Source organism: Peptoniphilus gorbachii (assembly GCF_016908115.1).
GTDB lineage: Bacteria > Bacillota > Clostridia > Tissierellales > Peptoniphilaceae > Peptoniphilus_A > Peptoniphilus_A gorbachii.
Map to the genome: position 1 here is coordinate 346,029 of NZ_JAFBDH010000001.1, position 57,671 is coordinate 403,699.

General features: G+C 30.6%; 53 protein-coding genes (2 of these 53 cut by a window edge). 10 read left to right on the forward strand and 43 right to left on the reverse strand.

Annotation, left to right across the window (positions count from 1 at the left end; genetic code table 11):
* From JOD41_RS01630 to JOD41_RS01640, 3 genes are all read right to left on the reverse strand, one after another.
* Positions 1-92 carry the beginning of a YifB family Mg chelatase-like AAA ATPase gene (locus tag JOD41_RS01630; protein ID WP_239540857.1) on the reverse strand. The gene continues 913 nt to the left of window position 1, outside the view, so 92 of the gene's 1,005 nt are visible here — the first part of the coding sequence; its start codon is at positions 90-92; the stop codon falls past the left edge of the window.
* A gap of 124 nt (positions 93-216) precedes the next feature.
* Complete coding sequence (locus JOD41_RS01635) at positions 217-1,464, reverse strand: aminopeptidase (protein ID WP_205051308.1); 1,248 nt, start codon at positions 1,462-1,464, stop codon at positions 217-219.
* 104 nt (positions 1,465-1,568) lie between these two features.
* On the reverse strand, positions 1,569-2,912 hold the full coding sequence (locus JOD41_RS01640) for an oxaloacetate decarboxylase subunit alpha (protein ID WP_205051309.1): 1,344 nt from the start codon (positions 2,910-2,912) through the stop codon (positions 1,569-1,571).
* 227 nt (positions 2,913-3,139) lie between these two features.
* Here JOD41_RS01640 and rpsD point away from each other — a divergent pair, with 227 nt between their 5' ends.
* Complete coding sequence (gene rpsD, locus JOD41_RS01645; protein WP_205051310.1) at positions 3,140-3,736, forward strand: 30S ribosomal protein S4; 597 nt, start codon at positions 3,140-3,142, stop codon at positions 3,734-3,736.
* 118 nt (positions 3,737-3,854) lie between these two features.
* Here rpsD and JOD41_RS01650 read toward each other — a convergent pair whose 3' ends face one another.
* A complete protein-coding gene (locus JOD41_RS01650) occupies positions 3,855-5,159 on the reverse strand; it encodes a sodium-dependent transporter (RefSeq protein ID WP_205051311.1) in 1,305 nt (434 codons plus the stop codon).
* A gap of 159 nt (positions 5,160-5,318) precedes the next feature.
* On the opposite strand from JOD41_RS01650, the gene JOD41_RS01655 reads away from it, so the two are divergent.
* Positions 5,319-5,576, forward strand: a complete 258-nt coding sequence (locus JOD41_RS01655; protein ID WP_205051312.1) for a putative signal transducing protein — start codon at positions 5,319-5,321, stop codon at positions 5,574-5,576.
* Between the two features lie 65 nt (positions 5,577-5,641).
* Here the strand turns inward: JOD41_RS01655 and JOD41_RS01660 are convergent, their stop codons facing one another.
* From JOD41_RS01660 to hrcA, 14 genes are all read right to left on the reverse strand, one after another.
* The gene (locus tag JOD41_RS01660; protein WP_205051313.1) at positions 5,642-6,706 is read right to left on the reverse strand and encodes an alpha/beta fold hydrolase; all 1,065 of its coding nucleotides are present in this window, start codon (positions 6,704-6,706) and stop codon (positions 5,642-5,644) included.
* An 88-nt stretch (positions 6,707-6,794) separates the two neighbouring features.
* A complete protein-coding gene (locus JOD41_RS01665; RefSeq protein WP_205051314.1) occupies positions 6,795-10,829 on the reverse strand; it encodes a Rib/alpha-like domain-containing protein in 4,035 nt (1,344 codons plus the stop codon).
* A gap of 184 nt (positions 10,830-11,013) precedes the next feature.
* Complete coding sequence (locus tag JOD41_RS01670) at positions 11,014-11,457, reverse strand: GatB/YqeY domain-containing protein (protein ID WP_205051315.1); 444 nt, start codon at positions 11,455-11,457, stop codon at positions 11,014-11,016.
* Positions 11,458-11,470: 13 nt separating this feature from the next.
* Complete coding sequence (gene rpsU / locus JOD41_RS01675) at positions 11,471-11,650, reverse strand: 30S ribosomal protein S21 (protein ID WP_005957648.1); 180 nt, start codon at positions 11,648-11,650, stop codon at positions 11,471-11,473.
* A gap of 196 nt (positions 11,651-11,846) precedes the next feature.
* Positions 11,847-12,698, reverse strand: a complete 852-nt coding sequence (locus tag JOD41_RS01680; protein ID WP_205051316.1) for a patatin-like phospholipase family protein — start codon at positions 12,696-12,698, stop codon at positions 11,847-11,849.
* 220 nt (positions 12,699-12,918) lie between these two features.
* On the reverse strand, positions 12,919-13,257 hold the full coding sequence (locus tag JOD41_RS01685) for a histidine triad nucleotide-binding protein (protein WP_205051317.1): 339 nt from the start codon (positions 13,255-13,257) through the stop codon (positions 12,919-12,921).
* Positions 13,258-13,259: 2 nt separating this feature from the next.
* Positions 13,260-13,643, reverse strand: coding sequence for a DUF1284 domain-containing protein (locus JOD41_RS01690; RefSeq protein WP_205051318.1), 384 nt, complete (start codon positions 13,641-13,643; stop codon positions 13,260-13,262).
* The gene (gene mtaB, locus JOD41_RS01695; RefSeq protein WP_205051319.1) at positions 13,644-14,942 is read right to left on the reverse strand and encodes a tRNA (N(6)-L-threonylcarbamoyladenosine(37)-C(2))-methylthiotransferase MtaB; all 1,299 of its coding nucleotides are present in this window, start codon (positions 14,940-14,942) and stop codon (positions 13,644-13,646) included.
* The gene (locus JOD41_RS01700) at positions 14,942-15,631 is read right to left on the reverse strand and encodes an RsmE family RNA methyltransferase (RefSeq protein WP_205051320.1); all 690 of its coding nucleotides are present in this window, start codon (positions 15,629-15,631) and stop codon (positions 14,942-14,944) included. Before JOD41_RS01700 ends, mtaB begins: the two co-directional genes overlap by 1 nt.
* Positions 15,624-16,526 (reverse strand): 50S ribosomal protein L11 methyltransferase, encoded by a 903-nt coding sequence (gene prmA / locus JOD41_RS01705; RefSeq protein ID WP_205051321.1) that lies wholly within the window; start codon positions 16,524-16,526, stop codon positions 15,624-15,626. The genes JOD41_RS01700 and prmA overlap by 8 nt, the downstream gene beginning before the upstream one ends.
* 73 nt (positions 16,527-16,599) lie before the next feature.
* A complete protein-coding gene (dnaJ, locus tag JOD41_RS01710) occupies positions 16,600-17,730 on the reverse strand; it encodes a molecular chaperone DnaJ (RefSeq protein WP_205051322.1) in 1,131 nt (376 codons plus the stop codon).
* A 158-nt stretch (positions 17,731-17,888) separates the two neighbouring features.
* On the reverse strand, positions 17,889-19,724 hold the full coding sequence (dnaK, locus tag JOD41_RS01715; RefSeq protein ID WP_205051323.1) for a molecular chaperone DnaK: 1,836 nt from the start codon (positions 19,722-19,724) through the stop codon (positions 17,889-17,891).
* A gap of 25 nt (positions 19,725-19,749) precedes the next feature.
* A complete protein-coding gene (gene grpE / locus JOD41_RS01720; RefSeq protein WP_205051324.1) occupies positions 19,750-20,301 on the reverse strand; it encodes a nucleotide exchange factor GrpE in 552 nt (183 codons plus the stop codon).
* A gap of 8 nt (positions 20,302-20,309) precedes the next feature.
* Positions 20,310-21,332 carry a heat-inducible transcriptional repressor HrcA gene (gene hrcA, locus JOD41_RS01725; protein WP_205051325.1) on the reverse strand — a complete coding sequence of 341 codons (1,023 nt, stop codon included), beginning with the start codon at positions 21,330-21,332 and terminating at the stop codon, positions 20,310-20,312.
* Positions 21,333-21,766: 434 nt separating this feature from the next.
* Here hrcA and lepB point away from each other — a divergent pair, with 434 nt between their 5' ends.
* Genes lepB through hemW form a run of 3 tightly spaced genes read left to right on the forward strand, consistent with a single transcriptional unit; the run spans position 21,767 to position 25,255 of the window.
* Positions 21,767-22,291 (forward strand): signal peptidase I, encoded by a 525-nt coding sequence (gene lepB, locus JOD41_RS01730; RefSeq protein ID WP_205051326.1) that lies wholly within the window; start codon positions 21,767-21,769, stop codon positions 22,289-22,291.
* 26 nt (positions 22,292-22,317) lie between these two features.
* Positions 22,318-24,129: a translation elongation factor 4 gene (gene lepA, locus JOD41_RS01735; protein WP_205051327.1), complete on the forward strand. Its 1,812-nt coding sequence runs from the start codon at positions 22,318-22,320 to the stop codon at positions 24,127-24,129.
* Positions 24,116-25,255, forward strand: a complete 1,140-nt coding sequence (hemW, locus tag JOD41_RS01740; protein ID WP_205051328.1) for a radical SAM family heme chaperone HemW — start codon at positions 24,116-24,118, stop codon at positions 25,253-25,255. Before lepA ends, hemW begins: the two co-directional genes overlap by 14 nt.
* A 102-nt stretch (positions 25,256-25,357) precedes the next feature.
* On the opposite strand, the gene rpsT is transcribed toward hemW, so the two are convergent.
* The 3 genes from rpsT to JOD41_RS01755 all read right to left on the reverse strand — a co-directional run bounded on the left by rpsT (position 25,358) and on the right by JOD41_RS01755 (position 28,971).
* A complete protein-coding gene (rpsT, locus tag JOD41_RS01745) occupies positions 25,358-25,627 on the reverse strand; it encodes a 30S ribosomal protein S20 (RefSeq protein WP_156701985.1) in 270 nt (89 codons plus the stop codon).
* Between the two features lie 85 nt (positions 25,628-25,712).
* Positions 25,713-26,726 (reverse strand): DNA polymerase III subunit delta, encoded by a 1,014-nt coding sequence (gene holA / locus JOD41_RS01750; RefSeq protein ID WP_205051329.1) that lies wholly within the window; start codon positions 26,724-26,726, stop codon positions 25,713-25,715.
* Positions 26,698-28,971 carry a DNA internalization-related competence protein ComEC/Rec2 gene (locus JOD41_RS01755; RefSeq protein WP_205051330.1) on the reverse strand — a complete coding sequence of 758 codons (2,274 nt, stop codon included), beginning with the start codon at positions 28,969-28,971 and terminating at the stop codon, positions 26,698-26,700. Before JOD41_RS01755 ends, holA begins: the two co-directional genes overlap by 29 nt.
* 76 nt (positions 28,972-29,047) lie before the next feature.
* Here JOD41_RS01755 and JOD41_RS01760 point away from each other — a divergent pair, with 76 nt between their 5' ends.
* Positions 29,048-30,664: an alanyl-tRNS synthetase gene (locus JOD41_RS01760; RefSeq protein ID WP_205051331.1), complete on the forward strand. Its 1,617-nt coding sequence runs from the start codon at positions 29,048-29,050 to the stop codon at positions 30,662-30,664.
* Between the two features lie 60 nt (positions 30,665-30,724).
* Here JOD41_RS01760 and JOD41_RS01765 read toward each other — a convergent pair whose 3' ends face one another.
* The 8 genes from JOD41_RS01765 to JOD41_RS01800 all read right to left on the reverse strand — a co-directional run bounded on the left by JOD41_RS01765 (position 30,725) and on the right by JOD41_RS01800 (position 37,467).
* The gene (locus JOD41_RS01765) at positions 30,725-31,279 is read right to left on the reverse strand and encodes a DUF6648 family protein (RefSeq protein ID WP_156701994.1); all 555 of its coding nucleotides are present in this window, start codon (positions 31,277-31,279) and stop codon (positions 30,725-30,727) included.
* A gap of 111 nt (positions 31,280-31,390) precedes the next feature.
* A complete protein-coding gene (locus tag JOD41_RS01770) occupies positions 31,391-31,816 on the reverse strand; it encodes a hypothetical protein (RefSeq protein WP_156701996.1) in 426 nt (141 codons plus the stop codon).
* On the reverse strand, positions 31,813-32,721 hold the full coding sequence (gene mnmL / locus JOD41_RS01775; protein WP_205051332.1) for a tRNA modification radical SAM protein MnmL/YtqA: 909 nt from the start codon (positions 32,719-32,721) through the stop codon (positions 31,813-31,815). The genes JOD41_RS01770 and mnmL overlap by 4 nt, the downstream gene beginning before the upstream one ends.
* An 8-nt stretch (positions 32,722-32,729) precedes the next feature.
* The gene (locus JOD41_RS01780) at positions 32,730-33,065 is read right to left on the reverse strand and encodes a DUF1292 domain-containing protein (RefSeq protein ID WP_156702002.1); all 336 of its coding nucleotides are present in this window, start codon (positions 33,063-33,065) and stop codon (positions 32,730-32,732) included.
* 14 nt (positions 33,066-33,079) lie between these two features.
* Positions 33,080-34,534 carry an aminoacyl-histidine dipeptidase gene (locus JOD41_RS01785; protein ID WP_205051333.1) on the reverse strand — a complete coding sequence of 485 codons (1,455 nt, stop codon included), beginning with the start codon at positions 34,532-34,534 and terminating at the stop codon, positions 33,080-33,082.
* Positions 34,535-34,582: 48 nt separating this feature from the next.
* Positions 34,583-35,914 (reverse strand): GTP pyrophosphokinase, encoded by a 1,332-nt coding sequence (locus tag JOD41_RS01790; protein ID WP_205051334.1) that lies wholly within the window; start codon positions 35,912-35,914, stop codon positions 34,583-34,585.
* 7 nt (positions 35,915-35,921) lie between these two features.
* Complete coding sequence (locus tag JOD41_RS01795) at positions 35,922-36,671, reverse strand: peptidylprolyl isomerase (RefSeq protein ID WP_239540861.1); 750 nt, start codon at positions 36,669-36,671, stop codon at positions 35,922-35,924.
* Positions 36,672-36,741: 70 nt separating this feature from the next.
* Positions 36,742-37,467: an acyl-[acyl-carrier-protein] thioesterase gene (locus tag JOD41_RS01800; RefSeq protein WP_205051335.1), complete on the reverse strand. Its 726-nt coding sequence runs from the start codon at positions 37,465-37,467 to the stop codon at positions 36,742-36,744.
* A 291-nt stretch (positions 37,468-37,758) separates the two neighbouring features.
* On the opposite strand from JOD41_RS01800, the gene glmS reads away from it, so the two are divergent.
* Positions 37,759-39,585 carry a glutamine--fructose-6-phosphate transaminase (isomerizing) gene (gene glmS / locus JOD41_RS01805; RefSeq protein ID WP_205051336.1) on the forward strand — a complete coding sequence of 609 codons (1,827 nt, stop codon included), beginning with the start codon at positions 37,759-37,761 and terminating at the stop codon, positions 39,583-39,585.
* Between the two features lie 81 nt (positions 39,586-39,666).
* Positions 39,667-40,917, forward strand: a complete 1,251-nt coding sequence (locus JOD41_RS01810) for a hemolysin family protein (protein ID WP_205051337.1) — start codon at positions 39,667-39,669, stop codon at positions 40,915-40,917.
* Between the two features lie 111 nt (positions 40,918-41,028).
* Here JOD41_RS01810 and JOD41_RS01815 read toward each other — a convergent pair whose 3' ends face one another.
* The 11 genes from JOD41_RS01815 to JOD41_RS01865 form a co-directional block, all read right to left on the reverse strand.
* A complete protein-coding gene (locus tag JOD41_RS01815; protein ID WP_205051338.1) occupies positions 41,029-42,291 on the reverse strand; it encodes a sodium/glutamate symporter in 1,263 nt (420 codons plus the stop codon).
* Between the two features lie 821 nt (positions 42,292-43,112).
* Complete coding sequence (locus tag JOD41_RS01820) at positions 43,113-43,472, reverse strand: hypothetical protein (protein ID WP_205051339.1); 360 nt, start codon at positions 43,470-43,472, stop codon at positions 43,113-43,115.
* Positions 43,473-43,546: 74 nt separating this feature from the next.
* Complete coding sequence (locus tag JOD41_RS01825) at positions 43,547-44,413, reverse strand: S-layer homology domain-containing protein (RefSeq protein ID WP_205051340.1); 867 nt, start codon at positions 44,411-44,413, stop codon at positions 43,547-43,549.
* Positions 44,414-44,516: 103 nt separating this feature from the next.
* Positions 44,517-45,068 carry a hemerythrin domain-containing protein gene (locus JOD41_RS01830; RefSeq protein ID WP_205051341.1) on the reverse strand — a complete coding sequence of 184 codons (552 nt, stop codon included), beginning with the start codon at positions 45,066-45,068 and terminating at the stop codon, positions 44,517-44,519.
* Positions 45,069-45,072: 4 nt separating this feature from the next.
* Positions 45,073-45,654, reverse strand: coding sequence for a hypothetical protein (locus tag JOD41_RS01835; RefSeq protein ID WP_205051342.1), 582 nt, complete (start codon positions 45,652-45,654; stop codon positions 45,073-45,075).
* A 123-nt stretch (positions 45,655-45,777) separates the two neighbouring features.
* Positions 45,778-46,218 (reverse strand): ATP synthase subunit B family protein, encoded by a 441-nt coding sequence (locus tag JOD41_RS01840; RefSeq protein ID WP_205051343.1) that lies wholly within the window; start codon positions 46,216-46,218, stop codon positions 45,778-45,780.
* The gene (gene coaD, locus JOD41_RS01845; RefSeq protein WP_205051344.1) at positions 46,215-46,700 is read right to left on the reverse strand and encodes a pantetheine-phosphate adenylyltransferase; all 486 of its coding nucleotides are present in this window, start codon (positions 46,698-46,700) and stop codon (positions 46,215-46,217) included. Before coaD ends, JOD41_RS01840 begins: the two co-directional genes overlap by 4 nt.
* Complete coding sequence (rsmD, locus tag JOD41_RS01850; RefSeq protein WP_205051345.1) at positions 46,678-47,244, reverse strand: 16S rRNA (guanine(966)-N(2))-methyltransferase RsmD; 567 nt, start codon at positions 47,242-47,244, stop codon at positions 46,678-46,680. The genes coaD and rsmD overlap by 23 nt, the downstream gene beginning before the upstream one ends.
* Positions 47,245-47,297: 53 nt before the next feature.
* Positions 47,298-49,331 (reverse strand): ATP-dependent DNA helicase RecG, encoded by a 2,034-nt coding sequence (recG, locus tag JOD41_RS01855; protein ID WP_205051346.1) that lies wholly within the window; start codon positions 49,329-49,331, stop codon positions 47,298-47,300.
* Positions 49,332-49,386: 55 nt separating this feature from the next.
* Positions 49,387-51,051 (reverse strand): DAK2 domain-containing protein, encoded by a 1,665-nt coding sequence (locus JOD41_RS01860; protein WP_205051347.1) that lies wholly within the window; start codon positions 51,049-51,051, stop codon positions 49,387-49,389.
* Between the two features lie 13 nt (positions 51,052-51,064).
* Positions 51,065-51,418 carry an Asp23/Gls24 family envelope stress response protein gene (locus JOD41_RS01865; protein WP_205051348.1) on the reverse strand — a complete coding sequence of 118 codons (354 nt, stop codon included), beginning with the start codon at positions 51,416-51,418 and terminating at the stop codon, positions 51,065-51,067.
* A 181-nt stretch (positions 51,419-51,599) separates the two neighbouring features.
* Between JOD41_RS01865 and rpmB the strand changes: the two genes are divergently transcribed.
* Positions 51,600-51,791, forward strand: coding sequence for a 50S ribosomal protein L28 (rpmB, locus tag JOD41_RS01870; RefSeq protein ID WP_156702044.1), 192 nt, complete (start codon positions 51,600-51,602; stop codon positions 51,789-51,791).
* A gap of 131 nt (positions 51,792-51,922) precedes the next feature.
* Here the strand turns inward: rpmB and JOD41_RS01875 are convergent, their stop codons facing one another.
* Complete coding sequence (locus JOD41_RS01875; protein ID WP_205051349.1) at positions 51,923-53,203, reverse strand: bifunctional folylpolyglutamate synthase/dihydrofolate synthase; 1,281 nt, start codon at positions 53,201-53,203, stop codon at positions 51,923-51,925.
* A 116-nt stretch (positions 53,204-53,319) separates the two neighbouring features.
* Between JOD41_RS01875 and brnQ the strand changes: the two genes are divergently transcribed.
* Entirely contained in the window at positions 53,320-54,627 is a 1,308-nt protein-coding gene (gene brnQ / locus JOD41_RS01880; RefSeq protein ID WP_205051350.1) for a branched-chain amino acid transport system II carrier protein, read from the forward strand.
* Between the two features lie 74 nt (positions 54,628-54,701).
* Here brnQ and radA read toward each other — a convergent pair whose 3' ends face one another.
* Both radA and JOD41_RS01890 read right to left on the reverse strand, forming a co-directional pair.
* The gene (gene radA, locus JOD41_RS01885; RefSeq protein ID WP_205051351.1) at positions 54,702-56,078 is read right to left on the reverse strand and encodes a DNA repair protein RadA; all 1,377 of its coding nucleotides are present in this window, start codon (positions 56,076-56,078) and stop codon (positions 54,702-54,704) included.
* Positions 56,047-57,671: the 3' portion of an ATP-dependent Clp protease ATP-binding subunit gene (locus JOD41_RS01890; protein ID WP_205051352.1), read on the reverse strand. 847 nt of this gene lie beyond the right edge of the window; only the last 1,625 of its 2,472 coding nucleotides appear in the window; its start codon lies off the right edge, out of view; its stop codon occupies positions 56,047-56,049. The genes radA and JOD41_RS01890 overlap by 32 nt, the downstream gene beginning before the upstream one ends.

A 57,671-nucleotide genomic window follows, 5' to 3' on the forward strand; every position in this document is an offset into this window, starting at 1 on the left:
ATTTTTGGCATTCCGTTTGAAAGGTCAACTTCAACATCTACTGGATAACCATTAAGTCCAGTTAGTGTACAAGTTTTTGTGCAAGAGTACATAATTCCTCCTCAACTATAATAAAATTCTTATAGTATTATTCTTAATTACATTTTAACAGAAAACCTTTACAAATTCTAAAAAAATTAAAAAGCCAGACAAATTTATCTGGCTTAAAATAAATTATTAAATTACAAAATTTCCATTTTTAAAGATTTGGACTTCTTCTCCATTTTCCTTAACGCCAATTATTTCTGTTGTGGCATCTCCAACCATAAAGTCCACATGAGTTATAGAATCGTTCATGCCAAGTTTTTTTAATTCACAAGTAGAAAGTTTTTCTCCATTTTCTATGCATGAAGGGTAGGATTTTCCAAGAGCAAAGTGACAAGATGCATTTTCGTCGTAAAGTGTGTTGTAAAATAAAACTTTTCTCATAGAAATTGGTGTGTCATGAGATACAAGGGCAACTTCTCCAAGTCTCTTTGAACCTTCATCAGTTTCAATAATATTTTTTAAATATTCTTTTCCACTTTTTGCATCATAATCAATTACTTCGCCATCTTTAAAAACTAAATAGAAGTCTTCAATTAGATTTCCATTGTAATTTAGGGGCATTGTTGAATAAACTTTTCCATTTACTCCATCAAGTCTTGGTGCAGAAAAAACTTCTTCACTAGGCATATTGGCAATAAATTCTTCTCCGTCACTATTTACATCGCCAGCTCCTGCAAAGATATATCCCTTTGGAAGGTAAACTTCTAAATCAGTCCCCTTTTCTGACTTGTAGTGAAGTTTTTCAAATTTACTTTCATTTAAGAATTTGCTATATCTATTTAAGTTGTTTACATGGTCCTCAAGAGCCCTTTCTGGATCTTCTTTAAAAAGTCTCACTGAAGAAAAAATTTCATACCACAATTTTCTAACTGCTTCTTTTTCTTCTAATTCTGGAAAAACTTTTTTTGCCCATGAAGGTATACTTGCTCCAACTACAATCCAAGACACATAATTTGCCATCATCTTTTCGGAAAAATCCTTTAATGCCTTTGATGTAGCAATATTTGCCTTAAATAATTTTTCTGAATCAATTCCTTTAAAAGCATCTGGATCAGAACCTGTAACTGAAAGATACTTTGCCTTTTTTTCCATGTAATAATTTTCTTTATCTATTTTGTGTTTTGGTACATCAGTTAAAACTTCTATACTTTCATTTTTGTATTTTAACTTTGAAATTTCTTGATCTCTATAATCCATTACAACTTCAATTGCACCAAGCTCATAGGCTTTTTTTGTACAAATAATGGCAAAGTCCCTTGCTTCTATGGGGCATCTTACAACAAGTCTATCGCCCTCTTTAATTTTTAACCCAATCTTTAAAATTAATTCAGCGTACTTTTCTATATAATCATCAACTACAAAATTTTTGTAATCCATTTTATCATCCTTTCCATTTATCTTTTATTAAAAAATAATATACAACAAAAAAATTTTATTTGCAAAAAAATACTATTGGAGAGATGTCCAATAGTATTTTAAAATTATTTATTGTATTTTTTTGCCAAGAAGTCTTTTGCAACTTGTGGGAATAGTGCATAAGTTAATACATCTTCTTCAGTCCTTGCAAGATCTCCTACTTCAGCTTTATATTTATCAAGAGCTGGTTCTAGGTGATTTGCAGGTCTATCAGTAATAACTTCAGCATCGCCTATAATTGATTTTCTAAAAGCTTCATCAATTTCTACAGGGCTCTTTCCGTAAAGTCCCTTTAGATAATCCTTAATTTCATTAGGAACCATCTTGTATCTCTTGCCAGTCATAACATTAAAGGATGCTTGCGTTCCAACCATTTGACTCATTGGAGTAACAAGTGGTGGATAGCCCATGTCTCTTCTAACATTTGGTACTTCTGCAAGAACTTTATCAAATAAATGCTCTTGTTTTGCAGCAGAAAGTTGTGAATTTAGATTTGAAAGCATGCCACCTGGCACTTGATAAATAAGTCCCTTTGGATCAACTGTTAGCATTTTTACTCTCATAGTTCCATTATTTAAATATTTATTTTTTACTTCTTGGAAGTAAGGTGCAAGTTCACTTAAGATATCTAGATTTAAATCAACTTTATAGCCAGCTTCCTTTAAAATTATTGCAAGAGTTTCAGTAGGAGGTTGACTTGTTCCACCAGAAAATGGAGAAAGTGCTGTGTCTAAAATATCTGCGCCTTCTTCAACACCCTTTAAATATGTCATTGAACCGCAGCCAGTAGTTTCATGAGTGTGAAGTTCTATTGGAATGTCAATTGCCTTTCTAAGTGACCTCACTAAGTCTCTTGATACAGGTGGAGTTAAAATCCCTGCCATATCCTTTATAGCAACTGAATCTGCTCCCATCTTTTCTACTTCTTTTGCAAGATTTGTAAAATATTCTATTGTGTGAACTTCTGAAGTAGTATAGCAAATTGCAACTTGTGCTTCAGCTCCTGCTTTTTTTGTAGCTTTAAGTGATGTTTCGATGTTTCTTAAATCATTTAAGGCATCAAAAATTCTTATTATGTCTACTCCATTTTTAACAGAAAGTTCAACAAATTTTTCTACAACATCATCAGGATAATTTTTGTAGCCCAAAAGGTTTTGACCTCTCAAAAGCATTTGAGTCTTAGTATTTTTTAAGTGAGACTTAATATTTCTAATTCTTTCCCATGGATCTTCATTTAAATATCTAATACATGAGTCAAAGGTTGCACCGCCCCAACATTCAAGAGCCTTGTATCCAACTTTATCAAGTTTATCTAGTGCAGGCTCCATATCTTTATAAGTCATTCTTGTGGCCATAAGTGATTGATGTGCGTCACGAAGAATAGTATCTACAAATTCTATTTTTTTCATAAATCCTCCTAAAATTAACCGAAAGATATCTCTTTATTCCTAATTAAAGTATAACATAATTATTCAAAAATTTTTCATCAAAACAAGGCTTTCTTGACAAAAAATTCTTGTCGCTACATAAAAGTTTTCTCATTTTAATTTTTTTCTTTACAAAGAGCTTTATTTCTAGTATAATGCTATCGGCTTATAAATTATCGCGGCGAAAATTTATAGGAGTTTGATAAAAAATGGCAAAAATGATGGATCCAAAGTTCAAGCAATCAAGAAGACTTGGACTAAATGTATGCGGTCACCCAAAGGCAATGAAAAGAGCTACAAGAGGTACTGCAAGAAGCGATAAAAAACTTACTGAATATGGTAAGCAACTTTTAGAAAAACAAAGATTAAGAGCATACTACGGTGTACTTGAAAGACAATTTGTTAATCTATTTAAAGAAGCTCAAAGAGCAGCAGGACAAACAGGTCCTAACCTTGTAACATTCCTTGAAAGAAGACTTGACAGTTTATGTTACAGAATGGGCTTTGCATCTTCAATTAGACAAGCAAGACAAATGGTTACTCATGGCCACTTAACTGTAAATGGAAAGAAAGTTAATATTCCTTCTTACAGATGTGAAGCTGGTGATGTAATTGCATTATCTGCTAAAGGAAAGAAAGTTGATTTATTTAAAGAAAACTACAACACTAACATTGTTGTAAACTTCCCTTACATCTCTAAGGCTGAAGACTTTAAAGCAACTTTAATATCTCTACCAAATAGAGAAGATGTTCCAATAGAAATTGAAGACCAATTAATCGTAGAATTCTATTCTAAGAACATGTAATGACAAAAAAGACCCAGAGAGGGTCTTTTTTTCTTGTGTACTTTTTTTAAGAAAAATTCAAAAAAAAAAAAAAAAAAAAACGCCTGATTAAATCAGGCATTTTTTATACTCTTATAAATTATTTTATAAATTGACTAAAGAATATTATAACTATAACAATAGGTGAAATATACTTTATACTTACATTCATCCAAGTTCTTACAAATGGACTTTTTATATTTGCTGCTTCTAATAAATTTTCCATCTTCCAAGCTCTTGCTGAGAAAAGTGCAATTAATAGACAGCCTATTACTAGGATGTAATTACTTTCAACATTGTCAATAAAGGCAAAGGCTGGGTCATAGAAAATAGATAATGCTGCAATTGCAATTATTATTAGACTGGCAAGCATAAGAGCTTTAATTCTTTCTAATCTAAATCTTTCCATAAATTGACCAACAATTGCTTCTAATACTCCAACTGATGAAGTAAAAGCTGCAATGTAGAATCCAAAGTAAAATAAAACTGAAAGGATTCTTCCAAAAGGAACAACATTAAAGGCAAGTGGAAGAGTTAAAAATGTAAGTCCAACACCTTCTCCTGGTGTAAGTCCTGTTGCAAATACAATAGGAAGAATCATAAGTCCAGATAATATTCCTGCAAATACAAGGGCAAGACAAATTACTGATGAGTCTTTAAAAATATTTTCGTCCTTTTCTTTTATATAAGATCCAAAGACCATTGAACCAAGCATAGCAAGTCCAAGCGCAAAGAAAGCTTGACCTAGACAAGTAATAATAGAATTCATAGAAAATTTAGAAAAATCTGGTCTAAATAAAAATGTAATTCCATCCATTGCTCCAGGAAGTCTTAAACCAAAGACAATTATAATAACCATGATTACAAATAAAATAGGAATTAATATTTTTGAAACTCTTTCTATTCCCTTTTGAACTCCTAAAATAATTACTGCATCATTTAAGATAAAATTAATTAAAAAGAATAAAAACACAATTGGCTTATTGGCGTTGAAAGAATCAAAATAACTTTGTATACCCTCACTTGTTAGACCAATAAAATCTCCGCTAACTGCACCAGCTATATATTTTATTATCCAAGCATAAATAACAGAAGTATAACCAACAATAATAAGTGCCGCTAATGTGTGAAGATATCCTGCCAAATACCATTTTGTATTTGGTTTAAGTGTCTTATAGGCATCTATTGCTGCATTCCCAGTTGCATAACCAATTGTGACTTCACAAGTCATAAGAGGAATTCCTATTACTAAAATAATTAAAATATATAAAAATATAAAAATTGCTCCACCGTTTTCACCAACTACGTAAGGAAATCTCCACAAAGTTCCAATACCTAAGGCAAGGCCAATGGCAACCATAATAAATCCAAGGATTGATGAAAATCCTTCATTTTGTTTTGACATACGCTCCTCCTTTTTTATATACTAGAAATAGTATCACAAATTCAATGATTTTTAAATAGTTAAAAGTGCTAAAGTTTTGTTCATTACTAATTCTTTATAAAATCTTTTAATAAAAATTTTTTTCATCTAATAAATGGTATAATCTTTTTAGGTGATATTATGAAAAAAGACATTGAATATGTAAAACTTGTTACTTCAACTAATAAACTTCTATTTGACGAAATTTGTGCCTTCTTAGAGGACAATTCCATCCCATATTTTGTAAAAGACGAAGGTGATTATATGAGACTAATCTCTGGATTTTCTCTTTACGAAAAGGGCATTTATGTTTCTGAAGATGACTTTGATAAGGCAAACGAACTTTTAGTCTACTTTATGAATGATAACGAGGACACTGACGATTTAAATTTCGATTAATTTAATTATTTTAAAAAAATAAGCTGATGCATTTTTTGCATCAGCTTTTATCTTAATAAAAATTATTAATCTAAAAAGTCCACCAGATCTTTAAAAACTTTTTGATTATCTTTTTCCCTAAAAATTTCGTGTTTCATATTTTCATAAAGTTTAGACTCAATATTTTTATAGCCAACTTTATTTAAAGCATCAATAGAATTTTTAAATCCACTTTCTCCACCAATAACTACATCGTCCTTGCCAGCAATAAATAAAATATTAAGTTCAGGATTTTTACATTTAAAATTTTTTAAATTGTTAAGCTCCTTTACTCCTTCAAAGACAGTAAGATATCCTCTATTCTTAAAAACTTTTGGCATAAGGGGGTCTTTTTTCGCATCTTCAATGTTTTCTTTACTATAACTTAACCAGTCCCAATTTAATTTGTCGCCAGTGTATAATTTTTTTAGGATAAAAACTGTTCTCTTTTCTCCAAAATAAAAATTTATGAAATTTCCAAGAAAAATTGCAAGATTAACTTCTGGAATAAAGTTTGGTGGACCAGATAAAACTAACTTATCAATTAATTCATCAGCCTTTTCAAGATAAATTCTTCCAAAAACTGTGCCAAGGGAGTGACCCAGTAAATAAATTTTTTTATCTGGAAACTTTTCTTTAATAGCCCTTGTAATTGCAATGTTGTCATCAACAACTTTTTCAACTCCATCAATGTAGCCAAAGGAATATTTCTCACTAAGAGAATCCCCATGACCCCTATTATCTGAAATAAAGACGCTGTAATTATTTTCATTTAAGTATTTAATTAAAGGAAAATACCTTTCCTTGTGCTCCAAGGCACCGTGAATAATTTGAACAAGAGCCTTTGGATTATCAACAGGGAAAAACCCTGCATCAAGGATAAAATCATCATAGGATTTAACTTTTAATCTCTTACAATTTGAAAGATGATAAAAATCTTTAAAATTTCCAAAGTTTTCAGAATCTTCTATCTTAGATAAATCATCACAATCATTAAAAATAAAATCACATTTTAAATCTATGCCTTCATTTTGCCTTAAATTATTTGATTTTTTATAGTATAATTGTGGAATTATCAAAATAATAATAAGTAAAATAATAAAATAAACCATTTAACACCTCAGTCTAATTATAGCAAAAGTAAAATAAAATCCTTCCCTTGAAAGAAAAAGAATAACCAGTGGGTCCTTCTCTTCTAATTTATTTTATATAAATAGTAACTGTCCTCGCCTCATTATCCCATTCAATGTCATTGTCTTTTCCATCATCTTTGTTGCCATTATTAAGTCCAAAAACTTTTGCAACATTGACAAGGGACACAAAAATTCTGTCTTGAATATTTAAAGGCTTTGCTTCCATTTCAATTACTTCGCCACTTGAAAGTATAATTTTATTGTTGTCGATTTGAATTGAGGCAGTTTGTCCAGATCTTTTAAAGAAAGCTGTTCTTGTGTCCTTATTCCAAATAACTTTTGCGCCAAGAACTTCTGCCACTTTTCTTAATGGAAGCATTGTCCTGCCATTATTAATTATAGGAGCTATGTCCATATTTATCTTCCTTGAAAGTCCATCTTTTATAATTTCGTAATAAAAGTCATTAATGTGAAATACATAGGAAGTATTTTCATAAGCTTTCTTTTCTTCCTTAACTTTTTCTGGAAGACTTACAAATACTTTAAAAGTATCTCTTTCGCCATCACTATTGTTTAAGTCTGGAAAATAATTGTAATAATCTGGATAATATTTGTCCCAATTCTCTTTCTTGTCTTTATTTTCTTTATTGCCTTTGCCATCATCATCCTTATCTTTTTCGCTATTTTCTTTTGGATCTTCTGTCAAATAATTTGCTAGCTTCAAAATATTTTTGGAATCATCCTCGTAAATAAGAGTAAAATTTCCCTCTTGGTCTACTATTACATCCTTAGCCTTAGGATTTGCTAACTTAAATTTTCTTGCAATTTCATCAATTTCTGCTTGGCTAAGCTTATTTTTATCCACAACTTTTAAATCTTTAGGAATTATTGGAGGATTCTTTTCAGAATCAGACTTTACTGGAATAATTTCTTTAACTCTTAGCTTAACTTCTACTTCCTTACTTGAGCTGTCCTTAAAAGTCAAAGTAAGTCTTGCAGTTTTTTCTCCCACTTCACTTGTGTCAGCATTTTCTTTTATATCAACCTTAACTTCTCGAGGAAGATTTCTAATTCCTTCCTTTAATTTTTCCACTGTCAAAACTTCATTTTTATTTACTTCAAGAGTTTTAGTCTCTTCCCTATAAGTTTCAGCTTGTGATTTTAAAACTTCAACTGGCACTATAACTATTCTTGATGAGCCGTCTTTAAAGGTAACTTTTACTTTTCCAGAGTATTCTCCTGGTTTTCTTGTATCAATTTTTGGATCTGTAATATCTTCAACAACTGAACCTTCTGGCAAATTTTTAATATTATCGCTTAAATCAATCTTGCCACTATAAGCAAGCTCTTCCTTTATAATATCAGCGGATTTTATTTTTGGAATAGGTCTTATTATTCCTGCGTCAATTACTTCTTTAACTCTTATATTAACTTCTACTTCCTTACTTGAGCTGTCCTTAAAAGTCAAAGTAAGTCTTGCAGTTTTTTCTCCCACTTCACTTGTGTCGGCATTTTCTTTTATATCAACCTTAACTTCTCGAGGAAGATTTCTAATCCCTTCCTTTAATTTTTCAACTGTCAAAACTTCATTTTTATTTACTTCAAGAGTTTTAGTCTCTTCCCTATAAGTTTCAGCTTGTGATTTTAAAACTTCAACTGGCACTATAACTATTCTTGATGAGCCGTCTTTAAAGGTAACTTTTACTTTTCCAGAGTATTCTCCTGGCTTTTTTGTATCAATTTTTGGATCTGTAATATCTTCAACAACTGAACCTTCTGGCAAATTTTTAATATTATCGCTTAAATAAACCTTACCACTATAAGCAAGCTCTTCCTTTATAATATCAGCGGATTTTATTTCTGGAATAGGTCTTATTATTCCTCCATCAATTACTTCTTTAACTCTTATATTAACTTCTACTTCCTTACTTGAGCTGTCCTTAAAAGTCAAAGTAAGCCTTGCAGTTTTTTCTCCCACTTCACTTGTGTCAGCATTTTCTTTTATATCAACCTTAACTTCTCGAGGAAGATTTCTAATCCCTTCTTTTAATTTTTCAACTGTCAAAACTTCATTTTTATTTACTTCAAGAGTTTTAGTCTCTTCCCTATAAGTTTCAGCTTGTGATTTTAAAACTTCAACTGGCACTATAACTATTCTTGATGAGCCGTCTTTAAAGGTAACTTTTACTTTTCCAGAGTATTCTCCTGGCTTTTTTGTATCAATTTTTGGATCTGTAATATCTTCAACAACTGAACCTTCTGGCAAATTTTTAATATTATTGCTTAAATCAATCTTGCCACTATAAGCAAGCTCTTCCTTTACAATATCATCAGATTCTATTTCTGGAATAGGTCTTATTATTCCTCCATCAATAAAGACATTTAATTTTACTTCTATTTCTTCTTTTGAACCGTCTTCATAATTTACTATAATCTCAATGTCTTTTTTTCCTGGAAGGCTTGTATCAATATTTTCTTTAAAAGAATAATTTGTTCCTTTTGGAAGATCATTTTTATTTAAAATTCCCTCCTTGGCATCTGCTTTTTCTCCAACTTTTACTTTTATTTCTTGTCCTATTGCTTTATAAGTTTCAGCTTGTGATTTTAAAACTGTAAGCTTAACACTGGTCTTTGATATTGACTCGTCAGGGTACTTTACTTCAATTTTAATATTGTATTCACCAGATTTTTTACCATCTGGTAAAGTTTGTCCTTTTTCTAAAGAAATAATTGGCTTTGCATCTGAATCCTTTGGATAGTTTGTAGTGATACAATTTATAATTTCATCTTCTTTTATCTCGGATCCATAATTTTCTTCTAAATCTAAAGCATTTATCGTATATTTCTCGCTGTCATTCTCTACTCTTGCTACAAAAGTCATATCCTTATTTACAGTAATATCTCTTATATCATCAATCTTTTTACCATCACAATACCAGTGAAGATTGCTGGATTTATTAAAAGTTGGCAATTTATATTTATATAAAGGATTATTATTTTCGATTACACTTATTTTTGATTCTTTAAATACTATATAGCTTCCATAACTAAATACTTTATCCTTATTTCCTTTGCCTTTAACTAAGTTTACAACACAAATATCCTCTGGAAAATTTCTTTGATTAAATGAATTTCCTAAAATTTTTTCTCCATTTATTATTAACTTTGCAAAATAATTATCTAAATCAAAATTCTCAAAATGAAGTATTTGATAATCATCTGTAAGTTTTATATCTGCCTTAGGTTCTCTATACCAGTAGCAGAACATTGCATCTTTAGCCAAATTAATATTAGGCTTAAATTTTCCAAAACTTCTATCTTTAATATCATTTCTTATATAAAAAACCACATCTTTTAAATTATAGGGATTTGTTATAAAATATCTTTTTTGAAATTCAGTAGGATTAAATGTAGTTCCTTTGGAATTTGAATGTTTAAAAGTACAATGCTTATAATTAGAAGTATATAAGGTATATCCATCTGCATCTCTTCTAGGAACAGCATGATCAGCTGACGTATATACATATGGCAAAGATTGAAAGTAAGCCTTAAAAACTATTGGATTTTCCATATCATATCTAGTTCTAGTACTTACTTCAAATTTTCCTAATTCTTTACCTCCTAAAAAGTCAGGATCAAATACATCAATAAATATTTTATTATTTGTCCAGCCAAGAAATTTATGCTCCTCACTATTTATATCTTTATTTTCAACCCATAATTTAAGAAAAATTTTTTTACCATTTTCTCTATAATTTATTAAATCTGACCATTTTGCAGACTTTAAGGCATAAAAAGCTTTAGCCTTAGTAGTTTCTCCATTGTAAACTTCATCTCTTAAAGCTACTTCTTCATTATTTTCATTTTTAATAGTTCCATAATTTTTAACATTATTAATTAAATTCGTTTCTGGTACAAAAAGTATTTTTACATATTTATCTTTTGCACTATCTTCTGGAACTTTTTCAGTAACTATTGGCAGATCTTCTTGTGTCGAGTTTTCATCATTTCCATTAATCTCCGATCCGAGGGCAAAAACTGGATTAAAACTTGTCAAAAATAAAGTTACAACTAAAAATAATGAAAACATTTTCTTTTTCATTGTGTCCTCCTAGTTCATTTAAAAGATATTCTCTTCTAAATTCTCATAAAATAAATTTAAAACATATTCCTAAAAGAATTTTCTATAATTAATTATAGCAATATTCTTTTTTCACTTCTATAAGATAGAAAATAAAAAAATAAAAGTTTGCAAAAAAATAAAAACCCGGGTTAAACCCCGAGTTTTAATTTAATAATTCTTTGGCTATAAGATTAACTTGTTTGCCATCTGCTTTGCCCTTGATTAAAGGCATTACATTTTTCATTAATTTTCCAATATCCTTCATTGATGTTATTTCATTTTCGTCAATTACTTTTTTTATAATTTCTTTTAATTCTTCATCTGATAATTGCTCAGGTAAGTATTTAAGTAGTATTTCGATTTCATCATTAGTTTGTTTAACTAAATCTTCTCTATTACCCTTCTTGAATTCATCAATTGACGATTTTTTTTCTTTAAGCTGTTTTGAAATGATATCTAAAATATCAGAATCATCAAGCTCTACTCGTTCATCTACTTCTTTTTGTTTAATAGCTGCACGAACCATGGTGATAACATCTTTTCGAAGTTTATCTTTACTTTTCATAGCTTCTTTTAAGTCAGCCATGAGTCTCTCTTTTAGAGACATAAGAACACCCTCTTTAATATCTGTGTTTTTTTCTGCGTGCCTCTTCGGATTTTTTCTTCCTTCTAACACTTGGTTTTTCGTAGTGTTCTCTTTTTCTTACTTCTTTGAGAACTCCACTAGTGGCACATTGTCTTTTGAATCTTTTTAGAGCATTGTCTAAAGATTCATTTTCACCAACCCTGATTTCGGACATTTTTTAACCTCCTCTCGTAGAAAAGAGTAGCCTTGCGGCCAATGTAGGTTTATTATACTCTATAAATCCCAAAACTTCAATAATATTTTTGCTTTTTAAAATTTTTATCTTTACAAATTCTTTTTAACTAAGATAAATTTCTCCTTTAAGTGAACTTATTAGGGCTAGTTTTATCTATTTTTAATTCTCTCACAGACTATTTTTTAAAAAAATTTTCTGAATTCAAAAGTTTTTTTGCGTCTCTTCTTCCCATTTCATAAAGATTTTCTAGTTGATCATGGTCTTGTGTAAGAGTTTTTAAATTTCCTATATTGCTTGGTGCAAGAATTATGACCTTATTTTCCCTTTCAAGCTCCATGGCTTCTCTCAAGCTTTCGTTGTAGACGAGAGATCTTTTTGCAAAGGCCTTGGCTGCCTTTGGATAAGTTCTCCTCAAAAGTCTTACATATTTTTTGTCCCTTCTTGCTTCTCTAAAATAATCTCTTGGCCTTGTAAGAACTATTACAACTTTATCACAGCCTGCTTGAAAGGCTCTTTTAAAAGGAATAGGATCACTTAAACCTCCATCAAAATAAGGAACACCTTTTACTTTATAGGGCTGGCACAAAACTGGCACACAACAAGAAGCCTTTATTGGGTCATAATTATCTATTACAAGATCTGATTTATTAAAATATTTTGCCTTGCCCGTCCTTGCATCTGTTGCCACAATTTCAAATTCCATAGGATTATTTTTCATTGTCTTATAGTCAAGAGGGTATTCGCCCTTAGATGAACTTAAATCAGAATAAATATAATCTAGGTCAATATATGAACCAGTCTTTAAATAATTTTTAAAGCTCATGTATTCACTTCTAAAGGCATATTTGTTGTAGAAGACAAAATTTCTCCTGGGCTGCTTTGCCAAAAAAGAAGCGCCATTTGCAGCTCCTGCTGAAACTCCAATAAAGTAGTCCCCACTAATATTTTCTTCCATCAAGTAATCAAAAACTCCTGCGCCATAAATGCCACGAGTGCCACCGCCAACATCTACAAATCCTAATTTCATAAGTCATCTTCCTTCTCTATATATAAATCCTATTATTATCCACCTTGATTATAGTATATAAAAAATTTTTAAAATTTCCTATGGACAAAAATGTCAAAGTGTTTACCTTTCATTTAATCTCCTTGCAAACTTTTAAAATAAAAGATAAATATTTTTCCAAAAAATTCGAAAAAAAATGCTACAAGAAAACTCGTAGCATTAAAATTCATATTTACTTTTATCAACCTGGTGGCCAATTCAGACTTCTTCCACCAAGAACATGGAAATGAAGGTGATCAACACTTTGTCCTCCATCTTCTTTGCAATTATTAACAATTCTGTAGCCCTTAGTAAGTCCTGCCTCAGCACAAAGTTTTTTTGCAACTAAAAATACATGGCCAATTAATTCCTTATGACCTTCATCAAGGTCATCTGCAGATGCAATATGTTCCTTTGGCACAATTAAAAAATGTGTTGGTGCTTGTGGATCTATGTCCTTAAAGGCATAGACAAGTTCGTCTTCATAAATTTTCTCTGAAGGGATTTCTCCACTAATTATTTTACAAAATAAACAGTCCATTCCTACCTCCTTTTTGCTTCAACTTCTTTGCATAAATCATTCCACTGACAAGCTCTACAAATTTCTTCTCGCCTGTCTTTACTAAATATTATATCACAAGATAAAGTCCTAAGGTCCTCCCAAAAATATTTTTCATCTGCTCTTAAATTTAAGATTTTTAAAACTTTCTCGTCGTAAGCCTTTACTTTTTCCTCACTCTCACAGACTTTACCAAGATTTTCTGGACAATATTTGCATACATCATCTAGATCTTTTATAAACATAACTTCAGGATTTTCTCTAAGTTTTTTTATAACTTCAGTCATATTTTTTGAAAAGTCATCATTATAGCCCTCGCCCACAAAATTTTCTGTGCACAAGAGATGGTGTGCTCTTATTTTTAACATTTAATCACCAATAATTTCACAGTTTGCAATTTCGCCTGTATCTAAAATTTTTACCTCTTTTATTTTATTTTTTAGGTCAATCTCACTTTTTGCCTTAACTCTAATGTAATTTGTTGTGTAGCCGTAATACTCGCCCTCATGATCTTCTTCAAATAAAACTGATTGAGGATATTTCATATTTTCTCTCTCGAAAATTTCTTGATATTCTTCTCCAAGGGCAATTAATTTTTCTGATCTTTCTTTTTTCACATTTCCGTCAATTTGATTTTTCATGAGGGCTGCCTTAGTATTTTTTCTCTTGGAATACTTAAAGACATGAATTCTTGAAAAGCCAACTTCTTTTACAATGTTCATAGAATCAGCAAAGTCCTCTTCACTTTCGCCAGGAAAGCCAACAATAATATCTGTCGTAAGACCTGCGTGAGGCATATACTTTCTTATAATATTTGCCTTTTCAATGTATTCTTCGCGAGTGTATCTTCTATTCATTGCCTTTAAAATATTATTGGAGCCAGATTGTAGGGACAGGTGGAAGTGGTCGCAGAGCTTTCCAGTTTTCACTGCTCTCTCCATAAATTCATGAGTAATAATTATTGGCTCAACAGAAGATAATCTTATTCTCTCAATGCCATCAACTTCTGCAATACTTTCGATTAAATCAATTAATCTCATGTCACCTAAATCCATGCCAAAAGATCCAATGTGAATGCCTGTCAAGACAATTTCTTTAAAGCCACGGTCTGCAAGAGTTCTTGCCTCTCTCACTGAATCTTCAATAGTCCTTGACCTAATTGGTCCTCTGGCAAAGGGAATTATGCAGTAAGTGCAAAATCTGTTGCAACCATCTTGTACCTTCATGTAGGCACGAGTCCTGTTGTTGCTGTCAAAATTTGTCGTGTTGGCAAATTCTCGGACATTTTTTAAGTCCTTTACAATATTTATTTTTTCGTGAGACGCTTTTGACTCCTCAATTAAGTCTACAATTTTATTTCTTTCAGTTGTGCCAATTACAACATCCACACCCTCAATATTTTTAACTTCGTCGGGACTAACTTGTGAATAGCAACCTACAACTGCAACTACTGAATCTGGATTTTTTTTCTTTGATTTTCTAATAAACTGTCTTGATTTTCTATCTGATAAATTTGTAACTGTGCAAGTATTTACTATATATACATCGCTAAATTCATCATTATCAACTTCTCTATAGCCTCTCTTTTCAAAAATTTCGCTCATGGCTTCTGATTCGTATTGATTAACCTTGCAGCCAAGAGTTAAAATTGAAAAAGTTTTTTCCATTACTCACACTCCTTTGCGTGTATTATATAAAATGATGCAGTGATTGCTGCAGTCTCGGCGCGTAAAATTCTCCTGCCAAGACCAACTTTTTTTGCATCCCTTAAAATTTCAAGTTCTCTATTTGATATGCCGCCTTCAGGTCCAATTACAAGACCAATATTGTCACTTAGCATATTAATAATTTCTCCAAGCTGACTTTTATCTTCGTCTTCATAACAAAGGACTAAATCGCCCTTAAATTTTAAAATGTCATCAGTCTTTATTATGTCATGAACCAGAGGTATTATGTCCCTCTTAGATTGCTTTGCGGCAGACTCGACAATTTTTTGGTATCTTTCCTTTTTCTTGTCCTTTTTCTTTGAAATATCAGAAATTGTCCTATCCATTAAAACTGGATAAAAGTCGCTGACACCAATTTCTGTTGCGTGCCTCAAAACATCTTCTGACTTATTATTTTTTAGGACTCCAAAAAATAGGGATAGCCTAACCCTTGATTCGTTAGATTCTTCTACCTCTCCCATTTTTTTGAGCTTGTCGTCATAAAAAGCAAAGGAAAAAATTCCATCACGAAAGACAACTTGAAAGACTTCTCCATCTTCTATCCTAATTACATTTTTTAAGTGATGGATTGTCTCTTCCTTTAAATTTGTATTTCCCTTAAATTCTCTATCTTCAAAAAATCTATACATTTAATTTTCCCACAATAGCAAGCCAATTATTTTTTTCTATTTCGTCAATTATTTCAAAGCCATTCTCCATTAAGGCATCCATTACCATTTGTCTTCTCTCTTTTATAATTCCTGAAGTGATAAAAATTCCGCCAGGATCCATGTGATTTTTTAGATTTTTTATTTCATCAACGATTATTTCTGCAATGATGTTTGAAACAATTAAATCCGCTCTTCCCTTTACAACATCTAAGAGATTGCCCTTTTTAATTTCCATCTTGTCTTCTACATCATTTAATTTTGCATTTTCATGAGATGCATCAATACACTTTTCATCAATGTCAATGGCAAGAGCTCTTTTTGCACCAAGCTTTAAGGCAGCAATGGCAAGTATGCCTGAGCCGCATCCAATGTCAAAAATTTCGTCGCCCTCATTTACATATTTTTCTAAAAGTTCAAGGCACATATAAGTTGACTCGTGAGTTCCAGTACCAAAAGCCATACCTGGATTTATTTTTATAATTTTTCTATTTGAATTATATTCTTCCCATTCAGGGACAATGGCAAGGCTCTCTCCAATTTCTAGGGGCTTATAATATTTCTTCCAATTGTTAGCCCAATCCTCATCATCTTTTTCTTCTATTTTTGAATTTCCTAAAGACTTTTCTTCAAGTTCAGCCTTTAAATTTTTTGCATCATCTGTGTTTTCTGGATAAACTTTTATGGCAAAAATTTCTTTATCAGAATTTAAAAGAGGATAATCTATAAAGTCCCAGTCCTTTTCGTCTTGGTCCAGCTCATCCACTAAGTGACTGGAAACTTCTTCTGTTGTATAAATTCCGTAGTCAAAAAGAATTCCTTCAATTATATCTTTTTTTTCCTTTGAAGTGTTTATTGTCATTTCAATGTATTTCATCTAATCACCTGATTTCATTATATATTACCTGAAATCTTTATACAATTTAAAAAATGCGAATCCGTGATCCGCATTAGTCAAATAAATCTTTTAACTTGTCTAAAAATGATTTTTTATTTTCTTCAACTTCTGGCTCAGTCTCTCTCAATTCTTCCAAAAGTTTTTTCTGCTCATCAGAAACTTTTTTAGGAATAATTATGTCGACTTTAAAGAAGAGATCTCCCCTTTGATTTTCACGATTTACATAGGGAACTCCTTCGCCCTTTAGTCTAAAGACTGTGCCGCCTGTAGTGCCCTTAGGGATGTCATAGTCTACAAGTTTTTTTAGGGTTGGCACTTTTATCTTTGCGCCAAGAACTGCATCGGGATAGGAAATTGGAATGTTTAAATAAATGTCGTTGCCTTCTCTTTTAAATACTGCATCAGACCTAACTCTGATGTAGACAAATATGTCTCCATTTTCGCCACCATTTTCACCAACAGAACCTTGACCCTTTAGTGAAATAATATTTCCAGTGTCCACTCCCTTAGGAATATTTACTTTTAATTTTTTGCTCTTTAGGACAGCACCTCTGCCGCCACATTTTTTACATGGCTCATCAATTACTTCGCCAGTGCCATGACACTTGTCGCATGAAGAAGTTCTAACAAATCTGCCAAAAGGCGTGTTTTGTTCTGTCGTCACTTGACCGGATCCATGGCACTTGTCACATTCATGTTTTTCTGTTCCAGGTTCCATTTTGCTACCGTGACAATGGCTGCACTCTTCTTTTACCTTTACAGAAATTTCTTTTTCCACACCAAAAATTGCTTCAAAAAAATCAAGAGTTACATCAACTCTAGTGTCAGGTCCCTTCTTTGGCATGTCTTTTCTATTTGCATATTCATATCTATTTGATCTTGAGCCGCCAAAAATATCAAAGATGTCATCAAAAATATCTGAGAATCCTCCAAAGCCGCTGCCTCCGGCACCACCCATGTTGCCCTTAAGACCTTCTTCGCCATAGACATCATAAACTTGTCTCTTTTCATCGTCAGATAAGACTTCATAGGCATAGGAAATTTCTTTAAATTTTGCCTCTGCAACTTCATCTCCTGGATTTAAGTCTGGATGATACTTTTTCGCAAGCTTTTTATAAGATCTCTTTAATTCTTCTTTGGTTACATTTTTTTCAACTTCAAGAATTTCATAAAAATTTCTCATCTTCCACCTCAATAGTTTTATATTCTAATATAAAGTCTTGGAAAAATAAAGCTTATTTTGTAATTTCAAATTTTCTCTCAAAATTTTTGCAAGAAAAACAAAATAATTTTAAACATAAAAAAAGTTGCAGCCGAAACTGCAACAATTTTATTTAATTATTATTCTTCGTCATCATCAACAACTTCATAGTCAGCGTCAACTACATCGTCATCTTGTTTAGCATCAGTTGCGCCTGATTGATCAGCTTGACCAGCTTGACCTTGTTGTTTATAAATTTCTTCAGAAATTGCGTAGAAAGCTTGAGTTAATTCTTCAGTCTTAGACTTAATTGCTTCAAGATCTTCGCCGTCTTTCACATCCTTAAGAGCCTTAATTGCATCTTCAATCTTAGTCTTGTCTGCATCAGAAATTTTTCCTTCCACATCTTTTAATGTGTTTTCAGATTGATAAATAATTGAGTCAGCGTTGTTCTTTGCTTCAATTAAATCTTTCTTCTTAGCATCTTCTTGTGCATACATTTCAGCTTCTTTAACTTTCTTTTCAATTTCTTCTTCATTTAAGTTAGTAGAAGATGTAATTGTGATGTGTTGTTCCTTGCCTGTGCCAAGATCCTTAGCGCTTACATTTACAATACCGTTGGCATCAATATCAAATGTTACTTCAATTTGTGGCACTCCTCTTCTTGCTGGAGCAATTCCATCAAGTGTGAATCTGCCAAGAGTTACATTGTCCTTAGCCATTTGTCTTTCACCTTGAAGTACGTGAATTTCTACAGAAGTTTGGTTATCTGCTGCAGTTGTAAATACTTGTGACTTCTTAGTTGGAATAGTTGTATTTCTTTCGATAAGTCTTGTTGTAATGTTACCCATTGTTTCAATTCCTAGAGAAAGTGGTGTTACATCAAGTAGTAACAAGTCTTTTACATCGCCTGAAAGAACTCCACCTTGGATTGCTGCACCAAGAGCAACACATTCGTCTGGGTTGATGTCCTTTTGAGGTTGTTTGCCAGTTAATTTTTTAATACATTCTTGTACTGCTGGAATTCTTGTTGAACCACCAACTAGAAGAACTTTGTCAATATCACTTGCAGAAAGTCCTGCATCAGAAAGTGCATCCTTAACAGGTCCTTCAGTCATCTTTACAAGGTCAGCTGTAAGTTCATCAAATTTAGCACGAGTTAAGTCCATATTTAAGTGAAGTGGACCAGCTTGTGAAGCTGTGATAAATGGAAGGTTGATATTAGTTGACATTGTAGAAGAAAGTTCCTTCTTAGCTTTTTCAGCAGCTTCTTTAAGTCTTTGTAGACTCATCTTGTCAGCCTTTAAGTCAATGCCATTTTCCTTCTTAAATTCTTCAGCTATATAGTCAATAACTCTGTTATCAAAGTCATCTCCACCAAGTTTGTTGTTACCACGAGTTGCGTGTACTTCAAATACTCCATCAGAAAGTTCAAGGATTGATACGTCGAAAGTACCACCGCCAAGGTCATAAACCATAACCGTTTGAGCATCTTTATCCTTGTCTTCTCCATAAGCAAGAGCAGCTGCAGTTGGTTCGTTTACGATTCTCTTAACATCAAGTCCCGCAATTCTTCCTGCGTCTTTAGTTGCTTGTCTTTGAGCATCTGTAAAATATGCTGGAACAGTTATTACTGCTTCAGTAATTTTTTCTCCAAGATAAGATTCTGCATCAGATTTTAATTTTTGTAAAATCATAGCTGAAATATCTTGTGGTGTATAAGTTTTTGAATCTATTTTTACATTAAAGTCAGAACCCATGTGTCTCTTAATAGATGAAACAGTTCTATCAGGGTTTGTAATAGCTTGTCTCTTAGCAGTTTCTCCTACTAATCTTTCTCCATCTTTTGTAAAAGCTACAACAGAAGGTGTAGTTCTATTACCTTCGATGTTTGGAATTATTACAGCGTCTCCGCCTTCCATTACTGCTACTGCAGAGTTAGTTGTTCCTAAATCAATACCAATTATTTTTCCCATATAAATTTCCTCCTAAATAAATCACTTATTGTGAAACTTTGACCATTGCAGGTCTTAGCGTTTTATCATTAATTAAATAACCCTTTTGTAAAACTTCAATTACATAGCCACTGTCGTATTCATCAGAATCTTCAGTTAATACTGCGTGGTGATAAGTTGGGTCAAACTCTTCACCTAGTGCTTTCATCTCAACTATACCTTCCTTTTTTAGGACGTCAGTAAGTTGATTTTTTATCATCAATATTCCGTCATAAGTTGAGTCCTTTTCTCCAATAGAATCTAAGGCTCTTTCAAAATTGTCAAGGACAGGAAGTAAGTCATTTACAACTTTTTTAACTCCAAGCTCAACAAATTCAGTTTTTTGAGATTCAGTTCTTCTCTTGTAATTTGCAAAATCAGCTTGAAGTCTCATAAATTTATCCATTAAAGCTTGATACTTTTCATTATCAGATGATTCATCAATAACTTCTTCGGAATTTTCTGTAACTTCTTTTTCTAGATTTACGTCTTCTATATTTTCATTTTCTATATCTTTATTTTCATCTAAGTTTTCTTTTTTTATATCATCATTTGTCATGTACTCCCTCACATTTCTTTTAATCCTCTAGTAAGTGCGTCGCTAAAAGTTTTAACGACCTTAACCAATCTCGTATAATCAATCCTAACTGGTCCAATTAGTCCAATGCTTCCATAAATTCCAAAGTCTTTGGCAAAGGGTGCTCTTATAATTGTATTTTCTTTCATTAAATTTGCACTATTTTCTGAACCAATAATAACTTCCACATCTCCTGTGAAGTTATCATTTTTTAAGATTTGAAATAAACTGTCTCTGTCCTCAACTAAACTCATAAAATCTTTAGCCTTGTCAAGATCCCTATATTCGTCAAAATTCAAAATATTAGTGAGGCCGTCATAATAAATTTCAATGGATGAGACCTTTTTGTTAAACTTGCTTGCAATTTTTACAACATTAGAAATAAATTTTCCATGTCTAATCATATCATCGGAAAGAGAAATTTTAAGTGACTCAATTTTGTCAAAATCAATTCCCGACATCTTTTCATTTAAGACCTTCTCTATATAATAAAAATCTTCATCAGGAATATTTTCTATTTCTAAAAAATATCTCTCAATAACACCCTTGTCCCCTATTAGAACTAAGAGTGCAGTTTCTTCGTCGATTTTTACAAGAGTTAGTCTTTTTATCTTTGTGTCAGCCTTTTGCGGTGTAATAAGATATGCCGTGCAATTGCTGACACTGGCAAGTAAATTGACAGCATTTTTATAAAAGTCTTCAATATTTCTTGAAGTGTATAAAAGTCTGTCCTTGATTTTTTCTGAAGCATCTATATCGTGAAATTCTCTAAAACTTTTAAAAATTTCATCTACATAAAACCTATAAGCCTTGTCAGAAGGAATTCTTCCTGCTGATTGATGTGGCTTATTTAAAAAACCAAGATCTTCAAGATCTGCCATTTCATTTCTTATTGTAGCTGAACTAACTCCAAGGTCATAATCTTTGGAGAGAGTCCTTGAACCTACGGGAGTAGGCATATCAATGTACGCCTCAATTATGGCATTTAAAATATTTATTTTTCTTGCATCCATAATTTCCTCCTTTTGTTAGCACTCATTAATGTCGAGTGCTAATCTATTTATATAGTACCCTCTTCCAAGAACTTTGTCAAGGAAATTTCAAAATTTTTTTGAAAAATTCAAAATTTTTTTAAAATATTTATTTTTAAATTTTTTTTCAATTTTCCAATGAATATTAACTTAATACTTTTATCCTCATTACTAGAATAATTACTAATAAAATTTTTATAAATTTTTTACATATATAAATAATTTTTTTAACTTTTCTTTTTAAAAATTTTCACATTTACCTAGATAGACTATAGAAAATAAAAATTATATGTAGCCTATCTCTCAACTTTAAATTAAAAAAATTTTATTAAAATTTCTTTAAGCTCTATTACAAATTAAAATTATTCCATTCTTTTATATATTTATGTTAAAATTAGTAATTGGAGATGATTGCTTTGAAAAAAAATGAAACTATGTCTTTTATTATCACAATTGTAGCTGCAGTTTTAATTGCACTTTTTGTGAGAAATTTTATTTTTAATATAGCTGTTGTAAATGGAGAGTCAATGCACCCAACCTTAAATGAAAAGGACAAGTTGATTTGCCTTTCCTACAAGAGATTTACTGACATACCTCGCGGAGAAATTGTTGTAATCGATGCGCCAAATGACAACAGAAATTACATTAAAAGGCTTATAGGAAAGCCTGGCGACACTATTGAATTTAAAGATGGAAAAGTTATTTTAAATGGAAAAGTTTTAGAAGAGCCTTATACTTCAACTAATTACACAGAATCTGATGAAGAAAAATTTGTTTTAAAGGATGACCAGTACTTTGTCATGGGAGACAACAGACTTCCCGGCATGAGCGTTGACTCAAGGTACTTTGGACCAATAGAAAAGAAGAGAATAAAATCAGCTGCAGTTTATAGAATTTTACCTCTAAAGGATAGAGGAAAAATTGAAACTTTGATAAAATAAAAATCCCCTAGAACGGAGGTAAAAATTTGAGAAATCAAGATAATATAAGAAATTTTTCAATAATAGCACATATTGACCACGGCAAGTCTACTCTAGCCGATAGACTTATTGAGTCAACGGGTATGCTTACAAAAAGAGAAATGGAATCACAAGTTCTTGACTCCATGGAGCTTGAACGTGAGAGAGGAATTACAATTAAATTAAAAGCAATTAGACTCATCTACAAGGACGACAGAGATGGCAAGGAATATATTTTTAACTTAATTGACACTCCAGGTCATGTGGACTTCAATTATGAAGTTTCTCGTTCCCTTGCAGCTTGCGAGGGTGCTATTGTTGTTGTAGATGCTGCCCAAGGTGTTGAAGCACAAACTCTTGCCAATGTATATCTTGCTATTGACCAAGACCTTGAACTTGTTCCTGTAATAAATAAAATAGATCTTCCGAGTGCAAGACCAGATGAAATAAAAGAAGAGATAGAAGATATTATTGGCATAGACACTGAAGGCATTCCACTAATTTCTGCCAAGGAAGGCATAGGAATTGACGATGTTCTTCACGCAATTGTAGATAAGGTTCCTGCGCCTAATGGCGACCACGATGCACCACTTAAGGCCCTAATTTTCGACTCAATTTACGACTCTTATAGAGGAGTTATTTGTCATGTGAGAATTATTGATGGTTCAGTAAAACCTGGCGATGAAATCTTAATGATGGCAACGGGAAAAACTTTTGAAGTTGTTGAAGTTGGAGTAATCGCCAATGGTCACATAAATCTTGATTCTTTAAGCGCAGGCGAAGTTGGTTACATAACTGCTTCTATTAAAAATGTTAAAGACGCAAGAGTTGGCGACACTATTACTCACAAAAATAAAAGAACAAGTGAAGCAATGCCTGGCTATAAAAAAGTTGTACCAATGGTATTTTGTGGTGTTTACCCTGGCGAAGGCGAAGAATACAATAATGTTCGTGAAGCCCTAGAAAAATTACAGGTAAATGATGCTGCCCTTGACTTTGAAGCAGAAACTTCTGTTGCCCTAGGCTTTGGTTTTAGATGTGGATTCTTGGGACTTCTTCACATGGAAATTATCCAAGAAAGACTAGAGAGAGAATTTGATTTAAATATTGTTACAACTGCCCCATCTGTTATTTACCACGTAATGAAAAAAGATGGCGAGATGATTTCAATTCAAAATCCATCAAATCTTCCTGACCCAACAGAAATTGATTATATGGAAGAGCCAATTGTAAAGGCAGAAATTATGACTCCAACAGATTATGTTGGACAAGTTATGGAACTTTGCCAAAATAGGCGTGGCATCTTTAAGGATATGCAATACCTTGAAGAAACAAGAGCACTTATAACTTATCATATGCCTTTAAATGAAGTTATTTACGATTTCTTTGATGCCTTAAAATCAAAAACTCGTGGCTACGCATCCTACGATTATGAATTAATTGGCTATGAAAAATCTGATCTTGTTAAACTTGATATTTTAATCAACGAAGAACTTGTAGATGCCTTCTCGCTTATTGTTCACGAATCAAATTCTTACATTCGTGCCAGAAAAATTTGCGAAAAATTAAAGGATGTAATACCAAGGCACCAATTTGCAGTGCCAATTCAAGCTGCCATTGGAAATAAAATTATTGCCAGAGAAACAATTCGTGCCCTTAGAAAAGATGTGCTTGCAAAATGTTATGGCGGAGATATTACGAGAAAGAGAAAACTTCTTGAAAAACAAAAGGAAGGAAAGAAGAGAATGCGTACTGTGGGTAGCGTAGATATTCCACAAGATGCCTTCTTATCTGTATTAAAATACGATGAAGAAAAATAAAATTTCAATTTATATTCATATACCCTTTTGCGAGAGTAGATGTCACTATTGTGACTTCTGCTCTTCTCTTTTAAATAGAGAAAATGTTGAAAAATATTTTTCTTATTTAGAAAAAGAAATAAAATTAAATGAAAATTTTTTAAGTGAAAAAATTATTGACACAGTTTTTATTGGAGGTGGCACTCCATCATCTGTTGACGGAAAATTTATTGCAAGGATTTTAAAAATTTTAAGTGACTTTGAATTTTCTAAAGATCCAGAAATAACAATAGAGTCAAACCCTAATTCACTATCTATGGAAAAAGCTGAAAGCTATTTTTCTTCTGGCATTAATAGAATTTCCATAGGCGCCCAGTCATTTAACGATAAAATTTTAAAAAGAATTGGAAGAATTCACAAGTCAGAAGACATTTTTAGGGCTGTGGAAAACGCAAGAGCCGCTGGTTTTACAAATATAAATCTAGACCTAATGCTTGCCCTTCCCTCACAAAAATTTTCTGACATAGAAAAATCCTTTGTGGAGATAAAAAATTTAGATCTTCCCCATATCTCTTACTATTCACTTATTTTAGAAGAAGGAACAAGACTTTATGAAAATCATATAAAAAGTCCCCTAGACTTTCCTGATGAGTTAGAAGATAGAAAAATGTATCATTATGTAGTAAATGGTCTTGAAAAAATTGGCCTCCATCAATATGAAATATCAAATTTTTCTAAAATTGGCTTTGAATGTCGCCACAATATGACCTATTGGAAGTTAAGAGATTATATTTCCTTTGGACTCTCTGCATCATCTAATATAAAAAGTTTGCGTTACAGAAATTTTTCAGATTTTAAAAATTATTATGAGGCTCTTGATAAAAATGAAAAGCCAATAGAATTTTCTGAAAACTTGAGTAAAAATGACAGAATGAATGAATTTATAATGATGGGACTAAGGCTAAATTCTGGCATTGATTTAGGAGAATTTAATAAGAAATTAGAAGAAGATTTTGTAAGCCTTTATAAAAGAGAAATAGAAAAAAATATTAAACTTGGCTTAATTGAAGTTAAGGGAAATAAAATTAAACTTACAGAAAAGGGCAGAGACCTATCAAACCAAGTAGAGCTTGATTTTTTCCGTTAATTGAAATAATACAAAAGCAAAAAAATAAGAGGTAGAAAATTAACTACCTCTTTCTTTTTATTATAAAAAATAAAAAGAGAAACTTTCCCGGGAAAATTTCTCTTAACCAGCGATCTTGCTGTTAAGTTCCTTAGCTAGTCGACTTAGCTTTCTGGAAGCTTGTTTTTTGTGAATTATATTTTTATTAGCAGCCTTCTTTAATTTTCTGTCTGCAACAATTAAAAGTTCCTTAGCATCGTCAAGTCTGTTTTCATCAAGAGCAAGTCTAAAGTTTTTAACTGCATTTTTCATTTCAGTTCTAATAGGTTTGTTGTGTTCAGAATTTCTTCTAGCTACATCAATTCTCTTAATAGCTGATTTAATATTTGCCATTATTTCACCTCCAATATTTAACGCTTTTGCTATTTTACCACGAATTTACATTGATTGCAAGGAATTTTTATAATAGAAAATTTAACTATGACTTTTGGCAATATTTTATAATAAGAGTCTCAAAAATTACTTTCTCGTCAACTGATGAAGTTTTAAAAAATTCATCTGCCCTTATTAATTCCTCGTAAAAATCTATCAAAAATTCTTTAGAAAAGTTCCTCTCATAGATCTTTATTTTTTTATCAAATTCAAACTTTGACACTCCCATTTTATTCATAATTTCTGCATGACTAATATTTTTTTCAGACAAAATTTTATAGGACAAAAGGTTTTTTACTTGCCTAATTATATGATAAAAAATTATGGGATACTCTTCCCCTAATTTTACTATATTGTGAAATTCAACTAGGGCTATCTCGCTATTTCTCTGCATCATAGAATCTAAAAATGCGAAAATATTTGTGTCAATATTTTCTGTGATTAAATTTCTTATGTCACTTTCACTTATAAGGTCACTTTTTGCAGCTGCTGCGATTTTATCCATTTCAGAATTTAAGTCAAGTAGGACAACATCTTCATTTTTTGAAGTATATCCACTTTCCTTAATAAAAAGAGCTGCCTCCCTATCATTAATTTTCTTGCCTTTTCTCAAAAAATAAGATTTTACAAATCTATTTGCATCTACTGGACTTAATTTCCCAAAATCTATATCTCTATGGTTTTTTTGAAAATATTTATAAAATTTTGTCGTCTTTTTAATGTTTGCGGTGTCCCAAAAAATTAAAACTACAAAATCAGATAAATTGTCTAAAAATTCATAAAAAGATTTTTTTAAGTCATATTCTCCAATAAAATCAGTGACATCTCTTACTAAAACAACTTTTTTGTCATTCATTACAGGATAAGTTTCGCAAGCAGAAATAATATCCTCAGGTTTTGCTTCAACACCCTTAAATTTTATATAATTAAAGGCTTCACTTCCCTTTACATATTTATTTAAAAGATATCCAATAGCATTTTCCATTAAATATTTTTCTTTGCCAAAAAATAGATAGGCTCCACTATGAGTATCATCTTTGTAAATTTTTTTGTAATTCATAATTTTCCCTCGCTGCCCTATAAAGTAAAATTGAATTTATAAATATAAGTAAAATATATAAATAATAATCTTCTTGGTGAATTTTAGTTTCTGTCCTTAGTTTGTCTCTAAAAATATTAAAATCCACTTCTCCATCTCTTAATGTAACATAGTATATAATACCATGTTTTTCCAAATTCTGGAGCACTTCTTCATGAGGATGACCATAGGAATTATTGACTCCAGCTGAAATTACAGCAATTTTAGGTCTTGTATTTTCTAAAAGATCATAAGAAGTGGAAGTTTTTGAACCATGATGTGCAACTTTTAAAATATCAATATTTCTATTTATTTTTTTCTCAACATTTTCTGAAATATCTCCAGTAAAAAGTGTTTTAAAACCCCTATGATTTATAAGAAGAACCATGGAATTGTCATTTTCTTCTTCACTATTTTTATTATCGCAAAGGACTTCTGCAATAGTGTCCCTACAAATATTTATTTTATCGCCTTTTTTTAGCATTACAATATTAGAAAAATTTTCTGCATTTTTTAATATTTCTGGGTTATCTGGTAAGTGGTTGATAAAAATATTTTTAACTTTATATTTTTTTATGATTTTATTTAAATTTCCTGCGTGATCTTCGTCAAAGTGAGATAGAAAAATTCCGTCAATCTTTGAAATTCCACGTACCTTTAAAGTGGGAAATAAAAATTTTTCAAAAATTTTATTTTCCTTCCTTGCCCCTCCTGTATCTATTAAATAATTTTTGCCCCTATAGCTTATAAGTGTGCAATCTCCTTGGTCAACGTATAAATGGCACTCCCTATAAGTATTGTAATCTCTTAAAATTCCAAGATATGTAAAAACAAAAAATACTGCCATATAAATTTCAATTATTTTAATATTTGGCTCAATAATTTCTCTTAACTTGTGCCTATATAAAATCATAAGAAGCAATATGTAATAGATAAAAATATAATTAAATTTAAAAGCATTTATTTTTAGAAATAAACTACCCTTTGAAATAAAGAGACTTTCAAGTCCAAAAGTTGCATTCATTAAAATATTTAAAATTTTTCCTATAAAACTTGGAAAAATTCCCAGTCCTAAAATAAATCCAAGAGAAATTATAAAAGTATAAATTGGCACAATTATTAAATTAGAAAGAAAAACTAAAATTGAAAAACCATCAAAATAATAATTTATTAAAGGAAAAAGAGAAATTATTACAGAAGCAGTCCCAATAAAAGATTTTTTTAAAAGACTACTAGCTACAATCCTGCTATCAAGAAATGGATAGACAAAAACTAGTCCAAAAATCGCTCCATAGGACAGAATAAGTGAAATCGAATAAATTGACATAGGATTTATAAATAAAATAATGCCAAGACTTAAAAAATATATTTTTTTCAGGTCTAAATCTTTTTTTAAATAGATATTTCCTTTGTAGAGAATATAAAACAAAAATGCCCTCGTGGCTGAAATAGGAAAGCCAATTATAAAAAGATAGAAAAGAATTATCAAGGTTACAAGAATATCTGTTAGTTTTTTATTTTTTGTAAGTCCTTTTATTATACTTTCTAAAAAAACTACGAGAACTCCAATGTGAAGACCTGACACTGCCAAAATATGACTCATTCCCAGCATATTTAATCTATCTCTATCCCCTTGATCTAAAAGAGATCTGTCAGCAATGACAATTGAAGTAATGATATTAGAGTTTTTTTCATCTAAATTTTCTACAAAGAACTTTTTTGCCCTGTCTGTAATAGAATTGCTAATTTTATAAAATATATTGGCTTTATAAATTTTTTTAGAATTTTTTATATTTCCTATGGCATAAATTCCCTGTGCCTTATAATTTTTATTGTAGTCAAAGCTTCCTTCATTCATGGAAGGAAGAGGAGATGTGAATTTTCCCGCAATTTTATAACCTGCTCCCCTTTCTAGCTTTTCGTAAATTAAAATTTTTGTCTTAAAATTTTTTCCATTTATAGAAGATGTCTTTAAAATAGATTTATTTTCGCTTGATGATATAACTTTTCCAGTGACCATGCCAGAAAAATCATTGAGATTATAATTTCTAAATGAAAAATTTGTAAAAACTAAAAAAGTAATAAGGGGAAAAATGTATAATTTCATCTTATTCTTTTGTGCTAGAAGAATTATTGATAGCATAAGAAAAAATAATGCCTTTAATAAACTTATTTTTGTAAAGATTGAAAGTAATATTCCAAAAATAATTGCTGCAAATAAATACATAAGCACCCCCTTCTTATTATATATCTTTTTAAAGCGTCAAGTCACGAAATATGATAATATATTAGAGGAGGTAATTATGAATTCAAAATACAAAAACTCTTACAAAAAAAATTACAAATTAGAAATAATTGATAAAATAAATCGCGACGGAATTACTTATGGAAAGCTTGAAAATCCACCTTTCTTCACTGGAAGTGAAAAACTTTTAGCAGATGATATAAAAATAAATGGAGAAGATCCAGTATTTTTATCTGGCAACAAAAACTATTTTAAAATTGATGAAAATAAAAATGAAGTTGAAATTGAAATAAATTGGAAAAATAGACTTTTAATGATGCAGGAAAATCTTGGCAATGCCTTGGTAAGATATTTTTTATCTAGCAACACAAATTCAGAAATTTTAAATTATAAGGTGGAAAAAAATTCCTCCTATATAGACATTGCAGCTAAGGATTTCAAATTTATGACTGTAAAAAATATTGAATCTCTTGTCAATTATGCCATCTTTTCAAATTTATCCATTGAAAATTTTGAGGAACACATAAAAATTGAAAGGCTGGCAGAAATTTCCTATGAAGGTCCTTCCTTAAAGAGGACTGGAGAAATTGGAATGGTCTTTATTTCTTCAGTCGATAAAGTAAATTCCTTTATTAGATTAAGTATTGTCTCAGGAGAAAATGCCTACAGGCTTGCCAGAAATTCGCTTAACCTCCTAGACAATATGAAGATGTACTTAAATAGCGACAGCATAGAAAATGTATTTTCAGATGTAAAAAAATTAAAAGCAAAAAATTTCTCTGATAGAGAAAAAATGCCTGAAAAAGAAAAAATACATGAGGCAGAAGAACTCCCAAAAGAGGATAGAAAATATGAATTACCAAAAAATCTATGCTTAGAAAATTTTGATAAAAAAGAAAACACAAAAGAAATAGAAAAAATTTCTCAGTCTGGAAAAGTTACTGAAAAAGCAAAAAATTCCGAAGTAGAAAATTCTTCTCTTTTAGAAAAAGGCTCTTTATCCCATGAAAATTTTCATGATAATAAAAAAAATCAGGAATCCAAAAAAGTTTTAGAAGATACAAAATTTAATGAAGAGGCAAAAAAAGAAAAATACGATTCTAAATTCTTCCACGAAAAATATAAGCTTGAATCCTTTAAAAATTTAAATAAAAAATTTGAAAATAAAAAGGATGAAGGGGAAAATAAAATAGAGTACCAACAAAAAAATAAAATAGATGTCAAAAAAATAAATGATGAAGAAAAAGAGGATAAAGAAATTAAAAATAAGCTTAGCCAAAATAAGTCTATAAACTCTAGTGAAAAACCTCCGATTTTTTATGAAGCAGTAGAATCTTTTAAAAGATTTTCCACAGAAGTCTCTGGAATAAATTACATTTACAAAGTTCTTGAAGACGTAAATTTAAAGGAACTTCGTGAAATTTCTAGCTACATTTTAAAGGACGATAACTTTATACAAATTTATGGGCTTAAAAATGGCAATAGATCAAAAATTATTATCCTTCGCTCCATGAATTTAAATTTTGATTTGAAGAAAATCTTTGAAAAATTAAAGGACCATTTTGACTTTAAGGGCACAGGCAATATGTACACCTTGGACTTAGAATGTAAAGAAAAAGATATAACTAGAATTATGGAAAGCTTTTTAATTGAGATAAAAAGAGAAGTTAAATAAAAAGATAAGTAAAATATAATTAAAAAAAATTGGCTGCTAGGTAAAACTAGCAGCCTTATTTTAATAATATTTTTCGTTTATATAGTGATCAATAATGGAAGTCTTCATTTGGTTGTCAAAAATATTTTCTTCTTTTAAAATTCTTAAAAGCCAAGGAGCCTTTGAATGAAATATAGCCTCTTTTTTATCCTCTAAGACTATTTCATAAAGTTCATTTCTCAGTGCCTTTGACTGGCACTTGATGTAATAAGCCTTGGTATTTCTAAAATCTTGTATCTTTAAAATATTTAAGACAGATTTATCTTTAAGCTCATAATATTTATTTGTTAAATTTAAATAATAATTATAGTACTTTGAATGTTTTTTTGTATTCCTTACATCTTTAGATAGGGCTCTATAATACTTTGCCATTACATTGTAATACTGGTAATTATACATTCCCTTTTCATAAGAATCCACTTTAATATAAGGTCTGGCATTTCTCATTTGGAAATAATCAAAATTTTTTTCCAAAAACTCTCTCTTGGAGAGATCTCCATTTGTATATTGCATTATGAGAAAAGATCTGTGTTCAAAAAAATCTTCAAATAGTCCTTTTTTTTTCTTAAATTCCACGAAGCACCATTACTTCACCATCTTGCACTTAGAATTACTGGTACTATCATTGCAATAACAAGTAATATAGCAATAATTCTAGCCATTGTTTTTCTATCCACTTATAACACCTTATTTACTAGTTACTTCTAGACAGTGATCCTTTAGAGATTCAGGCATGTCTTCCTTTAGATAATCAACATTAATATAGATTTCTTTATTTTCTGCATCAGGAATTTTAGAAACTTTATTGTAAAGATGTTCTAAATCTTCAATATTAAGTGTCAATACTTTGTAAATTCCATCAACATATATTTTGTGTAGGTCATAATCCATTGCAAGAAGTCCACAAATAAAACCATAAAAACTTTCAATTGAGTTTAGTCTGTATTCAGTTGCATTAATAAGTCTTACATTGTAATCTAAACTAAAGATGTGATCGTCATCAACTTCTACAAAAGCAATATTTCCATCGCCCTTTTTCATGTCGTCATTAGCGTTGTCGATTAACCATCTTGTCTTACCAGAGCCTTTGCTCCCTAAAATATACTTTATCATAGTATTTCTCCTTTCACTAGATCACCTTGAGTGTATCCATTTTCATGCATAACTTCTATAATCTCGTCTCTAATTTTCCACCAGGAAGTATTCCAATTGCAAAAAAGAGAATTTTCATAAGGTGCTCTTCCTATTATTCTTTCCACTATTATATCATCTTTAAGATTTCTTAAAAAGAGTATAACTTTTTTCTTGTAATCATCTAAAGAAATTGGATCAATTTCTCCTCTTTCATACATCTTTCCAAGAGCCGTATCTTTTAAGATGTAAAGGGCGTGAATCTTAACTTCATCGATGTTAAGAACATTTAAAATTTTCGCACACTCAATAATATCTAAGTCATCATCCCAAGGAAGTCCTATAATTATATGAGTGCAGACATTTAAATTTCTCTTTTTTAATTTAATTGCAGCATCGATAAATTCAGAAAGACCATGTCCTCTATTTAATTTTTTCAGGCTGTGATAATTTGGCGTCTGAAGACCAATTTCAACTGTCACAAAATAATTTTTGTTTAGCTCTTCCAAAAAGTCGAGATGTTTCTTAGGTAGATAGTCTGGTCTTGTGGATATACTGACACCTACGACATCTTCTATTAAAGATTCTTCAATTACTCTTTTAAAATCCTCAAAGGGCATATAGGTGTTAGTGAAATTTTGAAAATAGGCAATATATTTATTTGCCTTATATTTATTTTTTATGTGGTCTTTATTTTTTAAAATTTGCTCTCTTACAGTGCCAAAATTATTTTCAAAAGAGCCACCTTCTTCGCCACAAAAAATGCAGCCACCCACTCCACAAGTTCCGTCCCTATTGGGACAAGTTAAATCAAGTTTAACAGGAAGTTTATAAACTTTTTCGCCAAACTTCTCTCTAAGAAAATCAGAATATTTTCTATAAGTCATTTAGAAAATTATTCTTCTTCCTCGTCATCAAAAATTTCTTCAAAAGTTTTTGAAACTTTTTCAAATTCTTCTTCTGATTCAATAACATCAAGTTCTACTTCATCTTCATTAACTTCACTGTACTTGTAAATGAATACATCTTCGCCATCTTCTTCATTTTCAGGAAGAAGTGCAATGTAATCATTTCCTTCACATTCAAAGATTCCAAGAACTATACACACCATTTCACTGTCATCATCAAGTGTAAGTGTTATAGTTTCATAACCTTCTTCTTCGTGGTCGTGTCCGCATCCACATTCGCAATTTTCGTCGTGTTCATGTAATTTTTTTTCTTCGTTACTCATAATATCCTCCAAATTTATTTTAAATTTTCTAGTATTTTTATTAAGAAATCAAATACTCTTTCAGTTGATGAAATTGAAAGGTGCTCGCCAGGTGCGTGAACTCCCTTCATATTAGGTCCAATTGAAAGCATATCGATATCGCCAATAGTTTCTACAAAGATCCCACATTCAAGGCCAGCATGAATTGCTTCAAGTTTAAATTCTTTGCCGCTTACTTCTTTATAAGCCTTCTTTGCAACTTCACGAAGTTCTGAATGTTCTTTGTATTCCCATGCAGGGTATTTTGTTATAATTTCTATTTCTGCACCAAAATTATCTGCTGCAATTTTATTTACAAGACCAATATATTCCTTAGAAGATTGAACTGAAGATCTAATATTTGAAATAATATTTACTGATGCTTCTTTATTTTCAATTACTCCCACATTTACAGAAGTTTCTACTAAAGCTTCAATATTTTTACTCATTGCAATTACACCATTAGGCAAAATATTTAATAGACTAATAATTTTATTTTTAAGTTCATCAGTAAAGGCTTTATCCCTATTTAACTTTGATTTTTCAAAATTTAATCTCACATCAGGATCAACTTTTCCAAGTTCTGTAACAAAATTAGAGTTCAGCTCTACTATAAGGTCTTGGATTATTTTGATGTCACTTTCATTTATTGCAACAAGAGCCCTTGCATATCTTGGGATGGCATTAGGTTTTGCTCCGCCTTCTATTTCAACTAAGTCTCCATCAACTTTTTCAAAAATTCTATAAAGACTTCTGCCAAGAATTTTTACTGCATTGCCTAGACCAACTTGAATTTCTTGACCAGAGTGTCCACCCTTTAGTCCATTTACAATTATTTCATAAAGATTTTTATTTTTATCTAACTCTTTGTATTCTTTTTGTAATTTTATTAGGTCTCTTTCTGCACCAGCACAAGAAATACATCCAACACCTTCAGTTTCAGAATCAATATTTAAAAGTCTCTTTGAAGTAACCATTCCTTTTTCAAGATTTGCTGCTCCAGTCATTCCACTTTCTTCGTTGACTGTGAAAAGTGCTTCAATCTTTGGATGTTTATATTCATCAGATTCTAATAGAGCAAGAGTCATAGCAACTGCTATTCCATTGTCTGCTCCAAGAGTTGTCTCACGTGCTATAATAAAGTCGCCATCTATTTCATATTTTATGGCATCCTTAGAAAAGTCAATTGTGCATTCAGGAGTTTTTTCGCAAACCATGTCCATATGGCCTTGCAAAATGATGCTATCAACATTTTCATAGCCCTTTGTCGCCTCTTTAATGATTACAATGTTTCCTATTTTGTCAGTTTTATATTCCAAATTATGTTCTTTTGCAAATCCAATTAAATAAGCTCTAATTTTTTCTTCTTCAAAGGAACATCTTGGAATTTTAGTTAATTTATCAAAGTAATAAAAAATTCTGTTCTCTAATAAGGTATTTATATCTTTCATTTAAACCTCCCACCTACATTATACATGAGTAGAAAAAATATTTATAGTTTAAAAAGTGTAATTGTCCTTAAATATTTTAATGATTTTTACCAAGCTTGTGGCATCACTTTTTTCTATTTCACATATTACAGAATTAAATTTTTTTAATGATATCTTTAAAAGAAAATCTATAGAAGGTGTTTCTCTAAATTCATCAATTACTGATGACAAAAATATATTTTTTATTTCATCTTGGTCATCCTTGGATATGTTTTTACTTTCAAAAAGTTTTGAAAGACACATCATATATTCGCATCTTACAAAAATAATAAATTCTGTAAAAATTTCTCCGTAGGATTCTTGTGTAATTAATTTAATAATTTTAATTAAAATATTCCAATCTAAGTCGTTATTTATAACTTTTTCAAGAATTTTAGTTATATCCTTTGAAAAGTTGTCATAATATTTTGGTTTGTTTTCAAAAACTATGTATTCTTCAACATTTAATCCACTTCCAGATACAGAATTAATTTTATTTATTAAATTGATAAAATTTTCTCCGTAGCTTAGATCTTTATTTTTACTAGACTTCATAAATAAAAAATCTACTACAACATCAGTAATTGTTTTAATATTTATGAATAGTCCAAGTTCATCGTGAATTTTTCTAGTAAAGACATCGTGAAGAATCTTTGAAAGAAGTTTTTTTAACTGAATTTCAGCAGAAATAATCTCTGATGCATCTTGCTTTTTCACGTGATCGTATAAAATCATGAGTTGCTTATCGATCATCTTCAAATTGTCATTAATTGAATTCAAAATTTCCCTAAAAAAGCCTTCTGTAATAATATAATTATAATTTTTATAGAGAAGCTTGTGATCTATTTCTCCCCAAAATACATTTACAAAAGATTTTATTTGAAGTTCAAAACAATAAATAAATGAACCTGTGTCATATTCACCATCAAGTTTAAACATTGTGAAACCATTTGCAAGAGTCTGAGGCTGTGGGTCATCTAATTTAAGTCTTATCTTTTTATTTATAGTAGATTTATAATAACCCCTATCAGATTTAATAGTGAAATCCTCAATAATTTTTTTATATAAAGCTTCTTCATCTTTAATAAAACGACATTCCACTCTAATACCAACTAGGTCTTGGATATATTTAAATCCACGAACTGGATCAGGAAATCTCATGAAAAAATTTCTTCTAATTAATTTTTCACGAAGAGATTCCTGAGTCTTAATTCTCGTGGTAATATTTGTAAGTCTGTCATCATCAGCTAGTAAATCAGAAAAATACTTTTTAAGCTCTTTATTAACTCCTGCAAGTTCAATTTTATGATAATCAAAAAGATCTAGTACATCATCGATATAATTAAAAAGCTCAAGTTTCATATTTCACCTAGATATTCATTTTCACTTGGTATTTATCTTTAAGTTCAGATATTTTTTTACTATAAAGTTCTTGTTCCTTTTGTCTTCTAACTTGCTCAGCTATTTTATCTTTCACTTCATCAAAATCAAGGTCTCTTCCTTCATTTTTTTCATTGACTTTAATGATGTGATAGCCAAATTGTGTTTTAACAGGTTCTGTAACTGTTCCAACTTCACCATTAAATACAGCATCTTCAAATTCTTTAACCATTTGTCCTTTAGTGAAAGTTCCAAGATCTCCACCCTTTTCCTTTGAAGGACAAGTAGAAAATTCTCTTGCTAGGGCTGCAAAGTCTTCGCCATTTTTAATTTTTTCGTAAATTTCTTTAGCCTTGTCTTCTTCTTCAACTAAAATGTGAGATGCATTGGCACTTTCATTTTCTTTGAAAGCTTCTTTATTATCTTCATAGAATTTTTTAATATCGTCATCAGTAACCTTTACAGTAGCAAGAAGTTTTCCAAGAGCATAAGTCTTTAGCATACTTTCTCTAGTTTTTTCTACAACTTGTGTAAATTCATCCTCTTTATCCATGCCCTTTTCTATTGCATCTTCATATAAAAGTGTTTGATAAACAAGTTCATTTACAACATCTTTATTCATTTCTTCTCCACCAAAATATTGTTTAAGTTGTGGATTTAAAGAATCTATAAATAAATTATAATCTACTCCTGTAATTTTCTTGCCATTAACCTCTGCTAAAAGTTTATCTTTATCCATTATTGCCTCCATAATATATATCAAATTATAAGTTTTCTATAAGTAATGTTACCATTTGAAAAATTTTTTTTCAACTAATATACTCTGTTAAAACTCTTGCATACATTATATTTCTCTCTCTATTTTTAAAGAAAAAATATAAGCCATTTTCTTTGGCATATACATCTATATAGACATGATCTCCTAGTTTTAATTCCTTTGTGTAATTTATGTTTATATCAGTAAATTTTACTTTAGAAAACTTAGTTGGTAATGCTTCATATAAAAGTTCTGCATAAATACTGTTGTTTACATGCTTGTTAAAGTCAATATCTCTTTTTAATATCTTATAATCAAAATTATTTACAGTTTCTAAATCTTTAGGCTCATTAATTCTTTCTATTTTATCAAAATTTTTCACATCATAAATTTTATAAATTTCAATAATTTTTTTAGGAATACTTATTGGCTTTATAGTTTTTAAATCAACTAATAAAAAATTGGCTGTAGCACTTGCAATTTTTTCACTTCCCAAAAATATTTCATATTCACGCGAAGTTATTAGGCTTTTAAAAGAACTTGTCCAAGTTATAATGTTTATTTTTTCAAAGGCTTTTGGATACTTTAAAATATTTATCTTCCACTTATAAAGCATCCAGGTATAGCCATTTTTAACTAATTCTTCATTACTAAGTCCCATAGATTTAGAGTGACAATTTGAAGTTTCTATTAAATAATTAATTATATGATTAAGAGGAAGTTCCTTATATCTACATAAAAATTCTTCCACAATAAATTCTCTTGAATATTTATTCATTTTTGCCTCCAAATATATTTTAACACAATAATTTTTAAAATTTTTTTATTATATTTTTCAAAAAGCTTACAAAATCTTTAAAAGTTTACTTTAAATAGGGCTTATGTTAAAATCAACAGAAGAGATAAAAATAATTAAAGCGCCTGAGCCCAAGTGGCTGACGAGGGGTAGAGTTATCGAAAATCGGCGGATGCTCTAAAGGTTTCACAGCCTAAACATTTTAAAAAAAATGAAAGCAATTTTATAACAAAATAAATGTAGTGAGTCTCTAATAAATTTGGAGGTATAAATATGTGCGGAATAGTTGGATACATTGGAAAAAACAATGCAACAAAATTAGTTCTGGAAGGTCTAAAAAAATTAGAATACAGAGGTTATGACTCTGCTGGACTTTCTATGATAAGAGATAATAAACTTGTGACTTTTAAAAAGAAGGGTCGCATAAAAGTTTTGGAAGATTCCTTTGACCAAGATGAATTTTCTTCAAATATTTGTATTGGTCACACTAGATGGGCAACACATGGGGAGCCAAATGAAATAAATGCTCACCCTCACCTTTCTAGTGATGGAAAAATTTCTGTAGTTCACAATGGCATTATAGAAAATTATTTAGAACTTAGAAATGATTTGACAAATAAGGGCTTTAAATTCCTTTCACAAACAGATACAGAAGTAATTCCAAATGTTATTTCTGATAATTATAAGGGTGACATTCTTGAAGCTGTCTTTAAAGCCACAGAAATTTTAAGGGGAGCCTATAGTCTTGGCATAATAGTTGAAAATGAAGCTAATAGACTTATTGCTGTTAGAAATTCTTCTCCTCTTCTTTTTGCAATTTGTGATGATGGATATTTTGTGGCAAGTGATATTACATCTGTCATTGAACATACAAATAAAGTGATTTATCTTGAAGACGGCGATGTTGTCGATATGAAAGATGGATCTTATACAATTTATGATAAATTTCATAAAGCTGTTGAAAGAAAAATAACTGAAGTTGAAATTTCTGCAGCTGATGCATCAAAGGAAGGCTACGATCACTTTTTAATTAAAGAAATTCATGAACAACCTCGTGTTCTTCGTGAAGTTATTTCAATTAAACACAAAGACTATAAAATAAATCTTCCAGCTGAAGGAAGTTTCTCATTAGAAGAACTAAGAAAGTTTAATAAAATTTACATCACAGCTTGTGGAACTGCTTTTCACGCAGGTGAAGCAGGAAAATTTGCCATTGAAAATCTTGCAAAAATTCCTGTTATTTCAGAAATCGCTTCTGAATTTAGATACAAGAATATGTTTGTTGATGACAAGTCTCTTGTAATTTTTGTTTCACAATCTGGTGAAACTGCTGACACACTAGCAGCTCTTAAAGAAGCAAAAAAGCAAGGTGCAAAGACACTTGCAATAACAAATGTAGTTGGCTCATCTATTTCAAGAGAAGCTGATAAAGTTGTTTATTGCTATGCTGGTCCAGAAATTTCTGTGGCATCAACTAAGGCTTACACAACGCAAGTTATTTCACTATATTTCTTGGCAATGGATATTGCTCTTAAACTAAATAGAATAAGTGAAGACGAAGTTAAAGAAATTATTAAAAGTATGGAAAAACTCCCATCACAAATCGAAGAAATTTTAAAACATAAAGATACTTTTGAAGATATTGCTGAGTTAATTAAAGATGCAAAATCAATTTTCTACACAGGAAGAAGTCTTGATTATATAACTGCAAAAGAAGGAGCCTTAAAGCTAAAAGAAATTTCATATATTCACACAGAATCCTTCCCTTCTGGAGAATTAAAACATGGATCTATTGCTCTTATTGAAGAAGGCACACCAGTTATATCAGTGGCAACACAAAGTCAAATCTTAGAAAAAACTATTTCTAATAATCAAGAGTTAATAGCAAGGGGAGCAACAGTAATTTCCATTGCAGAAGAAAAAAATTATTTCGTGAGAGATTCATCAAATGTCATGATTGAAATTCCAGATACAATTGATTTATTGACGCCACTTCTTGCAGTAATACCTGAACAATTAATTGCTTATTACACATCAGTCCTACTAGGAAATGATGTTGATAAGCCAAGAAATTTAGCAAAATCAGTTACAGTTGAATAAAAGAAAAGAGCTGCATAGTGCAGCTTTTTTAGTTTTCATAAAGACTTTTCGGGTATATAATAAAAGATGGAGTTGAATTTTATGAATGAGTACATTTACTTACTTATATTCCTTGTGGCACTTTACCTTTCCTATTTGTTTACACTTATAGAAAATGCCTATCTTGCCCTTGGACCAGTAAAAATGTCAAAACTTGAAGACTTAGAAGTAAAAAATCTTACAATAATAAAAAAACTAGTAAAAAAAGAAAATATTTATTCTTCAACACTTTTGTTAGATTATTTTTCCAATTCTATAGCTGTAATTTTTATGTCTCTATTTTTCTTTCATAGATGGAATCATTTTGGAATAATTTTAGGAATATTATTATCAACAATTATAGTAATAATTTTTGGAGAAACTTTACCTAGAAATTTTGGCAAAAATAATTATGAAAGCATTGTGCCAAAGTACGCAAAATTTTTAAATTTTTTAATAATTTTTATGCGTCCTCTTTCCATGCTAATTAACTTCTTGTCACAAAGCATAATTAAAATAGTTATTAAGGACAAGACTTACAAGGAGCCAATTATTACAGAAGAGGATTTAATCGATGCAATGGATCTTAGCATGGAAGAAGGAATAATAAATAAAAACGAGTCCATGATGATTCAAAATGTAATAGGATTTAAGGACAATTTTGCAAAAGACATTATGACACCAAGGACAGACATAGTGGCAATTGACATAGAAGATGATTACGATGAAATCATGGAAAAAATATCAAAATTTTCTTATTCAAGGATGCCAGTTTTTGAGGATAATTTAGACAATATAATTGGCATTTTAAATGTAAAGGAACTCTTTCATATGGATAGGACTAAGACGCTCGCTGAAAATAAATCTTATTTTAAAAAGCCTTTTTTCACTTATGAATATAAGCCTACGGGAACACTTTTTTCTGAAATGAGGCAAAATAAATTATCTGTTGCTATAGTTACTGACGAATACGGTGGAACTGAAGGCATGATCACCTTTGAAGATATTATAGAAAAAATCGTGGGACAAATTTCTGACGAGTATGACACAGAAGAAGACGAAGACATAATAAATATTGGACCTGGAAAATATTTAATTGACGCTTCAGTAAATATTGACGAAATAAATCAAAAATTTGGAACAGAACTTGAATGCCAAGAATTTGATTCCCTTGGTGGATTTATAATCGAAAATATTGACAGATTTCCAAAATTAAATGAAGTTTTAAATATTTCCGATTTAAAATTTACAATAGCAAAGAAAACAAAAAATAGAATAGAAAAAATAATTCTCGAGTTTCCAAAAAATAAATAAAAAATAATCCCACAAGCCTAACAGATACTTTCTTTACTGGCTTGGGGATTTTTTTATGCAATAAATGAATAAAAAAATAGAGCAAGCCTTAACTTGCTCCATAAAAATTTTCTACATTCCACTTACTATCTTTCCAAAGAAGGACAAGAACAATGGATTATAAATATCGTCAATAATAACAGCAAAGGATGGATAAAGTACCCAAGCTATGTTATTGTAACCATAAGTATCCATAACAGCCTTTGTATTTGCTACAGCATTAGGGCCAGATCCGCATCCCCAACCACAGTTTCCTGCTGCCATAACAGCTGCTCCATAATTTTTGCCAAAAATTCTGTAAGAAATAAAGATAGAAAATAATGCCATTAAAACAGCTTGTGATGCTAAAACAATACCCATTTGACCTAAGTGACTTAATAATTTTGTAATATCAATTGTCATAAGAACTAGGGCTAGATAAAGTTCTAGGAACATATGCTCAATAGCACCGACTTCTGATACATAAGTATCTTTTCCCATTTTTTCAATAACATTTCTTGCAATTGCTCCTGCAAAAAGACAACCTATAAATTTAGGCATTTCTATTCCAGGGATATTGTCAAGTAAGAAATAAATTGGCATACCTAAAGCTGAAACAAGAAGAACCATAGCAAAGGCAACAATCATTCTGCTATCAACTAGAGGATGAACTACATTTGTATGTTCAGATTCTGGTTTGTCATTTGGATCAGCTTTTAAGCCGTGTTTGCTAATTAAAAAGGCAGCAACTGGTCCACCAATTAGTGAGCCAATAATGTTTCCCATAGTTCCTGCTGCAACACCGATTTCAGTTACACCATCAGGTGCTCCCCATTTAGCAAAAATTGGTCCAAAGGCAGAGGCAGTTCCAACACCACCTGACATAGAAGCAGATGAACATTGAAGTGCATATAATGGGTGCATGCCAATAGCTTTACCTACTACTACTCCCAAAATATCTTGTAAAGTTATTAATAAACAAGCTGCAAAGGCAATATTGAAAATAAGTTTTCCACCAGCCTTCTTAAACAATGAGGCAGAAAATCCATATCCAACAGTTAAGAAGAATATATTTTGTGCCAAATCCTTAGTTATCTTAGCATCAAAGCTAAGGGCTATTATACCTGATAGTTTAATTATTGCTACAATTATTGAAAAAATTAATCCTGAAACAACTGGTGCAGGTATAGCGTACTTCTTCAAGGCCTTTGAATGGCTTACACACCATCTACCAGAGAAAATTACTAAAGCAGCAATACCTAATGTACATAAGTATTCAAATTGAAAAGTTGCTACTTCCCCATTTTCGCCAGGAGTATAAGTTCCAAAATATCCAAGAACATCATTTAATGTCATATTTAAACCTCCCTAAAAAAATTTTTTACATACAAAACTTATAAATCTATAAGATTTATATGATGCTTAATTATAGCACAAGTTTCATCACTTTACCATAAAATTTGTTATTTGAATATAGTTTTGTATTTTAAATATTAAACTTTTTATTCTAATAAAATATTCTTTACAATTTAATGTTCTTTTTAATGTTCTTTAATTTAACGCATTAAACTTTTACTTTTAAAAAAAAGGTTCCTTCCCTTATAATTAATTTAAAGGCAGAAATTAATTTATGATTTTACAATAAAAGAAAAGGGGTTTAAATGAGAACTAGAAATCGAAAAAGAAAATCTATATTTTTTAAAATTTTAATTGTAATAATTTTTTATTGTTACTTGCCCTTTCGACAATATTTTTGTATAAAAGTTTTTTAAGCGGAAAACTTCCGATAAAAAATTCTAAAGAAAATTTAGACTATGCAGTTTATAAAAAGGATGACTATAATCCTTTTATAGTGTTTACAATGATAAGTCCAATGACAAGGATAATACAGTCGTTTATTATAAGGTTGATAAAAATGAGGACGATCATACCTATGACTTAATGAGGTATGAGAATGGAGAATCTATTTTAGTAGACACTGGTGTGGGAATTTATACCTATTTCTATAAAACAAATTACGAGTGGGAAAGTAGTCTATAACAAGCTATTAAAAAAATAATTTGATAATTAAATTATTGCTAAATCAACTAATGTATAATGGATAATTCATAATAAAAAAATAAGAGATTCCTATATCTAAAGGAATCTCTTTTCTTTTCTTATTTTTTAATTATCAATCAATTTTCTTGAAGTTCAACGACTTTAAGTTTAGAATTTTTCCAGCTAGCATTATCGCCAAGCCTTTCCACTATATTTATAAGTAACTCGTCATCTTCCAACTCTTCTGTAAGTGGTTTTACTCTCGCATCTAGGTCGTGGGCAATAAAATCAACTTCAGATCCAAGGTCAACACTTACCATAACTCTACTTTTTAAATTTCTGAGTTCTTCTAGGTCTTCAACCTTTACATACTTTCCGTTTTTTCTAGTGTAGAAAAAAATATCTTGTCCATATTTTTCTCTGTAATACATCATGTAAGTCTCACAAGAAAATTGAAAACTTCCAAGTGGACTAATGTCAAAAATTACTTTTTTCATTACCTCACCTTGGAAGTATTATATCACAATTATAAAGTTTTATATACAATTTACCTACTTTTGTAAATTTTTAATCAAATATGACGCACTATTGAAGAAATAACTTCTTCTCTCTTCATTTGATTTTTTGGATTAAAATTTTTCTTTGAATCTAAGTTTAAATAACTATCACTAAGTGCTTTGTTTACAGCATCAATGGCATAGTCAGAAATCTTTTTTGCATCATTAATTTTTATTTTTTTGCTATTTTCTAGCTTAAATAAATTTGCTATAACTACTGCATAATCTTCTCTAGTAATATTATCCTTTGGAGCAAATTTATCCTTGCCTTTTCCATTCATTATGCCAAGGTCACATGCCATATTTACATATTTATTGTCAGTATCCTTAAAATGTTTAACTGATCCTTGGGAGCTTCTCTTGTACTTGATCTCATAAGCCTTAACAGAAATTTCAGCAAATTCTTCACGAGTAATTTTTCCTCTAGTGTTTGACGCAACTTCTTTAGAGAAAAGTTTTAATTCCTCTGCCTTCAATAAATCTTTGTATGCCCAATTGCTATAATTTCTAAAAATTGGTGCCTTTCCAAGATTAAGTTCATTTGTAAATTTTGAATTTCCATCTTTTTTTGCAAATCTAAGTCTAAAAGTGTAACCTGTTGAAGGTCCCACAAGAGAATCTAATTCATTTTGTGTAATAGAAATATATTTTTTATTATTTTTAGAAAGTACATTTTTTGTTACTTTAGATTTTACATCATTACCTTGGCTTTTTACTTCGATTTCAACTAATTCATTAGCTTTGGCATTTTTTATTTCAAAGTTGTAGTTTTTATTTTCCTTTACTGCACTTACACTAAGTGGCACAGAATCTTCCTTTGCTGCAAAAACTCCAAAGGGCATTGCTAGTAAAATTATCATCAATATTAATATTTTTTTCATTTTTCACCTCGATGTCTTATAATATCAAAAACTTTGGTGAAAATCTTTAAAAATTAAGATTTGTAATAATTTTGTAATTTTTTTGATAACAAGCTAAAGTAAACTAAATACCAAGTTCTCTCATTAATTTTCTTTTATCTTCAAGAAATTTTTCTTCTTCTTGTATTCTTTTATCCATTTCTTTTGCAACTTTAAGCTTAATATCCTCTGTTAAACTTTTGTCTGCAAAGGGATAAACTGTTTTATTTTCCTTTTCTGCGTGATTTCTCAAAAGTTCTACATAAGCCATGGCATTAGTCAAAATGTGAAGCTTAGAAAGATCAGCCTTAGATTTTTCAAATAAATTTAAATTATTTTCAAGCTCCATAACATAGCCTCTTGCCATTTGATGTTCAACAAGCATGCCACCACGCACAACTTTTTCTGCCACAGGTCCAAGATTTTCTAGCATTGCCGCAAATAAAATGTCCTCTTCCTTTTTGTGGTGAAGTCCATCGGCATATTTTCTTATAAAATCTATAGCATTTCTAAAAAATCCTGTGTCAACACTTCCCTTTAAAATTTCTAGACATTTTTCTTCCATTTTGTCGCAAAACTTTAAAATTTCCTGGTGTTCGTCTTCTAAATAAGAAATTGTATTTTTTAATGTATCCATTTAATCACTTCCTAATTACATAATTTTCTTCTATCTTTTCAAATTTTAAATCAGAAGAATTTAAAGATCCAAGAATAAAACTGTCTCTTAAAACCCAATAAATCTCTGGACTTACATAGTCTTTCCAAATATTTTTGTGGACATCAGATAAAACTGTAAATACAAATTCATCTTCATCATTTTTTAAAATTGCAAGTGCGTGATCACAGGGCATACCATCTAAAAATTTTGAAGTGATAAAAGAAAATACTTCCATTGGAACCTCGCCAGCATCATAATTTTTACCAATTTCAAAAAATTTATTTTTTAACTTTTCTAAGTCAAAATCCCTTAATAAAATAGAAACTGCCTTTGCTAGTCTATTTTCACTTCTCACAACTCTTTCATTGAGCCAGCCGTGAATATTACTTTCATCAATTATATCTTCTAAATTTCCTTTTTCAAGTGGAAATTCTTCGTCTAAATCTTTTTTTAACTCATTTCTTTTTTCTTCTTCCAAGAAATTTAATAAGTTATCTAAAATTTCTTCTTGAAATAAAATTTTATCATACATTATATAGTGAATACGTCCTAAAAATAAACTCATTTTATCCCTCTTTTCTAATAAAATAATATCATTTTTTATAAAAAATAATGTGACAAAAATCACAATAAATTTTTAAGAAAATAAAAAAAGAAGCCTTAATAGCTTCTCTCTTTTTTGATGTAATTATCCTCTTAACTCTTGTCTATTTTCGTTAAGCATCTTAATTATTTCTGAAAGGTTAACTTGTGTGTTTTCAAGAAGTTCATCTGCATAATCTCTAGCGCCTTCTCTAATTTGAGTAGATTCTTCTTTTGCAGATTTTAAAATTTCACTTGCTCTTTCATTTGCTTGTCTTACAAGTTCATTTTCATCAATAATTTTTTCAGAATGAGCTCTTGCTGCTGCAATAATCTTATCAGCTTCATCATGTGCTCCGTTAATTATGTCGTCTTTATCCTTAGCAATTCTTTGTGCTTCAGAAATTTCTCCTGGAATTTGCATTTTTACTTCATTTACAATTTCCAAAAATTCTTCCCTGTCTACCATTACCTTATTTGTAAGTGGTATTTGTGAAGATGTTTCAACAAGATCTTCCAATTCTTCAACTAAATCAATTAAATTCATATCTTCCTCCTAAGTAATTTTTTCTTCATAGCTTCTCCTACAACAGGAGGCACGAATAAATCTGTATCTCCGTCAAAGGTTGAAACCTCTTTTGCAAGTGTTGAGCTTACAAATAAATTTTCATTTGATGCCAATAAAAAAACAGTTTCAACGCCGTCTTTGTAGTGCATATTTGCCATGGCAAGTGTGTATTCATTAAAATAATCTGAAGCTGATCTAAGTCCTCTTACTATTACTTTACAATTTTTTTTCTTTGCGTAATCAACTAAAAGTCCGTCAAAGGAATCTATTTCAACGCCCTCTTCTCCATCTAAAACTTTGTGGAGAAGTTCTTTTCTCTCTTGAACTGTAAATAATTCTTTTTTGGAGGTGTTATCTAAAACTGCAACAATTACCTCTCCAAAAATATCCTTTGCTCTCTTAATAATGTCCAAATGACCATTTGTAACTGGGTCGAAGCTACCCGCATATATTGCTTTCATCTATATCCCATCCGCATATGGAAATGGAAGTATTTCCATATTTTTTATTTTTTATTTCTTTAAAACCCTCGCCAATTAATAGTTGTTTATCTGTACTATATTCCACAATTAATTTGCCATCAGGCTTTAATAATTTATTTTCTTTAATAAGTTTAAAGGCTCTTTTATATAAATCGCGCCTGTCAAAGGGTGGATCCATGTAAATGTAATCGAATTTCACATCTAAATTTCTAAGGGCCTTATTTAAATGATCTTCAATAATCACTGCCTCATCTAAAAATTTAGCCTTATCTAAATTATATTTCACGCAGTCAATGGCTTCCTTTGATTTGTCAACAAAGTAAGCCTTTTTTGCACCTCTTGAAATAAATTCAATTCCATTTGCACCGCTACCACAGAATAAATCTAAGACAAGGTCATCAAAGAAATTTTGACCTAAAATGTTAAAAACAGATTCCTTTACCCTATCTTCTGTGGGTCTCGTATCTAGTCCCTTTGGTGCTTTTAATTTGAGTCCTCGTCTATTTCCTGAAATAATTCTCATAAAGCCTCCAAATTAGTTTTATTTTACCATAAGTCAATAAATATTAAAAGATATTAGTTCAAATCAGAATAAAAGTCACTAATTTCTCCATTTAAATAAAAATATTTTTTGCTCTCTAAGTTTGGGTCTTCTTCCAAAATTTTTTTCACATCACCTGCTGCATATTTTAAAATTGTTTCGTCTCTAAAGGGATCTGCAAGCCTTAGGTTTGGCATGCCCGATTGCCTTGTGCCTAAGATGTCTCCAAAGCCACGAAGTTCCAAGTCCTTGTTGGCAATGTAAAATCCGTCATTGGAATCCGTCATGATTTTCATCCTCTCCCAAGAAATTTCGCTCTTGGAAAGATTATAAAGTATGCAATAAGACTGATGAGTTCCTCTCCCCACTCTACCCCTTAGTTGGTGAAGAGTGGAAAGTCCAAAGCGCTCTGCATTATAAATCATAATTACACTTGCATTTGGCACATTTACTCCAACTTCTACAACAGTTGTTGATACAAGTAGATTTATTTTATTTTCAGCAAATTCATTCATTATTTTATTTTTTTCCTCTGCCTTCATTTTCCCATGAAGAAGTCCAATTTTATAGTCAGAGAAAAACTTTTTTAATTCTTCATAAACTTTTTCTACAGCCTGTAAATTTTCATAATCTTCATTTTCTTCAATTAAAGAACAAATAACATAGGCTTGTCTTCCCTTTTCTAACTCTGATTTTATAAAGGCAAGAGATTTTTCTAGCATATTTTCATTTACTGCAATAGTCTTAATTGGTTTTCTGCCCTTTGGCATAGTCTTTATGACGGAAATGTCTAAGTCTGCATAGAGAACGAGACTTAAACTTCTTGGAATTGGCGTTGCAGACATTACAAGAGTAGCTGCATCCACATTTTTATTTTGCAGCATATTTCTTTGGACTACACCAAAGCGGTGCTGCTCGTCAATTACATTTACTCCAAGCTTTTTAAAAAGCACATTTTCTTCTATAAGAGCATGAGTTCCAATTAGAATATCAATTGAACCCATCTCCAGATTATCTAGGATGTCTCTCTTTGCACTTTTTGTAGTTGAACCAATGAGTAGAGAGACCTTTACTCCAAAGGGTTCTAAGAGCTCTACAAAGGATTCAAAGTGTTGCTTGGCTAAAATTTCTGTTGGCGCCATAATAGATGATTGATAGCCATTTAAATAAGAAAGATACATTATTATAATGGCAATAATTGTCTTACCGCTTCCAACATCACCTTGAATAAGTCTATTTATTGCCTTTCCCTTTTTCATATCAGAGAAAATTTCATCTATTGCCTTTTCTTGACCTTCTGTTAGTTTAAAGGGAAGTTTATTTATAAAGTCATAAATTTCATCTTTTATTTCAAATTTTATGGCATCTCGCCTTTGATTTTGAAATTTATTTTTTAAAATTGAAAGTTCAAATAAAAATAATTCTTCGTAAATTAGTCTCTGGCGTGCCATAATATAATTTTTTCGGGACTTTGGATAGTGAATGGCCCTTATGGCTTCATTTTTACTAATAAAAGAATATTTTTCTAAAATTTCCTCTGGCAAATTTTCATTAAAGAGATCTAAATCAATTATTTGACCAATTAAATTTTCAAAGACAAAATTATTTAAGCCTTCAGTTAAATTATATATGGGAGAAATTTTTCCAAGCTTTTTTAATTTATGTAGATCTTCGATTTCTGGACTGGTTATGCTAACTCTTCCCCTAAAAAAATCTGTCTTGCCATAGACAAGATATTCTCCTCCAATTCTTATGAAAGAATTTAAGTAAAAGGCATTGAAAAAAGAAAGCTCAACTTCTCCACTATCATCTTCTGCCAAGAAAGTAGTAAGAGTCAGACCCTTTCTTATTCTCCTATTTTGAAGTTTTGATAAAATTCTCACTTTGAAGGTATTTTTTTCGCCAATTTTTGCCTCTGAAACTTTATTAATTTTTGAGCTATCTTCATATTTTCTTGGATAATATAAAAGTAAATCAGAAATTGAATAAATTCCAAGTTTATGAAGAAGTTTCTCTCTTTTTGGTCCAATTCCCTTTAAATTTTTTATAGAGTCACTTAATTTAAGCATTTTTTCACCTAAGATAAAAGCCCAAAGAAAAACTTCGGGCTCATAAAAATTCTAATTATTCTAATGAAAGGATGTAATAATAAATTGGTTGATCTCCCTTAATTACATCTATGTCAATATCTGGATATTTTTCTTCAATAGCCTGGCGAGCCTTTTCGGCGTCTTCTTCTTTAACATCTTCCCCATAGAAAAGAGTTACAAGAGAAATATCTTCATCCATTAGCTTATCCACAGTTTCAGTAACAACATCAAAGACAGTTTTTCCACTAGAGATTATTTCCTTTGATGCAATTCCTATAATGTCATCTTTATGAATTTCCTTTCCACCAATAGTTGTATCTCTAACAGCATAAGTTACTGATGCGTCGATTACACTTCCTATAGCTTCTATCATATTTTCCTTATTTTCATCTTTATCCAATTCCCCATTAAAGGCAAGCATAGCTGCAATACCTTGTGGAACAGATTTTGATGGAATTACAATCACTTCTCTATCAGAAATATCTCGTGCTTGTTCTGCTGATAAAATAATATTGCTGTTGTTAGGAATAATATATATAACTTTTCCGCCAACTTTATCTATTCCCTTTAAGAAATCTTCTGTTGATGGGTTCATTGTTTGTCCACCAGACACAACATAATCAACGCCAAGAGATTTAAAAGTTTCTGTCATTCCACTTCCCATAGAAACAGTAATGAAAGAATAATCTTTTTCTTCAATTTTTTCTTCCTCTTCTTCCTTCTTTTTGGCTTCAGCAACTTCGCTGTCGTCAAAGAGAACTTCTCTATGTTGATATCTCATGTTGTCAATTTTAATATCTTGAAGAAGACCAAGTTCGCAAGCGTGTTGCAAAACAATTCCTGGGTCATTAGTGTGAACGTGAACTTTAATAATATGAGTCCCGCCACCACCAACTACAAGTAAACAGTCCCCAAGAGTAGCAATTTTTTCTCTAAAGGAATCAATATCTTCGTAATCTGTATTTATAATAAATTCAGTACAATATCCATATTTAAGAGATTTATCAGCTTCAGTAAATTGAATTTCTTTTTGTGCCTTTTTCTTTAAAGTTTCATCTTCACTTTGATCAGCTATGTCTTCCCCCTTTAAAACTTTTAGTGCACCTTCAAGTAATACAACGAGACCCTTACCTCCAGCGTCAACAACATTAGCCTCCTTTAAAACTTCAAGAAGATTTGGCGTATTGTCAAGAGATTTATTTGCCTCAACAATTACATCTTCCAAAAATTTTACTGGATCTTCAGCCTTTTTATAATGTCTAATGGCAAAATCAGCAGTTTCCCTACCAACTGTAAGAATAGTTCCTTCAATTGGCTTCATAACAGCCTTATAAGTTGTCTCACTAGCCTTTTTAAAAGCATGAGCAATTTCAGAAGTGCCAGCTTCATCTATTCCTTCTAAACCTTCAGAAAAACCTCTTAAAAGTTGTGAAAGGATTACTCCACTATTACCCCTAGCTCCCATAAGAGCTCCACGAGCAGCTGCAGCAGAAACATCTCCTACTGAAAAATCTCCTTCTAAAGCATCAATTTGTTTTAAGGCAGATTTTGATGTAAGGCTCATGTTTGTACCTGTATCACCATCAGGAACTGGGAACACATTTAAAGCGTTAACCTCTTCCTTTCTGGATATTAGATAATTTACAGCCCCTTTAAAAATTTCTTTTAATAAAGGACCATTAATTTTATTTATTTCCAAAATCTTACCTCCACTATTTAAGTCTAATGCCTTCTACCAGAACTTCTATATTATCAACTTCAAGTCCTGTTAAATTTTCTATATTAAACTTAACTCTTTCTATAATATTTTCTCCAACTGTAGAAATTTTCACTCCATATTCAAGAACAACATGAAGTTCTATATTTATTTCATTTTCTTCAGTGTTTACAACAATTCCCTTCGATAAATTTTCAAATCTCAAAAGTTCAAAAATTCCATCTGCGGCATTTTTTGATGCCATTCCAACAATTCCGTAGCTTTCCATTGCTGAAATTCCAGCTATGTTTGCAAGTACGTTATCTTCTATCACAATATTTCCAAGTTCTCTATTTATAATTGCCGGCATGAGGGCACCTCCTTATCTAACTTATTATAACAAATTTTACAAAAGATTACGAGAATTTGAAAAATTCCTTTGTAAAAAATAATAAATTAGTGTAAAATAAGAACATATTGAAAAAATTATTTGCACTTTGCAGCATTTTTTGATAAAATATTTGTTGCTTAATGACTAAAGGAGGTGCGTTATGGCTAAAATATGTGAAATATGTGGAAAAGAAAAAAAATTCGGAAATAAAATTTCTTTCTCTCACTCTCGTTCTAACAGAAGCTGGTCTCCTAACATTAGAAGAGTTAAGGCTGTAGTTAATGGATCTACAAAAAGAATCAACGTGTGCACTAGATGTTTAAGATCTGGTAAAGTAGAAAGAGCTATCTAATTAAGGATCTAAATTAAGATCCTTTTTTTGTAGCATTTACATATTCTAAATGTGATATATTTTATTTTAATAAAATTTATGAAAAAAGTTCCCTATCATCAAGGGAACTTTTTCTTTATCTTAAAATTTTTTTACTTAGATAATTTATCTAAAATAATTTTCCTAATATCCTTAATTAAATATAAAGAACCGCACCATAAAATCATGTCGCCTTCTTCAGCAAGAGAAATAGTTTTTTCAACAGCTTCTTCTCTATTTTTTATTGGGTAAATTTCTTTTTTTGAAAACTTTTTAAATTCACTTTCAAGTGAAACCAAATCTGTATGCCTTTCATTATTAATTTCTGTTAAGACAATTTTATCAGCAATATTTTCAATTTTTTTAAGTATGTGTTCATGATCTTTGTCTTTTAATAAACTAAATCCTAAAATAAGTTTATTATACTTAAATTTTTTTACACTCTCTTCTATTCTTTCTATGGAATCTAAATTGTGAGATCCATCAATTACAATTAGCGGATTTTTAGATAGACATTCTGTCCTTCCAATATTTTTTGCATTTTTTAGTCCCAATTTTATTTTTTCTTCATCAAGTTTATATTCTTCTTTTAAAAAGTCAAGGACCATTAGTGCAAGGGAAGCATTAAGTGCTTGATGTTCACCTATTAGAGAAATTTCAACATTTTTATAATTTCTAAAATTAAAAATATTTCCAAGTTCATTAGATCTTAAAATTTTAACTTCATCCTCATTAAATTCTTCAAAATCAGAATTTTTTTCAAGACTTATTTTTTTAAGTTCACGTCTTGCAGCTTCTTCTTGTGGATAAGAAAATATATGAGAATCTTCTTTTATTATGCCGCCCTTTTCACGAGCGATTTTTTCTATTGTATCTCCCAAAATATTTGCGTGGTCGAGAGAAATGTGACAGAATACTGGAATTGACTTTTCCATTACATTTGTTGCATCAACTCTTCCACCCATGCCAACTTCCATTACTGCAAAGTCAAGATTTTTTCTAGCAAAATAAATATAAGAAATAGAAGTTAAAATTTCAAAACCACTTACAAAAATTTTTTTCTCGTCAAGTTCTTCAACTTTTTCTCTTACTTCTGTAGCAAGATCTGCAAAATCTTTTTCAGAAATTTCTACATTATTTATTTCAATTTCTTCACGAATATTAGTGATATAGGGTGATGTAAATTTTCCAACTTTATAATTATTTTCAATTAAGGCATTTGAAATAAAACTGGCAACTGATCCCTTTCCGTTAGTGCCAGTAATGTGTATAATTTTTAATTTATCTTGTGGCTTATGGAAAATGTTTAAAAGCTCTTTTATATTATCAAGTGTAAATTCACCAAGAGGTATATTTCTATTTTCAAGCCAAGTTACTGATTCAGTATAATTCATAATTATCTCCTTTAAGAAAATAGTACCAAAATTTTTATTACTATTCAACATTTTAGTGTACCAAAATTTATTTAATTGTGGTAAAATAGAAAAAATAATTATATGGAGGTAAAAAGATGAATAATGAAATTCGTACTAGAGATTTATTCGTAATCGGTTTTGCACTTTTTGCAATGTTTTTTGGTGCCGGAAATCTGATTTTTCCACCTTATCTAGGACTTATATCTGGTCCACAATGGTGGGTCGGATTCCTGGGATTTACAATTACTGATGCAGGATTAGGATTACTTGCAATTATTGCTCTTTCTAAATATGATGGTAACTTAAATGTACTAGCTTCAAGAGTAAATAAGACTTTTGCAATTATTATTTCAACAGCAATTATTTTATGTATTGGACCTTTCCTTGCTACTCCAAGAACTGCAGCGACTACTTACGAAATTGGTATATTGCCAATCTTTGGTGAATCTGTAAATAGATATTTGTTCTCTGTTGTATTCTTTATAATAGCTTGCCTATTGAGTATAAGACCTAGCAAAGTTGTTGATATAGTTGGAAAATTTTTAACTCCTTCACTAATTCTTTGTATGGCTGTTCTTATAGTAAAGGGAATTGTAAGCCCAATTGGTGAAATTGCAAATACTACTATGATCGATAATGTTCTTGAAAAGGGAATTACAGATGGATATCAAACAATGGATGCTATTGCAGGATGTATGTTTGCTCTAGTTGTACTAAATGCCGTTAAAACTAGAAATTATTCTTCGCAAAAATTAGAAATTAAAGCAACTATTTTATCTGGTATTATCGCAGCAGTATGTCTAGCAATTATTTATGGTGGACTACTATATCTTGGCGCTCAAACTTCAAGCCTTGGTGTATATGATATTAATACAGACAATACTAAACTTCTTGTAGATATTACAAATAGAGTTCTTGGTGGAGTTGGTGTTTATATCTTGGCAATCATAACTGCCCTTGCCTGTCTTACAACTGCAATTGGTTTAATTTCAGCTGCAGGAAATTTCTTTAATGAACTAAGTAAAGGAAAAATTTCTTATGAAATTATAGTTGTTATTTGTTCAGTTGTATCTTGTGCTATTTCAGTTCTTGGTGTAAGTCAAATTATAAAAATTTCAGCACCAATTCTTGAAATTCTTTATCCATGTGCAATGACAATAGTTTTGATAGGACTATTTAACGAAAAAATCAAAAACGATATTGTATTTAAAATTCCAGCAATTGTATCTCTAATTTTTGGACTTTTATTTGTACTAAAGGGAATGAATCTTTTAGGAAGCTTTGGAGATGTTTTGGATTCTTTCCCACTTACTAAGTTTGGTCTTGGTTGGGTTGTTCCAATGTTAATTGGTCTTGTTATTGCAATTGTGATTGCAAGCATGAAAAAGACAAAGACAGCTTAAATTTAAATATTTATAAAAAAAGAAACTCTTCTTACTTATATAGTAAAAAGAGTTTTTTTCTTGCAAAAATTTATTTATATTTCAAAAACTTTTTGAATAACTTCTAAAATATTTGAAAGTTTTATAAGTTTTATATCCTTATAATTTTCTTCTTTAGCACTAGCATATTTTGAAATGTATGCTTTTTTAAAGCCCATTCTCTCTGCTTCTTTTAGTCTCACATCAAGACTTGGCACATTTTTAAGTTCGCCAGTTAGTCCTACATCGGCAATAAAAACAGAGTTTGCTTCTACGGGCTTATTGAGAGTAGATGAAACTATTGAAATCATTACAGATAAATTAGATGCTTGTTCCTTTACCTTAATTCCACCAGTTGATTTTACAACAATATTTTTGTCTAAAAATTTTATTCCTGCTCTCTCTTCCAAGATGGAAACTAAGGTGTTTAAATGTTCCCTTCTTATAGATTCAGAAATTCTTGAGGGATAAGGGAGAAAGGTCTTTGAGGCAAGTGCTTCTGTTTCCAAAATTATTGGTCTTGTCCCCTCTCTTATAACAGAAAGAGAAGATCCAGGTACTTGTTCACTTGCTGATCTTTTAGTCATAAAATATTCTGATGGATTGTCAATAGATATCATGCCCTTTTCAGTCATAGAGAAAAATCCAATTTCTCCAGTGGAACCATATCTATTTTTTGTAGTCATTAGTGATCTTAAATCTTCAGATGAATCTCCGTCAATTAATAAAACTGTATCCACTAAATGCTCAAGAGATCTTACTCCAGCAAGTTCATCTTGCTTAGTCATTTGTCCCACAAGAAAAACCATGCGGGGCTTTTCTAGGTCCTTGGCAATTTCAGTCATCTTGTAGGCACACTCCATTGTTTGAGTTGGCGTGCCAGGTCTTTGTGGAAATTCGTCTAGGGTAAAAGTTTGAATTGAATCAATAATAATCATCTGTGGATCAATTTTTTCAACTTGATCCAGAACAGAATTAAGAGAAGTTACTGAATAAACCCAAATATTATCAGAAAGCTTATCCAAAATTCTCTCTGCCCTCATTTTTATTTGCGTTTCAGATTCTTCCCCTGATGCATATAAAACTCTCATGCCCTTATTTGCCAGGTCATTTGCCACTTGCATAAGTAGAGTCGACTTACCAGAACCTGGCTTTGCGGTTAAAATGCTGACAGAATCTTTTACAATTCCGCCACCCATAACCCTATTAAATTCTTCAATGCCTGTCATAACTCTCTCGTCAGAATAAGTTTCTACTGCCCTTAGTTTAAGGGCATCTTTTTTTATTTTTTTATTTTTTGAAGGAGTCTTATCATTAGACTCCTCCTCTTTTTCTTCTAAAGTATTCCATGAGTTACAATTTGGGCATTTCCCAAAAAATCCTTGGGAAATATATCCGCATTTACTGCATTGATACACTATTTTCTTTTTCATTTTTAGCCCTTTTAGTCTTTTTAACTTTTTCTATTTGAACCTTTTTGTATTTTACATTAACAGAAATTTCATCGCCATCTTTTATATTTCCATCTAAAAATTCATCGGCAATTTTATCTTCAATTAGTTTTGTAATAGTCCTTTGAAGTGGTCTTGCACCAAAGACTTTGTCATAACCTTCCTCAACTAAAAAATCTATAAGCTTATTTGTATAATTTGTCTTTATTCCCATTTCAGAAAGTCTATCACTTAATTTATCAAGCATATTTTTTACTATATCTTTAATTTCAGCTTTTTCAAGAGCTTTAAATATTACAACATCATCAACTCTATTTAAAAATTCAGGTCTAAACTTTTCCTTTAAAGATTCATTAATAATTTTTTTCATATTTTCATATTCGCTTTTCTTAACTGAACTTTCAGAAGTTGAAAATCCAAGAACTGAATTTTTGGCAAGGAGATTAGCTCCTGCATTTGAAGTCATAATTATAACTGTATCTTTAAAGTTTACAGTTCTTCCCTTGGAATCTGTCAATCTACCTTCATCTAAAATTTGTAGCAAAATATTAAAAATGTCTGGATGTGCCTTTTCGATTTCATCTAAAAGAATTACTGAATAGGGATGTGTTCTAACTGCTTCAGTTAGTTCTCCGCCTTCTTCATAGCCAACATATCCTGGAGGTGACCCCACAAGTTTTGAAACTGTGAATTTTTCCATATATTCAGACATATCAAACCTAATCATATTTTCTTCTTTACCAAATAAATTTTTGGCAAGGCTCTTGGCAAGGAAAGTCTTACCAACACCAGTTGGCCCTACAAATATAAAGGATCCAATTGGTTTATTGGGATCTTTAAGTCCAATTCTTGACCTTTTTATTGCCTTGGCAAGAGTTTTTACAGCCTCATCTTGACCCTTGGCATCTTCTTTTAATTTGTCGTCTAAATCTCTTAGCTTTTCAGTTTCTTCTGCAGTCATTTCAGTAACAGGTACCTTTGACCAATCAGATACAATTTCGGCGATAAGTTCTGCTGTAACTTCTTTTTTTGATTCTTTTTCTTGAAATTTTTCTATTTCTTCTTTATATTTTTTTTCGACTTGTTTTTGCTCATCACGTAGATTTGCAGCTAGCTCATAATCTTGATTTTTTACTGCTTCAGATTTTTTATTTTCAATTTCTTCAAGTTCTTTTTTAAATTCTTCTTCAAATTCAGGAATTTTGTAAGTTTCAATTTTTAATTTTGAACTTGCCTCATCAATTAAATCAATTGCCTTATCTGGCAAAAATCTATCATTTAAATATCTATCAGAATATTTTACAGCAGCTTCAATAGTTTCATCTGGAATTAAAACATTGTGATGTTTCTCATAAATATTTTTAAGTCCCTTTATGATTTTTATTGAATCCTCTACACTTGGCTCGTCTACCATAATTGGCATAAGTCTTCTTTCGAAAGCTGTGTCCTTTTCAATTTTCTTTCTGTACTCGGAAATAGTTGTAGCTCCCATAACTTGTAAAACTGACTTTGTTAAAAGGGGCTTTAAAATATTTGAAGCATCAAGTGATCCTTCAGCTGAACCTGCACCAATTA

Coding starts and splice junctions, on each gene's coding strand:
- JOD41_RS01635 (WP_205051308.1), bottom strand. CDS start 1,464: ATGGATTACAAAAATTTTGTAGTTGATGATTATATAGAAAAGTACGCT.
- JOD41_RS01640 (WP_205051309.1), bottom strand. CDS start 2,912: ATGAAAAAAATAGAATTTGTAGATACTATTCTTCGTGACGCACATCAA.
- rpsD (WP_205051310.1), top strand. CDS start 3,140: ATGGCAAAAATGATGGATCCAAAGTTCAAGCAATCAAGAAGACTTGGA.
- JOD41_RS01650 (WP_205051311.1), bottom strand. CDS start 5,159: ATGTCAAAACAAAATGAAGGATTTTCATCAATCCTTGGATTTATTATG.
- JOD41_RS01655 (WP_205051312.1), top strand. CDS start 5,319: ATGAAAAAAGACATTGAATATGTAAAACTTGTTACTTCAACTAATAAA.
- JOD41_RS01660 (WP_205051313.1), bottom strand. CDS start 6,706: ATGGTTTATTTTATTATTTTACTTATTATTATTTTGATAATTCCACAA.
- JOD41_RS01665 (WP_205051314.1), bottom strand. CDS start 10,829: ATGAAAAAGAAAATGTTTTCATTATTTTTAGTTGTAACTTTATTTTTG.
- JOD41_RS01670 (WP_205051315.1), bottom strand. CDS start 11,457: ATGTCTCTAAAAGAGAGACTCATGGCTGACTTAAAAGAAGCTATGAAA.
- rpsU (WP_005957648.1), bottom strand. CDS start 11,650: ATGTCCGAAATCAGGGTTGGTGAAAATGAATCTTTAGACAATGCTCTA.
- JOD41_RS01680 (WP_205051316.1), bottom strand. CDS start 12,698: ATGAAATTAGGATTTGTAGATGTTGGCGGTGGCACTCGTGGCATTTAT.
- JOD41_RS01685 (WP_205051317.1), bottom strand. CDS start 13,257: ATGGACTGTTTATTTTGTAAAATAATTAGTGGAGAAATCCCTTCAGAG.
- JOD41_RS01690 (WP_205051318.1), bottom strand. CDS start 13,643: ATGTTAAAAATAAGAGCACACCATCTCTTGTGCACAGAAAATTTTGTG.
- mtaB (WP_205051319.1), bottom strand. CDS start 14,942: ATGGAAAAAACTTTTTCAATTTTAACTCTTGGCTGCAAGGTTAATCAA.
- JOD41_RS01700 (WP_205051320.1), bottom strand. CDS start 15,631: ATGTATAGATTTTTTGAAGATAGAGAATTTAAGGGAAATACAAATTTA.
- prmA (WP_205051321.1), bottom strand. CDS start 16,526: ATGAAATACATTGAAATGACAATAAACACTTCAAAGGAAAAAAAAGAT.
- dnaJ (WP_205051322.1), bottom strand. CDS start 17,730: ATGAGAAATTTTTATGAAATTCTTGAAGTTGAAAAAAATGTAACCAAA.
- dnaK (WP_205051323.1), bottom strand. CDS start 19,724: ATGGGAAAAATAATTGGTATTGATTTAGGAACAACTAACTCTGCAGTA.
- grpE (WP_205051324.1), bottom strand. CDS start 20,301: ATGACAAATGATGATATAAAAAAAGAAAACTTAGATGAAAATAAAGAT.
- hrcA (WP_205051325.1), bottom strand. CDS start 21,332: ATGGATGCAAGAAAAATAAATATTTTAAATGCCATAATTGAGGCGTAC.
- hemW (WP_205051328.1), top strand. CDS start 24,116: ATGAAGAAAAATAAAATTTCAATTTATATTCATATACCCTTTTGCGAG.
- rpsT (WP_156701985.1), bottom strand. CDS start 25,627: ATGGCAAATATTAAATCAGCTATTAAGAGAATTGATGTAGCTAGAAGA.
- holA (WP_205051329.1), bottom strand. CDS start 26,726: ATGAATTACAAAAAAATTTACAAAGATGATACTCATAGTGGAGCCTAT.
- JOD41_RS01755 (WP_205051330.1), bottom strand. CDS start 28,971: ATGTATTTATTTGCAGCAATTATTTTTGGAATATTACTTTCAATCTTT.
- JOD41_RS01760 (WP_205051331.1), top strand. CDS start 29,048: ATGAATTCAAAATACAAAAACTCTTACAAAAAAAATTACAAATTAGAA.
- JOD41_RS01770 (WP_156701996.1), bottom strand. CDS start 31,816: ATGATAAAGTATATTTTAGGGAGCAAAGGCTCTGGTAAGACAAGATGG.
- mnmL (WP_205051332.1), bottom strand. CDS start 32,721: ATGACTTATAGAAAATATTCTGATTTTCTTAGAGAGAAGTTTGGCGAA.
- JOD41_RS01780 (WP_156702002.1), bottom strand. CDS start 33,065: ATGAGTAACGAAGAAAAAAAATTACATGAACACGACGAAAATTGCGAA.
- JOD41_RS01785 (WP_205051333.1), bottom strand. CDS start 34,534: ATGAAAGATATAAATACCTTATTAGAGAACAGAATTTTTTATTACTTT.
- JOD41_RS01790 (WP_205051334.1), bottom strand. CDS start 35,914: ATGAAACTTGAGCTTTTTAATTATATCGATGATGTACTAGATCTTTTT.
- JOD41_RS01795 (WP_239540861.1), bottom strand. CDS start 36,671: ATGGATAAAGATAAACTTTTAGCAGAGGTTAATGGCAAGAAAATTACA.
- JOD41_RS01800 (WP_205051335.1), bottom strand. CDS start 37,467: ATGAATAAATATTCAAGAGAATTTATTGTGGAAGAATTTTTATGTAGA.
- glmS (WP_205051336.1), top strand. CDS start 37,759: ATGTGCGGAATAGTTGGATACATTGGAAAAAACAATGCAACAAAATTA.
- JOD41_RS01810 (WP_205051337.1), top strand. CDS start 39,667: ATGAATGAGTACATTTACTTACTTATATTCCTTGTGGCACTTTACCTT.
- JOD41_RS01815 (WP_205051338.1), bottom strand. CDS start 42,291: ATGACATTAAATGATGTTCTTGGATATTTTGGAACTTATACTCCTGGC.
- JOD41_RS01820 (WP_205051339.1), bottom strand. CDS start 43,472: ATGAAAAAAGTAATTTTTGACATTAGTCCACTTGGAAGTTTTCAATTT.
- JOD41_RS01825 (WP_205051340.1), bottom strand. CDS start 44,413: ATGAAAAAAATATTAATATTGATGATAATTTTACTAGCAATGCCCTTT.
- JOD41_RS01830 (WP_205051341.1), bottom strand. CDS start 45,068: ATGGATACATTAAAAAATACAATTTCTTATTTAGAAGACGAACACCAG.
- JOD41_RS01835 (WP_205051342.1), bottom strand. CDS start 45,654: ATGAGTTTATTTTTAGGACGTATTCACTATATAATGTATGATAAAATT.
- JOD41_RS01840 (WP_205051343.1), bottom strand. CDS start 46,218: ATGAATTTAATTGATTTAGTTGAAGAATTGGAAGATCTTGTTGAAACA.
- coaD (WP_205051344.1), bottom strand. CDS start 46,700: ATGAAAGCAATATATGCGGGTAGCTTCGACCCAGTTACAAATGGTCAT.
- rsmD (WP_205051345.1), bottom strand. CDS start 47,244: ATGAGAATTATTTCAGGAAATAGACGAGGACTCAAATTAAAAGCACCA.
- recG (WP_205051346.1), bottom strand. CDS start 49,331: ATGCTTAAATTAAGTGACTCTATAAAAAATTTAAAGGGAATTGGACCA.
- JOD41_RS01865 (WP_205051348.1), bottom strand. CDS start 51,418: ATGCCGGCAATTATAAATAGAGAACTTGGAAATATTGTGATAGAAGAT.
- rpmB (WP_156702044.1), top strand. CDS start 51,600: ATGGCTAAAATATGTGAAATATGTGGAAAAGAAAAAAAATTCGGAAAT.
- JOD41_RS01875 (WP_205051349.1), bottom strand. CDS start 53,203: ATGAATTATACTGAATCAGTAACTTGGCTTGAAAATAGAAATATACCT.
- brnQ (WP_205051350.1), top strand. CDS start 53,320: ATGAATAATGAAATTCGTACTAGAGATTTATTCGTAATCGGTTTTGCA.
- radA (WP_205051351.1), bottom strand. CDS start 56,078: ATGAAAAAGAAAATAGTGTATCAATGCAGTAAATGCGGATATATTTCC.